This is a genomic window from Caenimonas sp. SL110 (assembly GCF_001044395.1).
Lineage (GTDB): Bacteria > Pseudomonadota > Gammaproteobacteria > Burkholderiales > Burkholderiaceae_C > Ramlibacter.
The window spans coordinates 1-55,043 of the sequence record NZ_JANU01000019.1; the positions used below are offsets into that span (position 1 = coordinate 1).

Consider the following 55,043-nt stretch of genomic DNA (forward strand, 5'->3'; position numbering starts at 1 on the left):
CCCCAACCCCCCACCCGCCCCGCCGGCGACAAACCCATCGCATCGCCCGCCGTGCGCCACCGCGCCTGGGAACTGGGCATCGAGCTGCGATTCGTCAACGGCAGTGGCCCTGCAGGCCGCATCCTGCACGAAGACCTCGATGTGTACCTCGCCTCGCGCGGCCAGCCCGCAACGGCTGCTCGCGGCAATGCGATGTATGCCGAACGCCACGAGGAACAGCAGATTCCCGTCATCGGCCTGCGCCGCAAGATCGCGCAGAAGATGCAGGAGGCCAAGCGCCGCATTCCGCACTTCAGCTATGTCGAGGAAATCGACGTGACCGAACTGGAAGACCTGCGCGCCAAGCTCAACGCAAAGTACGCAGCCACGCGAGGCAAGCTCACCATGCTGCCGCTGATCGCACGCGCCGTCGTGCTCGCGGTGCGCGAGTTTCCGCAGATGAATGCGCGCTTCGACGACGACGCCGGCGTGGTCACGCAATATGGCGGTGTGCACCTGGGCATCGCTGCGCAGACCGAGGCGGGCCTGATGGTGCCGGTGCTGCGTCATGCCGAGTCGCACGACCTGTGGTCCACCTCGACAGAGATCGCCCGGCTCGCAGAAGGCGCGCGCACCGGCAAGGCGTCGCGCGAAGAGCTGACCGGATCGACCATCACCATCACCAGCCTGGGCGCGCTGGGCGGCATCGTCACCACGCCGGTCATCAACCACCCCGAGGTCGCCATCATCGGCGTCAACCGGGTGGTCGAACGGCCGATGATGCGAGGCGGCCTGGTGGTCGCGCGCAAGATGATGAACCTGTCGTCGTCGTTCGATCACCGCGTGATCGACGGCCTGCACGCTGCCGAATTCGTTCAGGCGATACGCGCAACGCTCGAAGCGCCTGCGATGCTGCTGGTGGAGTGAACGCATGAAGACACTCCATACCAAACTCCTGATCATCGGCGGCGGACCCGCCGGCTATGTCGCGGGCATTCGCGCGGGTCAGCTCGGGGTCCAGACCATCCTGGTCGAAGGCGAAGCGCTGGGCGGCACCTGCCTGAACATCGGCTGCATTCCGTCCAAGGCGCTGATCCATGCTGCCGAGGAATTCGAGAAAGCGCGCCACTGGAACGGCGGCCCATCGGCGATGGGCATACAGGTTCAGGCGCCGATGATCGACATCGCCCAAACCGTGCAGTGGAAGGACGGCATCGTCACGCGGCTCACGGGTGGCGTTGGCGGCCTTTTGCGCAAGAACGGCGTGCAGGTGGTCAAGGGCTGGGCCAGCATCGTCGACGGCAAGACGGTCGATGTTGCGACCAAAGAGGGCGAGCCGGTGCGCATCGAGTGCGAGCACCTGCTGCTGGCAACCGGATCGGTGCCGGTGGAACTGGCATCCATGCCGTTTGGCGGCGCGGTGATCTCATCGACCCAGGCGCTTGCGCCCGAGAAGTTGCCAAAGCGGCTCGTCGTCGTCGGCGCGGGCTACATCGGGCTGGAACTGGGCATGGCGTACCGCAAGCTGGGTGTGGAAGTCGCGGTGGTCGAAGCGACCGAGCGCATCCTGCCGACTTATGACGAGGCGTTGACGCGGCCGGTGATGGCGTCGCTCAAGCGGCTGGGCGTGGTGCTGCACCTGGGTTGCAGCGTGCAGGGTCTGCATGAGAGCGACGCGGGCACGGGCGTGCGGGTGCGCAGCGCGCATGCCGATGAATTCGCGCTGCCGGCAGATCGTGTGCTGGTGGCCGTGGGACGCAAGCCGCGCACCGAAGGCTTCGGGCTCGAATCGCTGCAGCTCGATATGTCGGGCCGCGCCGTGAAGATCGACGCGCAATGCCGCACCTCGATGCGCAACGTCTGGGCGATCGGCGATGTGGCCGGCGAGCCGATGCTCGCGCATCGCGCGATGGCGCAAGGCGAGATGGTGGCCGAAATCGTGTCGGGCAAGAACCGCCGCTTCGAGCCGGCCGCCATTGCTGCGGTGTGCTTCACCGACCCGGAAGTCGTGGTGGTCGGGCTGACGCCGGGCGAGGCGCAGAAGGCGGGCATGGATTGCATCGAGGCTTCGTTCCCGCTGTCGGCCAATGGCCGTGCGATGACGCTGGAAGCCACCGATGGTTTCGTGCGCGTGGTGGCCCGCCGCGACAACCATCTCATCGTCGGCTGGCAGGCGGTCGGCAAAGGTGTGTCGGAACTATCGACCGCGTTCTCGCAGTCGATGGAGATGGGCGCGCGGCTGGAAGATGTTGGCGGGACGATTCATGCGCATCCGACGCTGGGCGAGGCGGTGCAGGAGGCGGCGCTGCGTGCATTGGGGCATGCGCTGCATATCTGAGGGCGGAGCGATGCGCCGAGGCCGTAGCCGCTACGCGGTGGATGCCGGATCGAGTCCGGCATGACAACCAACTACCAGCTGTCATTGCATCCTTAATTGGGGTCAGATTCCAATTAATTTGCTGAGGCTGTCATTGCGGACTTGATCCGCAATCCATCTCAAAGATCGCGCACCGCTGGCAAATGCAAGCCGCCAGCGGTGATCCCCATCGCCGCCCGTACCGCCCGCACAACCGCTATCGCAGTCACCTGCGCAGCCATCGTCCCCAGCACCATCATCCCGGGGTTCTTCCCCGCCTTGCCGGTCCCGAGCGCGAACAGCGTATCGCCGTCCGACATGGTGTGAACCGGGTTGATGCTGCGCGCGAGCCCGTCGTGGGCCATCGTGGCCAGGCGCGAGGCTTGTACCTTGCTGATGACGGCATCGGTCGCGATCACACCGATGGTCGTGTTCGAGCCGGCAATCAATGGCTTGGGCGACTCGCCACGAAGCAGGGCCCGCCGCGTGTCGAGCAATGACTTGCCGTCCGCCGTGCGTGCGCCCGCAACCACTTGCGCGGTATCAGGATCAATCACGTCGCCCAAGGCATTGCACGCGATCAGCGCGGCCACGGTCACGCCATTGACGGTGAGCGAAGCCGTCCCGATGCCGCCCTTCATGGCGCGGTCGATGCCGAAGATCTTGCCCACTGCCGCGCCCGTGCCTGCGCCGACGTTGCCTTCGGCCGGAGCTGATGTGGATGCCGCCTCGCAAGCCGCATAACCCGCCGCCGCATCGGGCCGTATCGACGAATCGCCCACCAACAGGTCGAACAGCACTGCAGCAGGCACCAGCGGCAGACGCGCGGGGCCGATGGCGTAGCCCACGCCTTGCTCTTCGAGCCATTTCACTGCGCCGCTGGCTGCATCGAGCCCCCATGCGCTGCCGCCGGCCAGCACGATGGCGTGAATCGTTTCCACGAGATTGGTCGGTGCGAGCAGGTCCGTCTCGCGCGTGCCGGGCGCCGCGCCGCGTACATCGACACCTGCGACTGCGCCGTCCCTGGCAATGATCACGGTGCAACCGGTGGGCCGACGTGTCTCTGTGAAATGGCCGACCTCGATGCCGGCGACATCGGTGATCGAACCCGCGAACGGGGTGACGGCTGGGCTGGACATGAGCGCAATGGTAGCTGCGGCAGGACAGGTCCTACAGTTTTCCGTGCCCTTTGCCTGACATGGCGCTGCTGACCTTGTTCCTACAGTAAGGGGTGTCTCGACAGCGCCGCTGTCGATTTTTTTAGCCAACACCCACGCCACTCAAAGGGAACTTCCATGAACACAGAGACCGCAGACAACATGACCACGTCCATGAACGGATCGAGCACCGCTGCCGCCGAGGGCAAGGTCCATCGCGTCGCGCAAAAGGCCCATGAGACGGTGGATCGCCTCGAGCGCACGCTCGACACCGGCAGCGAGAAGGTCATCGACTGGCATTCGGAGTACAGCGAAGCCGCACGTGCGCAGGTGCGCTCCAACCCGCTGGCCGTGGTGGCTGGCGCCTTTGCGTTAGGCTACCTGCTCGCCAAGGTCACGCGCTAAGCCAGTGGCCTATCGATCGACTGACCGGTTGATCGATTGAGCTATCGGGACACCGCAGGCGACTGCGGTGGTCCGCCGCGCCGCTTGTGGCTGTCGAACGCGAGCGTTCCCAGCGCCAGCAGCGCGAATGGCACGCCGACCCAGGCCAGCCTGGCGAACCCGGTCTGCGCGACCATCGCGCCACTGAAGACCGCACCCAGAGCCGTCCCCACATAAAGCATCGAACCATTGAGGCTCATGAGGATGGGCGCCTGTTGCGGTGAATGTGTCGCCAGCAACACCTGTTGCGGTGACATCATGCCGAACCCGGACACGCCCCACACCATCAGCACCAGCACGGTGAGCAAGGGGTGGCCTTTGGTGAGGGGCACCATCACCATCATCAGTGCCAGCACCGACAGTTGCACCCGCAGTGTCCGCACAGGCCCGAAGCGGTCTCCGGCCCAGCCTCCGACAATGGTGCCGACAACGCCGGACAACCCGAACATCACCAGCGTGCCTGAGAGCTGCGCCGGCGTCAGCGGATTCAAGGCCAGCAGCACCGGGCCGATGTACGAGAAAACGCTGAAGATCGCAATGAAGTAGAGCAGCGTGCGCGTCCATACACGCAGCACCGGCCACTGACGCCCCACGCTAGCCATGCCGTTGAAGCTGGCGCCTGGCGATGCAATCTGCGAGGGCAGCAACACGGCCAGCACCACCGCCATCGACAGCGCGCCGCCCGCTACGAGCCACACCGGCACGTGCCACCCAAAGCGCAGCCCCAGCCACGCGCCCAACGGCACGCCGATGGCGTAGCTCAGGCTCATGCCGAGAAACGTCAGCGATAGCGCACGTCCCCTGCGTTCGGGAGCAACCAGCGACACCGCCACTCCCGCAGCCATCGCGGTGAAAGATGAGCCGACACCCATCAGCACACGGCCCGTGATCAGCACGGCGTACGACGTTGCGCAGGCGGTCACGACGGCTCCCAGCCCGAAGATGCCCAGCGACAGGAGCAGGGCGTGCTTGCGGGGCCAGCGGCCCGTCGCGATGAGGATCGCAGGCCCGATGAAAGCAGAGGTCAGCGCATAGGCTGTCATGACCTGGCCGGCAGCGGCCACGCTCACATCCAGCGACGTCGCGATGGGCTGCAGGATGCCCGAGAGCACGAATGCCCCGGTGCCGATCACCAGGTTCGCCAGGGCAAAGAGATAAAGAATCGCCGGCATGGCCGGCTTGACAGAAATCGCCGGCATGGGGCCGGCTCAGCGCATGCTCACCGGCCGTGGCAGCGGCATGCTGCGGGCCTGCATGACGGCGCGCAGCCGGTCGGGGTAGTCGGTGATGATTCCGTCGACGCCCCAGGAGATGAATCGCTCCATGTCGGCGGGCGTGTTGACCGTCCAGGGAATCACCTTCAGGCCCAGCCCTTGTGCCTCTTTCACGAGTGGCTCGGTCAGCGCGCCGCCGTTCGGTGACCACACAGCGCCGCCGGCGGCCTTGACCATGCGGGGCGGCGTGCCGTGCTCGGCGATCCTGAAATTCGCGGTCCATGCGCCGTCGCGGACGTTGTCGGTGTTGGCGGTCTGGATGGTCAGGTAAACGGTGGGCATGGCAGGTTCCAGCTTCTGCACCAGTTGCAGCGTGCGCCAGTCAAAGCTCTGGATCGTCACGCGGCGGGCCATGCCTGCGTCGTTGACGACCTTGAGCAGCGCGCGCGTCATCACTTCGGCACTGACGGTGTCGTCGGGCTGGGTGGGATTGATCTTGGTTTCGATGTTGAAGCGGACATCGTTGGCGCCGAGCGATTTCACCCGGTCGAAGAGCGCTTGCAATGTCGGAATGCGGGTGCCGTCGCGTGGCTGCTGCGTGCTGAATGTCTTTGCGTAGGGCGAATCGGGCTTGATGCGGCCTACGTCGTAGGTCTGCAGCTGCGCCAGCGTGAGGCTCTTGACGAGCGGCCCCCGCGCTCCGTCGAGCCACTCGCCCTTCGCGTCGCGTGCGATCAGTGGATTGAGGTAGGGGTCATGCGAAATGACCACGACCCCGTCGGCTGTGACACCGACATCAAGCTCCAGCGTATCGACGCCGAGCTCGAGCGCGCGTTCGAAGGCGGGCAGGGTGTTCTCCGGTGCGAGTCCGCGCGTGCCGCGATGGCTCTGCAGGTCGAAGGCGAAGGCAGGCGCTGCGAGGACGAGCGCGATCAGGAATCTGGCAGTGGTGTGCATCCCCGCATTCTGCCTAGGAGTCGTGACTGTTGCAGGCAGCGCAGCGACTGTATATAAGACGGTGGACGAACACAGCCGCAGCCACGACTCACAGGGGTAATCATCCATGGCCCGCTATCCGCAGAATCTCACACCCGCGTACCACGCGCACATCTATTACGACGCGCAAACGCTTGAGCAGGCCAGGGCATTGAGGAAGTCTGCCGGCGAGCAATTCAATGTGCAGCTGGGTCGCGTGCACGAAATGGAAGTCGGCCCCCATCCCCGATGGAGCAGCCAGATCGCATTCGACGCGTCGCAGTTCGAGCGGCTGGTGCCGTGGCTGGATGCAAACCGGCACGGGCTCGACATCCTGGTGCATGGTCTATCAGGCAATGATCTTGAAGACCACACCACGCATGCTTATTGGCTGGGCAATGAGTGGCCGTTGAAACTGGAGATGTTCCGCGAAAAATAATTGGAATCTGACCCCAATTGTTTTGATGGATGCCGGATCGAGTCCGGCATGACAACCATGGGTCAGTCGTTCAACGACGACAGGAACTGCTTGAGCTCCGGCGTCTGCGGCTCACCAAAAATCTGCTGCGGCGGTCCCATCTCATGGACGCGGCCCTGGTGCATGAAGATCACGCGGTCGCTCACCTTGCGCGCAAAGCTCATCTCGTGCGTCACCATCAGCAGCGTCATGCCTTCATCGGCCAAGGTCTCGACCACGCGCAGCACTTCACCCACCAACTCGGGATCGAGCGCGCTGGTGATCTCGTCGCACAGCAGCACTGCCGGCTCCATCGCCAGGGCGCGCGCGATCGCAACACGCTGCTGCTGACCACCCGACAGCTCATGCGGCATCGCATCGAACTTCTCGGCCAGGCCCACGCGCTCCAGCAGCTTGCGCGCCAGTTCGGCAGCGCCCGCACTGTCCTTTTTCTTGACGAGCGTGGGGGCCAGCATGATGTTCTTGCCCACTGTCAGATGCGGGAACAGGTTGAAGCTCTGGAAGATCATGCCCACGTGCTGGCGCAGTTCGCGCATGGCCGCAGCACTCTCGTGCAGCAGCGGTTTGCCGTCGACCGTGAGCGCGCCGTCCTGGAAGACTTCGAGCCCATTGATGCAGCGCAGCAGCGTGCTTTTGCCAGACCCGCTCTTGCCGATGATGGCGATGACCTCGCCGCTCTTGACCGTGAGGTCGATGCCCTTGAGCACTTCATTGGCGCCAAACGATTTGCGCAGCGCCGTGATTTCAACAACGTTCTTCATGATGTTCAGGACCTCACCTGGTAGCGGCGCTCCAGCGTCTTGGCGTAGAAGCTGATCGGATAGCAAAGTGCGAAGTACAGCAGCGCCACGCAGCTGTAGACAAGAAATGGCTTGAAGGTGGCATTGCTGATCATCGAGCCGGCCTTGGTGAGCTCGACGAAGCCGATCACCGATGCGAGCGCCGTGCCCTTGATCACCTGTACCAGGAAGCCCACCGTCGGCGGGATGGCGATGCGCGTGGCCTGCGGCAACACGACAAAACGCAGTTGTTCGCCAAAGTTGAGCGCCAGGCTTTGCGCGGCTTCCCACTGGCCCTTTGGAATACTCGCCACGCAGCCGCGCCAGATTTCAGTGAGGAAGGCGCTGGTGTAGAGCGTGAGTGCGATCGCTGCCGCAACCCACGGCGATGTATTGATGCCCAACAGCGCGATGCCGAAGTACGCGAGGAACAGTTGCATCAGCAGCGGCGTGCCCTGAAAGAGCTGAACGTAGCCACCCACCAGGCGATGCGCCCAGACCGATGGCGTGAGCCGCACGATGAGCAGTGCCATGCCGACGATGCCGCCGCCGATGAACGCAATCAGCGAGAGCGCGACGGTCCAGCGACCGGCCTGCAGCAGGTTGCGAAAGATGTCCCAGACGGTAAATTCAACCATGGCGCTGTCCCTACCTTGCGCCGGTGGACCGGCCGAACAGGAAGCGGGGTCCGAGCCAGTTCAGCAGCTTGCGCACCCCGACCGAGAGCGCGAGATAGATGCCGGTGGCGATGATGAACGCCTCGAACGAGCGGAAGTTGCGGCTCTGGATCAGGTTGGCTGCGTAGCTCAGTTCTTCGGTGGAGATCTGGCCGCAGACGGCAGAGCCCAGCATCACGATGATGATCTGGCTCACCAGGGCCGGCCACACCTTGCCGAGCGCGGGAGGCAGCACCACGCGGATGAAGATCTGTGCGCGGTTCAGCGCCAGGCTGAGGGCCGCTTCGACCTGGCCGCGCGGCGTTGCTTCGACCCCGGCGCGAATGATCTCGCAGGCGTATGCGCCCAGGTTCACCACCATCGCGATGATCGAAGCCGTCTCCGGCGAGAGCTTCACGCCCGCTGCCGGCAGGCCGAAGAAAACGAAGAACAACTGCACGATGAAGGGCGTGTTGCGGATCAGCTCCACATACACACCCACCACACCACGCAGCCACGCGCCGCCATAGGTGCGCGCCCATGCGCAGCCGATACCCACCGCCACGCCGATCACCGCCGAGATGAAGGTCAGGCCCAACGTCCACCCCACGCCCTTGAGCAGCATGGGCCACTCGGCGAGGATGGAGAGGAAGTCGAAGGTGACGCGCATGATGTTCTTTGTGTTTCCCGGCTGTCACGCCGGGCCTCTTGAATACCTGGATTGCGGGTCAAGCCCGCTATGACAGCCTCTTGTGGCCTGTCAGTTCGGCAAATCCCCAGCCGGACGGCCCAGCCACCGCACGGCCATCTTGTCGATGTCGCCGTTCTTCTTCGCCTCCGCCAGGATCTCGTTGATCTTTGCGCGCAGCTTGTCTTCACCCTTGCCCACGCCAATGAAATTGGGCGAATCTTTCAGCACGAACTTGAACTCGGTTCCCAGTTGCGGATTCTTGGCCATCATGGCGCCAGCAACCTGCGCGCTGGTCGCCAGAACCTGCACCTGACCCGCCACATACGCCGACACCGTGGCGTTGTTGTCCTCGAAGCGGCGCAGCTCGGTGGAAGGTGGCGCGACCTTGGTCAGTTCCATGTCGTCAACCGATCCGCGGGTCACAGAAATCGACTTGCCTGCGAGGTCGGCTGGTACTTTCACGGGGATGGTCTTGGGGCCGAACACCGCAATGAAGAAGGGCGAATATGCAGCCGTGAAATCGATCACTTTCTCGCGATCAGGGTTCTTGCCCAGTGTCGAGATCACGAGATCGGCCTTGCGCGTTTGCAGGTAGGGAATGCGGTTGGCGGTGGTCACCGGCAGCAGCTCCACTTTCACGCCGAGCTTGCCGGCGATGTAGTTGGCCATCTCGATGTCCAGGCCCTGTGGCTTCAAATCGGTGCCGACGAAACCGTACGGAGGAAAGTCGGTCGGGATGGCGATCTTGATTTCCTTGGCCTTCATGATGTCGTCGAGCGCAGTCTGCGCCTGGACAGTCGTGGAGGCTGCGGCGAGCACGCCGAGCGCAAGGACAAGCGACAGGCGCCGGGTGAGGGGAGCGAGGGATTTCAAAGCACTTCTCCTAGATAGGTGGAACGGGTGGAGGTCGAACGGATTGCCCGCGTCTTGCGGGCCGGGGGTGAATCGCTTGTATGCAACTCCTGTGCCTCGCCGCGCAGCGGCGCAAGCGCAATTCGCAACTTGGCCAGGGGATCTGCGTCCCCCGGCATCTGCAACTTGATCTGCCAGGTTGAGAGGTGGGCCGCCATCAGCGTTTCTGCGCGCTGCAGATCGCCCGCTTCCAGCGCGGCGACGATCTCTACATGCTCCGCGCACGACTGCGCGGCGTCTTCGGGCGTCTGGTAACGCATGGCGATCAAGGTGGTGCGCGCAGTGAAATCGCGCAGGGTGTCGGCCAGCAGGTTGTTGCCCAGGCACTCGGCCAGGCACACATGAAAGTCGCCCAGCAAAAAGCTGCGGGCACCGACGTCCGTCCCCTTGAGGGCCGTCTTTTGCCGGGCGAGGTGGGCACGCAGGCGTTGCAGCGATGCCTTGTCGGGTTTCTTGCCGCTGCGGATCAGGCCGGTCTCGATGACGCGGCGTGCTTCAAATGCTTCGCGTGCTTCGTCCTGGGTGGGCTCGACCACATACCAGCCGCGCCGGGCACTCACGGTAACGATGCCTCGTGCGGCCAGGCGAGTCAGTGCTTCACGAACGATGGTGCGGCTGCAGTCGAACAGCATCGCCAGCTGCGTCTCGCCCAGGCGTGAGCCGGGTTCGAGCTTGCGCGCCATGACGGCTTCAAGGATTCGGTCGCTGATGTCGGATGCGGTAGCCATTGCCTTCTGCACAGCAGAAAGCGTGCCACTGGTATACAAGATTTGTGCACCAATGCAGGGGTCTGGAATGTGTGGAGCGTGGTGGGTGTGCACCAGCGAGGTTCAGCAAGCCCTGTTGTTGGGCCGAAGCAATAGCCGCTGCGCGGTGGATGCCGGATCGAGTCCGGCATGACAGCCTGCGAGTCCGGCATGACAGGCCCGGCTGTCATTGCGGGCTTGACCCGCAGTCCATCTCCGATCAGGCGCAGCCGAACGAGCGTCAGAACTGCAACTCGATATCGCCGATGCCGGTCAGCCTCCCCTGCACCCGCGCCCCCTGCGGCGCAAACAGCATTCCGGTGCACGATCCGGTGGTAATCACCTGGCCGGCGCGAAGGGGCATGCCGCGTTGTTCGCAGTGCAGGGCCAGCCATCCGATCAGCCGCCAGATGTCGGCTGCCGGATTGCCGCCGCGCGTGGTGGCGACCGGCTGGCCGTCGAACGCGAGGTAAGCCTCCACGCTGCGCAGGTCGAGTGCAGCTGTATCGACCGACGCATCTGCACCCAGCACCAGCGCACCGTGACTTTGCAGGTCGGCCAATTGCGCCAACGGACTGCTCGCGCGGTAGTCGGCAAGCCGTGTTTCCACGACTTCGATGACCGGCAGCACCGCTTCGATGGCATCGCGGATCTGATCCGCACCCGGTGCCACGCCACGGGCGGGCAAGTCCTTGCCCAATCGGACGGCCACCTCGACTTCGACGCCGCGCAGGACCCACGGCGCGCCGATGAATTTCGCGCCCGATGCAAAGAGCCCCGACGCCGGAAGCGGTGCGCACGCAGGCTCGACCTCAGGTCCCTTGGCGCCGACTTTCCATCCGCCAATCGCGCCCAGGCTGCGAACAACGCCGTCCTGCACGGCATACGCACCGGCCTTGTCAAAAGGCAGCACGTCGCCCGACTGCAGGGCCGTTGAGCCCTTGCGTGCTGCCAGAAAACGCTCTGCGGCGGCTGATGCATCAAAGAGGGTCTGGGTCATTGTGGTGTTGGTGTTGGTGGTGTTGGTGGTGTTGGCCGTGGCCTGTGTCAGGGCCGGGAAGTGAAAGATTCAAATTGTTGTGCAAGGGACAGCAGGTCCATGTCGGCCCCCGCGCGTGCGACCAGCTGAATCCCGGTGGGCAGGCCATCGACTTCGCCATGCGGCATGGCAATCGCCGGAAGGCCTGCGGCGTTGGCAAAAGCGGTGAACACCGCATGGCCGCGCGGGCCTACGGCACGGCTGTCGATCTCGCCGGGATGCGACTGGCCGATGGGCCATGGCAAGGCAGCCGTCGCAGGCAGCAAGAGAAAGTCGTGGCGCGAAAACAGGATCTGCATTCGCGCGCGCAACGCATGAACCGCGTTCATCGCCGCAAAGAGTGACAGGCCGCTCGCATGCCGGCCCGCGTCGATGATGGCGCGAGAGGCAGGCGTGCACTGCGAGAGATCAAGCGGTTGACCGAGCGAGCGAAACTCAGGAAATCGCGAGGTGTCTGCCAGCATCCACGCAAGTCCCGCAGCCGACAGCACCGGCCAGCATTCGTTGATGGCCTCGGCCCAGTCCGCCGGCGGCGACTCTTCGATGTGATGCCCCATGGATGACAGGCGCTGCGCAGCGCTTCGCACATGCATCGCAATGGCCGGGTCAACCGGATGTCCTGCGAATGTCGGCACAAAGAGAATGCGCGATTCGGGCAGTGCAGGCGCTGCCGAAAGTGCTGAACGTGCTGAACCTGCTGAAGGCGCAGCAAGCGCCATGACCATGCGCGCGGCATCGGCGGCCGTGCGCGCCAGAACTCCCGGCACTTCGTAGTCGAGGAATATCTCCGGCAGGCCGCCTCCACGCGCGACCAGGCCGATGGAAGGCTTGAATCCGACGATGCCCGTATGCGAGGCGGGCCGCCGCGTCGAACCGCCCCCGTCGGTCGCCAGCGCCAGCGGGCCGCAACCCGCGGCAACGGCAGCCGCCGCGCCGCCCGACGACCCGCCGGGCGTGAGCTGCGTGTTCCTGGGATTGCGGGTCGCACCAAACACGAGGTTGTCCGTGATGCCTTGCAACGCAAACTCAGGCAGGTTGGTCTTGCCGAAGATCACCGCACCTGCCGCACGCAGGCTGGCCACGGGCAACTCGTCCTGCCCTGCAACGAAGCCGCGCAGCAGCTGGCTCCCCCAGGTGGTGGGCATACCTGCGCAGTGCAGGTTGTCCTTCAATGAAACCGGTATGCCGTCGATGGCACCGAGCGGCTCGCCGCGCTCCCAGCGCCGCGCGCTTTCAACCGCAGCGGTGTGCGCAGCGCTTTCATCGAAATGCACGAACGCATTGATGGAAGACTGCGACGCTTTCGCTCGCGCCATGCACGACTCGAGCGCATCGACCGGCGAGAACGAGCCGCTCTCGAAGCCCTGCACCAGCGCCTGCGCATCAAGGCGCCAGAGGTCAGTCACAACGGCAGCCAGGCTCAGTCCATCCGCGCGCCGGACTTCTTGACGGCATCGGCCCAGCGCGGCATTTCTGCATTGAGGAATTTCAGGAAATCGTCCGAGCCCAGGAAGGCCGGGTCGGCCCCTTGCGTGACCATCCGATTGCGGATCTCCGGCGTGGCCATGACCTGGCGGAATGCGTCGCTCAGTTTCGCCGTGACATCTTTCGGCAAACCTGCCGGTGCAAGAAATCCGTAGAACCCGACCACCTCGAAGCCCTTGATGCCGCTTTCGATCACGGTGGGTGTGTCGGGCAGCGCGGGATTGCGTTCGCGGCTGGTCACGGCCAGCGCCTTGACTTTGCCTTGCTTGTGATAGGTCGCGGCCTGCGGAATCGACTCGGCCATGAACTGCACCTGCCCGCCCATCAGGTCGGTGAAAGCCGGTGCGCTCCCCCGGTAGGGGATGTGGACCATGAACAGGCCCGTTTCGCTCTTGAACATCTCGGGCACGAGGTGGCTGATGCCGCCGTTGCCCGCCGAGCCGTAGTTCACCTGACCCGGCCGCGTGCGCGCGTAGTCCATGAACTCCTTGAGGTTGTTGGCGGGAACCTTGGGGTTGACCAGCAGGGCCAGGGGTTGCATGGCGGTGCGCGCAATCGGGGTGAAGTCGCGCGTGGTCTGGTAGGGCAGCTTGCTGTAGAGCGCCGGGTTGATCACCATCACGCCGGTGTTGGCGAGCATCAGTGTGTAGCCGTCGGCTGGCGCTTTCATGACATCCTGCGCGCCGACGGTGCCGCCTGCGCCTGACTTGTAGTCGATGACGATGGGCTGGCCGAGGACGGCCTGCAGTCGCTCGGTCAGCAGACGTGCATGCTGGTCGAGCGGACCGCCGGCAGGGAAACCGATCACCAGGCGGATCGGCTTTTCAGGGAATGCTGCGTGCGCGGGCAAAGCGACCGCGAAGGAAAAAGTTGCGAGCAGGGCAGCAAGGATTTTGTGGGGTCGTTTCATGGTCCATCCATCATAGGCAAGCCGATTGGGAGGGAACGATTCTGCCCGCGCTGTCACGAAATGCCTCGTGTTTCCCCTTTTGATCCAATTTCACCCAAGCGCTTATGACTGCAGCCAAACCCGTATCACCCAACTCCCCAGGCGCAGGGCAGCGCCGCATCAGCAACGAACAGGTGCCGCCTCATGCCGAGCCGCAGGCTCCAGGGCGAACACCCAACGAAGTCCGCGCCGCGCTGGAGGATGTCTATCAGCGAAGCCGGGAGCTCACGGTCGTCATCGAACCGGTCTTCGCGCGATACGTGAACTGGATTCAGGACGATTTCGATGAGAACGGCGACGGAGATGGCGGCATCGACATTCCGGATGAAATTGTCGGACCCTACGATGAACTCGGACCGCCCATTGACAGCCTCCTTGCGGAACATGCGGCCCTGATCGCCCAGTGGGACGCGGCGGGATTGCCCTATGAGCTTCCGCCCCATGGCCTGCCGCTGGACAGCCATCTGGCTGTTCAATTCGGTGCGCAGCGACCGGAGCCGCCTGAAGCTCACAGGGCGCGTCTCACGCAGCATTTCTCGGAGCTGCAAACATGGGCCGAGGCCAATATGGCGCAAGCGCAGCGGCTTGAAGAACTCGCCGACCCCGATGAACCCACCGACGAAATCATCGAAGGGATGATCGAAGTGGAGAGGTCCTACGAGCAGCTCATCCATCACCGGCTTGCTCTGCTTTGCGAGTGGGACCGCGCTGGTTTTGGCCAGGTTGTTCCCCCTCACGGACTGGACCCGACGGTTCATTTTCACTTCCAGCGCTTTGAAGCGCTGGATCAGCAGCGGCTCGCGGCTATTGCGGCAATGGCCGAACGCTGAACGCTGAACGCTGAACCCGCGTCACCTCGCGCCGTCCGCTTGGCGACACCGGATAAGGCCATACCCTGATGCACGAGGCAGGCCGGCTGGCATAGGCTGATCCCCTATGCGTTCCCATCAGAAGTTCTGGCCCCGGCGTCTGCCGCCGGCCCTCTCGGTCCCCGCCACCTCGCTGTGGGACAACCTCGAAACCAATGCCCGGCGCTACCCGGACAAGCCGGTCATGGTGTTCTTCGGCCGTCAGTTCAGCTACCGCGAAGTCGTCGCGCAAGCCGAGCGGCTGGCGGCCCGCCTGTACCAGATCGGCGTGCGCAAGGGCGACCGGGTGATGCTGGACATGCAGAACTGTCCGCAGCTGGTCATCGCGCACTTCGCCATCCTGCGCGCTAACGCGGTGGTGGTGCCGGTGAACCCGATGAACCGCGCCGAAGAGATCAAGCACTACATCACCGACCCGGATGCGAAGGTCGCAATCACAACGGCTGACCTTGCGCCCGAGATCGCGAAAGCCAGCGCCGCATTGCCCGCGAACGAGCAGCTCTCGCACATCATCGCGACCCAGTTCACCGACGCGTTCGATCCTGAATCTGAAGAGGCGGCGCAGATGCCGGCTGCATGGCGCCCCTGGTTGCTGACGCGCCATGAACTGCCGGTGCTGGAAAACGGCACAGCCATGACGTGGCAAGACGCCATCAACAACCAGCTGGCGGTGCCGCCCCTGGAAGTCGGTCCTGCCGATCTCGCCGTGCTGCCCTACACCAGCGGCACCACCGGCCTGCCCAAGGGCTGCATGCACCGGCACAGCAGCATCATGCACAACGCGATGGCCAGCGGCTACTGGGGCAACATGACGCCCGAGACGGTGTCGCTGCTGGTCGTGCCCATGTTCCACATCACCGGCATGGTGAGCGTGCTGCACGCCAACATCTATGCGGGTGCGACGCTCATCGTGATGCCGCGCTGGGACCGCGAGATGGCCGGCCGGCTGATCTCGAAGTGGCAGGTCACGTCATGGACCAACATCCCCACGATGGTGATCGACCTGATGGCATCGCCCAACTTCGACAACTACGACCTCTCGTCGCTGGTGCATATCGGCGGCGGTGGTGCGGCAATGCCGCAGGCGGTGGCGCAGCGCCTGGTGGAGCAGTTCGGCCTGCGCTACATCGAAGGCTACGGCCTGACCGAAACAGCCGCGCCATCGCACAGCAACCCGCCCGACAACCCCAAGCAGCAATGCCTGGGTATTCCGTTTCTCAGCTGCGATTCGCGCGTCATCGATCCGGAAACCCTGCGCGAGATGCCGCAGGGCGAGCAGGGCGAAATCGTGATGCACGGGCCTATGGTGTTTGCGGGCTACTGGAAACGGCCCGAGGCGACGCAGGCGGTCTTCACCGAGATTGATGGCAAGTCTTTTTTCCGGTCGGGCGACCTGGGCCATGTCGATGAAGACGGTTACTTCTTCATCACCGACCGGCTCAAGCGGATGATCAATGCCTCGGGCTTCAAGGTATGGCCGGCGGAAGTGGAAGCCTTGATGTTTCGCCACCCGGCGATTGCGGAGGCGTGCGTCATTTCAACGCAGGACGCTTACCGCGGCGAGACGGTCAAGGCTGTCGTCGTGCTGCGCCCCAGCCACAAGGGCCAGGTGACCGAGGAGGACATTGCGCTGTGGTGCCGCGAGAACATGGCCGTGTACAAGGCCCCGCGCATCATCGAATTCGTGGATGCCTTGCCCAAGAGCGGTAGTGGCAAGGTGATGTGGCGGACGCTGCAGGAGGCGCAAGGGCAGACGGGCGGTCATGCGAACTAGAGGCGAAGGCTTCTACGCAAAGTTGAGATGGGGCTCGAGTCCTGCAGGATAGTCATGGATGCCAAAAACTGCACGAGCGACGTCAATGAGGCGTTGAGGCATGGCTTCAAGGAAGATGCGATCCGTATTCTTGTGGGGCTCGCCCAGTCGGGTCACGTTGGGGCCATCAAGGATCTTTCGGATGACAATTTCCTCATAGGTCGAGACGACCTTGTGGTCGAGTGGACGACAAAGTTCGAGGCGCTTCTACAAGCTAGACATCCTCATGCTCTGTTGATTCGCTCACGCGAAAACGGGTCTCTCGGGCGGTTCGACATTGCCCTTCAGTTGTTGCGTGAAGCAGCTGAAGCGGGTTTCTCTGAGGCGCAACTGGAACTGGCAGATGCTTATCGAAACGGGGAACTCGGGCTGGCACGTTCTGAAGTTCGTAGCCGACTGTGGCGTGAACAGGCGAGGGTGCGCGCGCAAGTAGGCGCAGAGTTGATAGAGAAGACCGACACTGACATGTCTTAAGAAGCAGGCCAACGGTTATGTGGAAAAATAAATCGATGCTTGAAGCCCAAAAAGACTCGAATTCTTGGGCACCAGTTTTACTGCTCGTCTGCGGACTCATCTTTGCCTGCGCCGCTTTTTTTTGGTACAGCGGATGGGTACAGAAATCCTTGTGGTCTCTAGCTGGCCTATCTGCCATCTGTAGCTACTGGTGTTCCTACATGGAAACAGCACGGCCCGACTAGGCCGTTGCCGCTTCGCGGTGGATGCCGGATCGAGTCCGGCATGACAGCCAACCGAGAAATTGAGCTGGACCTGTCCGCCAGCGCCCTTTGACACCGCCCTGATGCGGCGTAAACTTTCCTGATGAGCACCGCGCCTGCAGCCAGCACCGACTGGCAGGAAAGAATCGATCTGGACGAGCCTGCCCGCTACGAGGGGTACGCGAAGCAGTTCGCGCAGATCCAGAAGCGAAAGTCAGAGCGCTGGGGTGTCGGGCGCACCTTGCATCGCAAGCAGCTCACGGCCGCGCATGGCACGCTGGAGGTGCTTGACGGCCTTCCTGAATTTGCCCGTCATGGCATCTTTGCCGCACCTCGCGACTATGACGTCTGGGTGCGCCTGTCCAATGGCGGCTTCGATCGGGCGCGCGACCAGGTGCCCGATGTTCGGGGATTCTCGCTGCGTGTGCTGGGTGTCAAAGGAAAGTCGGCCCTGGGCAACGGCATGGCCAAAAGCCAGGACTTCACGCTGATCAATCATGAGGCGTTCGCGTTTGCAGGCAGCGATGAATTCGTGGGCTTTGCCGTTGCTGCATCGCAGGGCAATGCGTCACTTTTCAAATACGTGCTCCGCCGCTACGGTTTGCTCGGCGGCACCCGCCAGCTCGCCCGGATGATCAAGATCGCCGGCAAATCTTTCAGCGGTTTCGCAACAGAGTCCCTGTTCAGCACGGTGCCCATGGCCAACGGTCCTTATGCGGTGCGCGTGCGTCTTGTTCCGGCCCCGGCCAATGGAGCGGCGTCGCCTGATGCCAGCAAGGATTGGTCCGCCGACTTCAGCGGCAGGCTGGCCAGGGCGGCCCTGCACTGGGACTTGCAGCTGCAGTATTTCGCCAGCGAAGACCTGACCCCGATCGAGGATGCGTCGGTGAACTGGCCCACGCCCTACACCACCGTGGCGCGCCTCATGCTGCCGCGCCAGGACACCACCTCGCCGCAGGGCTGGGCGCTGGCACAGGAGGTCGAGCACACGGTGTTCGATCCCTGGCAGGCACTGGCCGACCACCGGCCCCTGGGCGACGTGCAGCGCGCACGAAAAGTGGTGTATTTTGAAAGCCAGAAAGGTCGCGGCGCCGCCTGATCGGGAGTTATCTCTACGCGACTGTCGGATATGGACTACACGCGACGGCTGACTCAAGCCCTAGCATTCGTCAAGACCAGCGCGACTTACGAAATACTGATGACCCAGAGTACCTACACCGCCACCCCTCCCGAGCAGCCGAGGGCATCTACCGGCGTGACAGGGCTCGACGACATCCTGGGCGGCGGCTTGCCGCTCAATCACCTCTATCTCATTGAAGGAACGCCCGGTGCTGGCAAGACCACGCTGGGCCTGCAGTTCTTGCGGCGCGGCGTCATGGATGGGGAGCGCGGGCTCTACATCACCTTGTCCGAGACAGCAACGGAGCTGCAGACCGTCGCTGCCTCCCACGGCTGGTCGCTGGAAGGTGTGGAGGTTTTTGAACTGATCTCGATGGAGGGGCTCAGCCCCGATGCCGAGCAGTCGATCCTGCACCCGTCCGAAGTCGAGCTTGGTGAAACGACGCGCGGCGTCATGGCTGCGGTGGAGCGGCTGCGGCCGCGCCGGGTCGTGTTCGACAGTCTGTCCGAGATGCGGATGCTGGCGCAAAACCCACTGCGTTATCGCCGCCAGGTGCTGGCGCTCAAGAGCTTTTTTGCCGCGCGCAACTGCACGGTGCTGATGCTCGACGACCGCAGCGCTTCGCAGGACGACCTGCAGTTGCACAGCATTGCCCACGGCGTGATTTCGCTGGAGCAGTCGGTGGACCAATATGGCCCCGAGCGCCGGCACATGCGCGTGCTCAAGATGCGCGGCATTTCATTTCGCGGTGGCGAGCACGATTTCAACCTGATGATGGGCGGCCTGTGCGTCTACCCGCGGCTGGTGGCGGCGGAGCACAGGCGCAACTTTGAAAGCGTGATCGCGGCCAGCGGCAATGTGGACCTGGATCAGCTGCTCGGTGGCGGTTTGCCGCGCGGCAGCAACACCCTGTTCACAGGACCGTCGGGCGTCGGAAAGACAACGACTGCCATTGCCTGCGTCAAGGCGGCGCTGGACCGGGGCGAGCGCGCCACCTATTACCTCTTTGACGAAGGCCTTGGCACCTTGCTGGTTCGCTCCCGCGCGCTCGGCCTGGGCATCGACGAGTACCTGGACAACGGACAGCTGGAGATCCATCCGCTCGATCCGGCGGAAGTGTCGCCCGGCCAGTTCGCCAACATGGTCCAGAGCGCGGTAGAAGACCGCAAGGCGCAGACCATCGTGATCGACAGTCTCAATGCCTACCTGCAAGCCATGTCGGGCGACAAGCACCTGCTGCTGCAAATGCATGAGCTGCTGACCTACCTGAACCAGCAGCAGATCGTCACGATCCTGGTGCTGGGCCTGCATGGGCTGGTGGGAGAAATGCGCGCGGATGTCGATGTGAGCTACCTGAGCGACGGCCTGGTTCTGTTCCGGTTTTTTGAAGCCCGTGGGAACCTGCTCAAGGCGATTTCCGTGGTCAAGAGCCGCACCAGCAACCATGAGCGCACCATTCGCGAGTTCCGGCTCGGGCCGGAGGGCGTCGAACTGGGCGAAGCGCTGACTGATTTTGAAGGGGTGCTTTCGGGCGTGCCGTCATACAAGGGCATCATCCCCATGCTCGGGGATGCCCCCGCCGTGGCGACGCAGGCCTGATGGAACTTCGAATACTTGTTCACGCCCCGCTAGGCCGGGATGCGTCCGTTATCGAGGGCGTGGTCGGAAACCGTCACAAGGTGGTGGTCTGCCCCGACGCGAGTCAGCTGGTCCGCGAACTGGATGCGAGCGCCGCCGCGGCCATCCTCACCGAAGAAGCGCTGCGTGACGAACACGTCTTCCAGACCATTTCCCACTGGTTGACAAGCCAGGCTTCGTGGTCCGACTTTCCATTCATCGTCCTGGCGGCGCCGCGATCGAGCGGACGCACCGCGCAGGCCATCGCCAGCCTGCACAGCCTGGGCAACGTGATCCTGCTGGAGCGTCCGCTCAATGCACAGACGCTGGCCAGCGCTGCGGATGCTGCCGTGCGCCAGCGCAAGCGCCAGTACGCGACCCGTCAGCACCTGGAAGAACTGGGACGCACGCGCACCGAAGTCGAGCGGCTGAACGGCGAACTCGAAGGACGCATCGAAGAGCGCACACGCGAACTGGCCGGAGCGAACAACCGCCTGATGAAGGAAATCTCCGAGCGCGAGAAGGCGCAGACCGCGCTGATCCAGGCCCAGAAGATGGAAGCCATCGGCCGGCTCACCGGCGGCATCGCGCACGATTTCAACAACCTGCTTCATGTGGTCAACATGAACCTGGAGCTGGTGACCCTGTACGCCAAGGAAGAGAAGGTCAAGCCGGTGGTCGAGCGCGCCAAGAGCGCCGCCAAGCGGGGCTCCAAGCTCACCGGGCAGCTGCTTTCGTTTGCGCGAAACCAGTCGCTATCGCCGCGCCTGACGCATGTGAACAAGCTGCTGCTGGGGATCAAGGACTTGCTGGAGATATCGGCGGGCTCTGCCGTCGAGGTCGAGCTCGACTTGTGCGAAGAGCGGGCGGCGGTCGTCGTCGACCCGAGCCAGCTGGAGATGGCAGTGCTCAATCTTGCGGTGAACTCGCGCGATGCGATGCCCGAGGGAGGCAAGCTGAAGATTTCAACCTGCGCAAAAAGCCTCGCGCTGGACGAAGAGCAGGTCAAGGCCGGTGACTATGTGGTCATCACCGTGAGCGACAACGGCGCGGGCATTGCGCCCCAGCTGCTGGGCAAGGTGTTCGATCCGTTCTTCACGACCAAGCCGACCGGTAGCGGCACCGGGCTGGGCCTGAGCCAGGTGTACGGCTTCGCGCGGCAATCGGGTGGCCTGGCATTCATCCGAAGCGAACTCGGTGTGGGCACTACTGTCGAGATGCTGTTTCCTGCAGCCAGCGATGACGAGGTAACACTCAGCGAAGCGGCTGTGGCACCGCGCTTGCCCGAGCGCGCCAACATGCACAACATCCTGGTCGTCGAGGATGACGAGGATGTGCGCAACGTGATCGTCGAATCGCTGGGCCTGATTGGTTATGCCGTGACCGAAGCGCCCAACGGAACCGAGGGACTCGCCGCAATGGCGCGGTCCCGGCCTGACGTGCTGGTGGTGGACTATGCGATGCCCGACATGACCGGCGCAGAGGTCATCTCGCGTGCCCGCGAAATGTTCAGCGATCTGCCTGTGATCCTGGCGACCGGCTATGCCGACATGGCCGCTGTCGAGCGGCTCGCGGGCAAGCCCGCCATCCTTCGCAAGCCCTTCGACATCAATTCGCTGGGCGCGGCAGTCGCGCTGGCGCTCGATGGTGCGAAGGAGCGCGCGGCTGCATGAGCGGCGGCGCAATGGCCTTGCAAAGTCCTGGCAGCGAGATTCTGGATTGCCTGGTCATCGGAGGCGGCGCAGCCGGCCTCACGGCGGCCATGTACCTGGGGCGCTTCCGGCGCAGGGTCCTCGTTGTCGACGACGGCAAAAGCCGCCTGTGGATGATCCCCAAGTCGCGCAATGTGCTGGGTTTTCCGGACGGGGTTGCCGGCTCCGACCTGCTGGAGCGCCTGCGCGACCACGCGTCGCGCTTTGACGTGGAGCAGGTGCAGGGCCGCGTCGACAGGCTGGAGTGCGATGAAAAAGGCAAAGGCGAAGGCTTTGTCGCGTACGCCGGCTCGCAGGTGTTTCGTGCCCGCAAGGTGATCCTGGCGACGGGCGCGCGCGACATCGCACCCGATATCGAAGACCTGGAGCCTTCGCTCAAGGCCGGGCAGATTCGTTTTTGTCCGGTGTGCGATGGTTTCGAGACGCAGGGCCAGCACGTCGCCGTGATGGGCCGCGAGGTTCACGGCCTGCGCGAATCGGCTTTTGTGGCCGGGTTCGGCAACACGGTGACATGGCTGTCGATGGGGTCGCGGCAGGCGGTGCCGCCCGCTGAACTCGCGCGGCTGGAGGCCTTGAAAATCAAGATTGCCGACGGACATCCGCGCGCGATTCGCTGCACACCGGGCGAGGGCGTTCGAGTGGAGACGCACGACGGCCAGACGCTGCAATTCGATGTGCTGTATCCGGCGCTGGGCCTGACGCACGCCTCGCAGCTGGCGACCGCGCTGGGCGCGCAGGCGCAGGAAGACGGCCAGCTCGAAGTCGATGAGCACTACCAGACCACTGTGCCTGGCCTGTATGCGGCGGGCGATGTGGCGGTGGGCCTGAACCAGATCAATGTTGCCGCAGGGCAGGCGGCCATCGCCGCGACGGACGTGCACAATCGCCTCTAAATGGCGACTGAAATTCCTGATCCTTATGGCCGTCCCCAGGGCGGGTGGCGGCTTCATGCCTATCGCGTGATCTACGAGAGCGACACGCCGGCAGGGCGCCTGTTCGACAAGGTCATCGTCGCGGCGATCCTGCTCAGCGTGATGGTGGTCATCGCCGATAGCGTGCAGGCCTTGCATGCGCGGCACCGCCTGGTGTTCACTTCGCTGGAATGGGGCTTCACCATCCTGTTCACGCTGGAATATCTGGCGCGGCTCGCCACTGTCGACAAACCGCTGCGGTATGCGCGCAGCTTCTTCGGCATCGTGGACCTGATCGCCGTGCTGCCGACTTACCTGGCGCTGTTCGTTCCCGAACTGCACGCGCTGATCGATGTGCGAATCCTGCGACTGCTGCGCATCTTCAGGATCTTCCGGCTCACGGCCTACATCTCCGAATACCAGGTGATGACCGAGGCGCTGGTGGCGAGCCGCCGCAAGATCATGGTGTTCCTTTCAGCGGTGCTGATGGTGGCCCTGATTCTGGGCACGCTGCTTTATGTGGTGGAGGGGCCGGAGCATGGGTTCAAGGACATACCGACATCGGTTTACTGGGCCATCACCACCATCACCACGGTGGGCTTTGGCGACATCACGCCCAAGACCGATTTCGGTCGCCTGATTGCCTCGGTGATGATGCTGATCGGTTGGGGGACACTGGCCGTGCCCACCGGTATCGTGACTGCCGAGATGGCAGTTCGCCGGCATTCGCGTCCGCCTGTGCTTGCGCGTTCGTGTGAGAGCTGCGGCACAACCGGTTACGGGCCGGAGGCCAAGTTCTGCCAGCAGTGCGGCACGGCCCTCGGGCCCTGAAGGCCCTACAGAGGCTGTCATTGCGGACTTGATCCGCAATCCATCTCTGTTCAAGCGCAGCTGCCGCTTCGCGGTGGATGCCGGATCGAGTCCGGCATGACAACCAACGTCAGGCTGCAACCGCCTTCTTTTCTACCCAGCTGCCCGACTCCTGCACGAAGGTCATTCGCGACGTGATGCAAAAGTCCATCGCGCCTTCATCCCAGCTGTAGCGCTCCAGCTCGACGCTGCCGCCGTCGATGTGGATGGCGTTGAATGAATTGGTTTCGCCGCGGCCACGCGTTGACGTGGCGGTTCCGGCCTGTATCGTCAGCGCCGCATAGCCGTGCAGCGCGTAACGATCGGCCGTGTTGCCCGCGTGGCTCACATGCATGTGCCCCGAAAGAAGCAGGTCCGCGCCGCATCCCGCGAATGCTTCCATGGCCATCTCGGCTCGCCACACCAGGTCGTCGTTGTCCTCGCCTTCGGGCAGGTCGAACGGGTGATGCGTGACGACGATCTTGGTCATGCTGTTGTCCAGTTGCGCGAACCGTTCGCGCAGGACAGCGACCTGCTCTTCGTTGATGCGCCCATCCTTGAATGTGAGCGAGCGCGCGGTGTTGACGCCGGCCACTGCAATCTCGTCATCGGCATAAAAGGGCGAGAGGTCGTCAGTGATGTGCGCCTTGTAATTTTTCAGCGGGTTCACGAACCGGCGCACCACGTTGTAGAGCGGGACGTCGTGATTGCCCGGCACCACCAGCAGCGGCTGCGGCAGGGTGTCGAGGTAGGCGCGTGCTTGCTCGAACTGGCCGCTTTTAGCACGCTGGGTCAGGTCGCCCGAGATGACCAGCAGGTCGGGCGCAATGTGCTCCAGCCGTGCGCGCAGCGGCTCCAGCAACTGGGCATCGATCTTTCCGAAGTGCAGGTCGGACAGGTGAGCAAGCGTTCTCATGGTTGTTTTCCCTCAATGGGTGACTGGGTGGCAGGCACGATCACGCGCAGCGCGCCGGGCCGGATGCGGTAATGCAGCGGGGTTTCCATCAACGTCACCTCGCCATCGGTGGCGACGCGCATGTGATGGCCTGGTGCATCCACGACAAGCGTTGCGGCCTTGACCATGTCGAAGTCCCGCGCCTGGCGCAGCCGGTGCAGCAAGGCGCGGATCGCAAGCCCCAACAGTCCGAAGCGACCCATGCGCTGGGTGACATAGAGGCTCAACACACCTTCGTCGATGCGTGCGCGCTCGCCGATTTCAAAGCCTTCCATCGTGTAGTTGTTGTTGCCGATGAAGACGAATGCGCTGCGGCGCGTGATGGGCTTGCCGTCCACTTCGATGCGCAGCTGGAGCACCGGGTAGCGGCGCGCCGCGTTGAGCGAAGCAAACAGCAGAGCCGCCCATTTGCCGCGACCGATCCGGCGGCGTTGTTGTTCGCGGTCGCGAACGATGTCGGGGTACAGGCCCAGGCTGGAGTTGTTGATGAAGGTGCGTCCGTTCACATCGCCGATGTCCACGGATATTTCGCGTCCCCCCGCCAGCGCTTCGATGGCGGCTTCGAGTTCGAGCGGGATGCCCAGGTCCTTGGCAAAGTGATTGAGCGTGCCCATCGGCAAGACGCCCAGGCAAGCATGGGTTCCGGCTACCTTTGCTGCGATCGCGCTCACGGTTCCGTCGCCGCCGGCGGCCACGATGGTCGAAGCACCACGCGCCAGCGCATCGTGGGCGGTGCGCATGATGTCGTCGCCCGATTGCACCAGCCGCACATCGGCTGTCAGGCCGAAATGGCGACAGGTTTGCTCCACAGTCCTGACCCAGCCTTGCGTGCAACCTTGCCCGGCTGTGCCGTTCGCAATGACGGTCACGCAGCGCGTGGCACTTGCAGCAGATGATTGAGGTGGATGTCGCATCGGTCTCCACAATGGCCGCGCCAGGCGCCGCCGTGTGTCGGCGCAGGACCGAACATGTCCGCCCGGTTCGGCCTACAGCTGGGTCGGTTGGGTCGGCCTGTGGGGTGGCTGGTGAGCTGGCGCCTGATCCGAAAGATCGGCGATGACACGCGCATAGCGCTGCTTGCTCCAGTAGGCTGACGCCCAGTCGATGAGCACCACGATACGGTTGCGAAATCCGATCAGGAAATAGATGTGCGCGAACAGCCAGAACAGCCACGCCGGATAGCCGCTGAACCTGAAATTGCCCAGAGGCGACACGAGATCGACCACCGCCGCATTGCGCCCGATGGTGGCGAGGTTGCCGTAGTCCTTGTAGTGAAAAGCTACGGTCTGGTTGCCCTGGATGCGTCGCAGGATGTTGGCTGCGGCGCAGCGGCCCATCTGCTTGGCACCGGGTGAGACGCCGGGCACGGAACGGGGCTCGCCGCCGCCGGGCTCGTGACTTTTTGCCGCAGCGAGGTCCCCGATGACACTGATCTCGGGGCGGCCGGGGAGGCTCAGGTCCGGCAAGACAGCCAGGCGCCCCGCGCGGTCGGTTTCAAGGCCGAGCTGCGCGGCCAGTTGCTTGCCCAGCGGTGAGGCGGCCACACCGGCAGCCCACACCACGCAGCGCGTCTCGATGTCGTATGTTTGCCCGGCGGAGCTGCCCGATTGCACCTGGACCCGCGTGCCGTCGATGGACGTGACGCGCGCGTCCAGCCGCACATCGACACCGAGTTTGCGCAACTGTTCGGTGGCGCGTTCGCTGAGCGATTGCGGCATCGCCTGCAAGACGCGAGGCCCGCCTTCGAGCAGGATGATCCGGGCAGTGGCCGGATCGATCCGGCGGAATTCACCTGAGAGTGTGTGCCGCGCAATCTCCGCCATCGTCCCGGCCATTTCAACGCCGGTCGGGCCGCCTCCGATCACGACGAAATTGAGCCATGCGGCTCGCAGTACGGGGTCGTCCTGCTTTTCGGCTTCCTCGAATGCGAGCAGCAGGCGGCGACGTATCTCGAATGCATCGTCCAGCGTCTTGAGCCCGGGTGCGTGTTGCTCCCATTCATCACGCCCGAAGTAGCTGTGGGTCGCGCCGGCCGCCACGATGAGGTGGTCGTAGCCCAGCACAAGGCCGTCCGCCAGCGTCACCTGGCGCGCCGCTGCATCGACGGTGCTGACTTCGCCCAGCAGCGTCGTGACGTTGGGCTGGTCGCGAAAGAGATGCCGCACCGGGGCGGCTATCGCGGGGGCCGACAGGCCCGCAGTCGCGACCTGGTAGAGCAGGGGCTGGAACAGGTGGTGGTTGGTGCGATCGATGAGGGTGATGTCCACGTCGGCCCGGCGCAGGGTGCGGGCGGCTTCGAGTCCGCCGAATCCGCAGCCGATGATCACGATGCGGGGCTTGTTGTGTGCGGGTGCCGGGGTCATGGGATGATTATGCGAGCCCACAAAATTCCAAGCACCGAAAGGATGTCCATGTTCGAGACCTGTATCGCGGGAAGCCTGCCCAAGCCGGCCTGGCTCGCAGAAACACAAAAGCTCTGGCCGCAGTGGAAGTCGCAGGGCGATGAGCTGCGGCAATCCAAGGCCGATGCCACGCTGCTGTGGATCAAGGCCCAGGAGGACGCGGGCCTGGACATCGTGGGCGACGGCGAGCAGTCGCGCCAGCACTTCGTGCATGGTTTCCTGGAACAGGTCGAAGGCATCGACTTCGATCACAAGGTCAAGATGGGCATCCGCGACAACCGCTACGACGCGATGGTGCCGCAGGTGGTCGCGCCCTTGAAGCTCAAGGGGCGCGTGCACGCCTTCGAGGCGCAGCTGGCTCGTGCCCACACCACGCGCAAGCTCAAGTTCACCATGCCCGGCCCGATGACCATCGTGGACACCGTGGCCGACAACTACTACGGCGACAAGGTCAAGCTGGCCTTTGCGTTTGCCGAGTTGCTCAACCAGGAAGCGCTCGCCTTGCAGGCCGATGGCGTGGACATCATCCAGTTCGACGAGCCCGCTTTCAATGTGTACATGAAGGACGCCGCCGAGTGGGGCGTGAAGGCGCTGGAGCGCGCGGCGCAGGGCCTGACCTGCACGACCGCCGTGCACATCTGCTACGGCTACGGCATACAGGCCAACAACGACTGGAAGAAAACGCTGGGAGACGAGTGGAAGCAGTACGAGCAGGTCTTTCCCGCGCTCGCGAAAAGCGCCATCAACCAGGTGAGCCTGGAGTGCTATCACTCGCATGTGCCGCCGCACATGATGAAGTTGCTGGAAGGCAAGGACGTGATGGTCGGTGTGATCGATGTGGCCAGCGATGAAATCGAGACCGCTGAACAGGTGGCCGACACGATTGGCACGGCGCTGCAGTTCGTCGCGAAGGACCGGTTGTTTCCCTGCACCAACTGCGGCCTGGCACCGATGAGCCGCGAGGTGGCGCTGGCCAAGTTGAAGGCACTGGGCGAGGGCGCGGCGCTCGCGCGAAAGAGGTACAGCTGATGGGCCGCCTCAATCGCAACGCGCTGGCCAACATGCGCGGCATCCTGCAGGCCAACATCGAAAAGGGACGAATCCCCGGCGCGATTGCAGTGGTCGCGCTCGGCGGGCATGTGGAGATGTTCGACACGTTGGGCGCGCAGGACCCGGCTGCAGGTTCGCCGATGCGCGAGGACGCGATCTTTCGCATGTACTCGATGACCAAGCCGCTGGTGTCGCTGGCCGCGGTGATGCTGATGGAGCAGGGGCGCTTGCAGCCAGTGGACCCGGTCTCGAAGTACCTGCCGGAGTTTGCCGGGCAGAAGGTCGCGGTGGAAGAGGGCGGCGAAGTCGTCAGGCTCGATGCTGCGGTGCGCGAACCCACGGTCCATGACCTGCTGCGCCATACGGCCGGTTTCTCCTACGAGTTTCTCGGCGAGAGCGCGGTGCAGAAGCTGTACACCGCTGCCAACGTCACCGATCGCTCACGCACCAATGCGCAGTTCAGCAAGGTATTCGGCGGATTGCCGCTCGCCTACCAGCCCGGCAGTTGCTGGTTCTACAGCCGGGCCACCGACGTGCTGGGCGCCGTCGTGGAAGTCGCTTCGGGGCAGCCCCTGGGCGAGTTCCTGAAGCAGCACATCTTTGATCCGCTGGGCATGAAGGACACGGCGTTCAACGTGCCGGAAAAAGACTGGTCGCGCATGGTGGAGCCGTTTGCGAATGACCCCGATACCGGCACACCGGTGGTGATGCTCGACTACCGCGAACATGCGGCCTATGAGTCCGGCGGCGGCGGCCTGTTCGGCACAGCCGCCGACTACATCCGTTTCCTGCAGCTCATGCGCAATCGCGGGATGGTGGACGGCGTGCGAATCGTCTCGCGCAAAGCGGTGGAATGGATGACCTCCGATCACCTGGGCGGCATTCCCGCGCTGGGCGACATGCTGCCGGCGGGGCATGGCTTCGGCCTGGGCTTTGCGGTGCGCACGCACACGGGGCTCGGTCCGCAGCCCGGCTCTCCCGGGCTGTACTACTGGAGCGGAATCGGCGGCACATCATTCCTGGTCGATCCTGCCGAAGATGTGTTTGCGATGCTGCTCACGCAGGCACCAAATCAGCGAATTTTTTTCCGCAACATGTTTCGTCACCTCGTCTACGCCGCATTGGACTAGGATGATGCGGTTGGGAAGCTGTATGACTGTGAGTACCGAGAATGAGTGATGCGCATCAGCCGGCAGAAAAACCGGAGAACCTGCTGTGGGTGGACCCGGCCCATCCGACGGGCGCAATCTGATGGCGGACGTTGCCATCGTCCTGGTCGAAGACAACGCCGACCACCGCGAGCTGATCGTTGCCGCACTGCAGGAGTCCTGTGATCCCCAGCGGATACTGGCTTTTGACGACGGTGTGGAAGCCATCGAATACCTGTTGGGTCGCGGGCCGCACAAGGACCGCGATGCGCGAAAGCAGCCCCGCCTGGTGGTGCTGGACATGAAGCTGCGGCGCATGCACGGCCTGGAGGTGCTCAAGGCCATGCGCGATGACCCGCTGACGCAGTCGGTGCCCGTGGTCATGCTTTCCGCGTCATCCGACAAGGAAGCGCTCGACAGTTGCTACGAGGCGGGCGCCAACAGCGTTGTGCGCAAGTCGCTGGACTACGACGAGCTGCGCCGCAAGATGGGGCAGATGTACGAGTTCTGGGTGAACGTGAACGAAGCCAACCGCAACTCGCGCGTCTAGGACTTGCGCGTTCAGCTTAGTCGGCAGCGACCTGCAGCACGAGCTTGCCGAAGTTCTCGCCGGTGAACAGCTTCATCAATGCGTCCGGGAAGGTCTCCAGGCCCTGGACGATGTCTTCGCGGCTTTTCATGCGTCCGTCCTTCAGGTAGCCAGCGAGCTCTGCCACCGCGACAGGGAACCGGTCGGTGTAGTCGAACACCACCATGCCCTGCATGCTGGCGCGATTGACCAGCAAAGACAGGTAGTTCTTCGGGCCTTGCACCGCAGTCGTGTTGTTGTACTGGCTGATCGCACCGCAGATCACGATGCGCGCGCCGCGTGCAAGCCGCGCCAACACGTCGTCCAGGATTTCGCCGCCCACGTTGTCAAAGTAGACATCGACACCCTTGGGGCAGTGTTCTTTGAGCCCGGCTTTTACGCTGCCTGCCTTGTAGTCGATGCAGGCGTCGAAGCCCAGCTCATTGACCACCCAGTCGCACTTGGCGCGTCCGCCTGCAATGCCCACGACGCGGCAGCCCTTGATCTTTGCCAGCTGCCCCACGGTCTGGCCCACCGCACCGGCAGCGCCCGATACAACCACCGTGTCGCCCGGCTTGGGATGGCCCACATCGAGCAGTCCGAAGTACCCCGTCATGCCCGGCATGCCGAGCACGTTGAGCCACTGCGCTATCGTGCCCAGTCGCGGATCGATCCTGAACATGCCGCTGCGCTTGATTTCTTCTTCGGTGAATGCGGCGTATTCCTGCACGCCCAATGCCGCCGAGACCAGATCGCCGACCGCAAACTTCGGGTTGTGCGATGCGATGACTTTGCCGATGCCGCCTGCACGCATCACTTCGTTGATGGCCACCGGCGCGATGTAGCTCTTTGCATCGTTCATCCAGCCGCGCATGGCGGGGTCGAGCGACAGCGAAAGCGTCTTGACAAGCACGCCGCCGGCAGGGGGCTCGGCGACAGGTTCGGCGGTGAAGCTCCAGTTGTCGCGCGTGGGATTGCCCACTGGTCGCTGGGCCAGGCGGACCTGGTGATTGGTGATGTTGGTGGTGGCAGTCATCGGCGCATCGTAATTGCCCTGCTGCCCCGATGAGGTAGCGAACGTGACACGGCGCCAGCTCAGCATTTGAAATGTGTCAGTAGCGCGCTTGCAGGGCGGTTTTCCGGCCTGTGAGTGCGTACAGTTTTCACTTGCTTGTGCTGTAATGAATTTCGAGTGGAAACGACAGATGAGATGAGTCAAATACAGCAGCTTTCTCGCGTGCCCGCGTTCCCCTTATCGGCTGCGGCCGATCGGGCAACGGCGCAGCCCGGACTTGGCCGCGCGGAGCTTGCAGAACGCTTTGCGCGAGTGCGCGGTCGCAGTTGTGCGCTGGCCGCGCCGCTTTCGGCTGAGGACCAGTGCATTCAATCGATGCCCGATGCGAGTCCCACCAAGTGGCATCTGGCGCACACGGCCTGGTTCTTCGAGGCCGTGGTCCTGTCGAGCCATGACCCCGGTTACGAGCCCTTCGACCAGCGTTTTTTTCATCTCTTCAATTCGTATTACGAGTCCCTCGGCCCGCGTCATCCGCGCCCGCATCGCGGCCTGCTGACACGTCCGTCGCACGATGAGGTCATGGCTTACCGCGGCCATGTCGACCGGGCCATGCTGCGCTTCATGGAAACGGCAGACGACGAGACATGGGCGCATTCATGCACGCTGGTTGAGCTGGGGCTCAACCATGAAGAGCAGCACCAGGAACTCATCCTCACCGACATTCTTCATGCGTTTTCCTGCAATCCGCTCTTGCCGGCGTACTCGACGGCGTACTTAGCGGCGGACTCTCCAGCGTCAACGCTTGCGCACGCAGCACCTGATGCGCCGTCGCTGCGCCTGGTCCATGGGAAGCCGGGTATCGACTGGGTTTCGCATCCCGGCGGCATCGTCAATGTGGGTCATGCAGGCGAGGGCTTTGCGTTCGACAACGAGACCCCCCGGCACAAGGCCTTGCTTGCACCGTACCTGATTGCGGATCGTCTGGTGAACTGCGGTGAGTACGCTGCATTCATTGCCGACGGCGGTTACGAGCGTGCGTCGCTGTGGTTGTCCGATGGCTGGGCGGCGGTGCAAGCCGGCGGCTGGAAGGCCCCCATCTACTGGATAGCGCCGGGTGATCCGCGAGCCCCGTCTGACGAATGGCAGGTGTTCGGCCTGGCAGGCGTGCGGCCACTTGATCACGCGTCGCCAGTCACGCAGCTGAGCTTTTACGAAGCGTGCGCCTACGCGCTATGGGCGGGTGCCCGGCTGCCTACAGAGTTCGAGTGGGAGGCGGCGTTGAGCGCGCCCGAGCATGGCCGCGTGACGCAGATGACGGGTCACGCCTGGCAATGGACGCGATCCTCGTACGACCCGTATCCAGGGTTCAAGCCGAACCCCGGGGCCGTGGCCGAATACAACGGCAAGTTCATGGTGAGCCAGCTGGTGCTGCGCGGCGGCAGCAGCGCAACGCCGCACGGCCACACGCGTGCGACCTATCGCAATTTCTTCCCGCCGGCCACGCGCTGGCAGTTTTCGGGCGTGCGCCTGGCAAAGGACGCTGCATGTTGAACCCGGCATCGATCGCTGTTCAACGGCCCCGTGAGTCGGCTGATGCGCTGCAGGCAGCCGCTGGCGAATCTGCATTCGGCCGGGACATTGAGGCCGCGCTGTCGCACACGCCGCGCGTGATTTCGCCCAAGTATTTCTACGACGCGCAAGGCTCCCAGCTTTTCGACGCCATCTGCGACTTGCCGGAGTACTACCCGACGCGCACCGAGCTGGGCATCCTCGCGGACCACGCCCCCGAGATCGCTTCGCACATGGGTCCGCGCGCCGAGATCGTGGAGTTCGGGGCGGGGTCGCTGCGCAAGGTGCGTTTGTTGCTCGATGCGATGGAGCAGCCGGCGCGCTTCATGCCTATCGACATTTCTGGCGAACATCTTGCGCAGTCGGCGCTCGACCTGCAGCGCGACTTCCCGGGTCTCGATGTGCAGCCGGTGATCGCCGATTACACGCAGCGTCTTTTGCTGCCCGCGCCGCTGGCGGGCGCAGGGCAGCGCGTGGGGTTTTTCCCCGGCTCGACGATAGGCAACTTCACGCCGTCCGAGGCGCTGCATTTTCTGCAGGTCGCAGGGCAGGTGCTGCGTGGTGGCGCATTGCTGCTGGGCGCCGATCTCGTGAAAGACCCGGCAGTGCTGCACGCTGCGTACAACGATTCGCAAGGTGTGACTGCGGCCTTCAACCGCAATCTGCTGGCGCGCGCCAACCGTGAGCTGGGTTGCGATTTCGATCTCGACGCTTTCGATCACAGCGCGTTCTACAACGCACCGCTGCGCCGCATCGAGATGCACTTGGTGAGCAGGCGCCGCCAGGAAGTGTCGCTGGGCCGTCAGCGCTTTGCATTTGACGAAGGCGAAGCCTGGCACACCGAGAATTCGTACAAGTTCACCATTGACGGCCTGCGCGAGCTGGCTGAAAGGGCGGGCTTTCGCGCAGGTGCGGTCTGGACCGACGAGAATCGGCTTTTCAGCGTGCACTGGCTGCATGCGCCGCGCTGAACCAGCAGGTCGCGCGGGCTCTTTTTGAAAGAACGACATGAAGGCAATCTGGAACGGCACTGTCATTGCCGAGAGCGACGACACCGTCGCAGTCGAAGGCAACCTGTACTTTCCTGCGAGCTCGCTCAAACGCGAGCACGTCACGTTCAGCAATCACCACACGAGCTGCGCGTGGAAGGGTCAGGCCAGCTATTACTCGCTGCTGGTCAACGGTGAAATGAACACCGACGCGGTCTGGTATTACCCCGATCCGAAACCCGAGGCCGACATGGTCAGGGACCGCGTTGCCTTCTGGAAGGGCGTGAAGATCGAGCCGTGAGCGCATCGGGTGCCCCGGTTGGTATGCTCGCTGCATGATCCTCGAGCCGCCTTACACCTACCCCGAGCAGCTACCCGGACTGATGCGGCGTCAGGGTTACGCCGTCATCAGCCCGCGTGCCGTCTGCGAGATTGCGAACTGCGACCAGGCCAGTCTCGATGCCTTGCGCGCAAGCTGGGATGACCTCGCACCGGACGAATACCTGAAGGATGGCGGTCATTACCGGCGCCGCCGCCACTCCTGTTTTGTTGTCGAGGGAGGGCAGGTCACCCAGGTTGCGCATCGCGCGCATTGGCAACCCGTGGAATACAACGCCCTGCATGGCGGCATGGAGCGCTGGTTCGAACCCATCGACCGCCATGTGATTCATTCACCGGCCTGGAACGGTCTGCTCATCGCTCTGGGTGAAGTGAGTTCCGACCTCAAGGGCGAGCAGCCCTGGTTTGTCGAGGCGCACCAGTTTCGTATTGACACTGACGGCGGTATCGGGCGACCGACACCGGAAGGCGCGCACCGTGATGGCGTGGATCTGGTCGCGGTCTTTCTGGTGGGACGCGAGGCCATCAAGGGTGGCGAGACACGCGTGTTCGAGGCGGCAGGTCCCGCAGGCCAGCGTTTCACATTGACCGAGCCCTGGAGCCTTCTGTTGCTGGACGATGAGCGCGTGATCCACGAATCGACGCCGATCCAGCCGCTGGGGGCACACGGCTTTCGGGATACGCTGGTGGTGACCTGCCGCAGCGGCGGCTTCCAGGACTCAGGTCAGTGAGCGCACCAGGCGCATTGTCTTTTTCCAGATGCGCCAACCGGCCCAGATCCGCGTTGCTGCACCGATAGCGCGCGCAGGGCGCATCACCAGTGGAACGGTCACGGCTGCCAGCAGCCACCACGGATGCGCCAGCAGCCATCCCATGCCCGCGCCGATGCGGTCGGCAATGGCAAATGGCTTTGAAATCGGACCTGACAGCTGCGCAACTTGCGCACGCAGCGTGCGGCTTCGCGCGACAAGCTGCGCGCGCCTGACCTCCAGCTCGATGCGCCGCTGGGCGAAGATCATGGACGCTCTTGTGGGCTAGCCACCAGCGCGCCGTGGTCGTCAGCGATTTCGCCGAGCGTCGCCTGGAACATGTGACCCGTGCCGCGCATGCGCACGCCACCCGCGCGCATGGCAAGGATGCCGGCGCCGATGAAGGCAACGGTCAGCACCGCGAGTGCCGCCAGCCGGTAGCCCTCGGCGAACAGCATGATGATGAACCCGCACAGCAGCACCGTGCCGACCGACAGCAGCATCAGGCCCACGCCCGCCAGGATCAGCCCGTCGAAGATGCGCAGCTTTTCCTGTTCGAGCTCGTTGCCCAGTAGTTGAAGCCGCACGTGGCCGATTTCCAGGGCCGTGGCCATCAACTGGCGCAGCGACCCGAAAAGCCCGCGCGGCGAGTCCGACTCGCTCATGCGCCTGCGTTCAGCGGCGCGCGATCAGCATGCCGAACAGCAGGCCAACACCGGCAGCGATGCCGACAGCGTGCCAGGGGTTGTCGTGCACATAGTTGTCGGCGGCCATGCCTGCGTCCTTGACGCGCACGACTGCCATTTCCTGCACCTTTGCGAGATCGGCCTTGGCCTGCTCCATGCGAGCCTGCATGCGCAGCCGCATCTCGGTGGTCTTGTCGCCGACCTGGCCGGCGGTGAGCTTGAGCAGCTCTTCGGCATCGGCAATCACAAGCTTCAGGTCGCCCATCAGCTTTTCCTTGTGGTTCTGTGTCAACTCAGACATGTCGCTTCTCCGTGGATGGCAATTTGAATCGTGATGGTAGCGTCGAAACAGTGTCAGTCGCGCACGTCCGTGATCGGATTGCTTCCGAAGTCGGGCCGCGCGAGGACGCCCAGCACTTTGGCTGCGGCATCGGCGGGGGAGCTGAGGGCGCCGTTGGCTTTCATGCCGATGAAGTTGCCGACGTCGGGAAATTGCGATGCGTCACCGCTGCGCAGCTGGATCTGCATGTCGGTATCGATGACGCCCGGCGCCAGCGAGGAAACCTTCGCGCCATTGGGCTGCCCCGCTTCTTCGAGCGCCACGCAGCGGGTGAAGTGGTCCAGCCCCGCCTTGGCTGCGCAGTACGGGCCTTGCGACGCCATCGCGCGGCGACCCAGGCCCGATGAAATGTTGAGGACCTTGCGCTGGCCGGTCCACGCCTGCGTGGCCCGCAGGAACGCGGATGTGAGCAGCATCGGTGCTTCGAGGTTGACGCGCATCGCCTGCGCGATTTCGGCGGCATCCAGGGCGCCGGTCGGCATCGCGCGAGGCAGGAGGGCTGCGTTGTTGATGAGGGTGACCGATTCGTACGTGGTCGCAGGCTGGGCTGCGAGCCAGGCTTGCAGCCGTGCGGCGGCGGGCTGCGGTTCTGCCAGGTCAACCGGCCACTGGTCGCAGCGCTGGCCGTTGCCGGTTGCCCGCGCCCCGAGAGAATCGTTGTGCTTGCGCGAAATGCACAACAGGTCGTGCCCGGCGGCCAGCAGTTGTTCGGCCATCGCCAGGCCCATTCCGCGTGACGCGCCCGTGATGATGGTGAGATGTTTGCTCATGCGGCATCGTAGCCGCAGGCCGGCGTCTATGTGGCGACCACGATGGGAAAGTTGGCTCGCAGGCCGTCGCTGCCGGGAGCAAAGGGTACGGTGATCGCGCTGCGCGCCTGCGCGCCCAGGCTGCGCCAGAGGAAGTCGCGCTCGTTGCCCGGATCGCCCGCCACATACAGCTGCGTGGTGAGGAGTTCGCGTGTACCGAGCTTGACCTTCACGTGGATGTGCGGCGTGCGGCCGCTGTAGGGGGCAGGCCTGATCGTGCGAAACCGGTACTGGCCATCGGCTGCGACGGTGACGCGCCCGAACCCCTGGAACGCGGCATCCGCCTTGCCGCCGTCGCCGGGGTGGTGATAGTGGCCGGCTTCGTCGCATTGCCAGATTTCAACCTGCGCACCCGCGACGGGCTTGCCTTGCAGGTCGGTCACAACGCCTTCGACCCACGATGGCTGGCCACGCCCGTACGCGAGCGCGCCATTGCGCAAAAGGTCGAAGTCCGAATCCTTTGGAAGGGCAACCGGATAGAACGGACCTTCGGTTTGCGAGGGCGTTGCGCGCAGGGGTTGGGCCGGCTGGGCGCGCGCGCCGGTCCAGATGGCGGGCATCGCAATGAGCGCAATCGCGGCTTTGCGACGAGTGGGGCCTGTGGGGCGTTGGGGGTGCATGGTTGGGTTCAAGCGCGTTTCTCCGTTGGCTGCGGTCTGATTCCCGGGAGGCGGCGGGGTTCCGGTCATGGTCAAAAAGGTGTTGGGCTGCTGAACCGGACGGGGATCCCGGTGCCCGGATGGAGGAATGCCAGTTCCCGCGCGTGGAGCAGCAATCGGGGCGCAAGGGCCTGCACGTCGGGCCGTGCGTAGAGGGCGTCGCCCAGTATCGGATGGCCGATTGCGTTCATGTGCACCCTCAGCTGGTGGGTTCGGCCTGTGAGCGGTTCCAGTTCGAGCCGGCTCGCGTTGCCGTCTTCCCGGCCAACCAGGCGCCAGCGGGTCTGGCTCGGTTTGCCTGCGTGCAGGTCAATGATCTGGAGGGGGCGATTCGGCCAGTCGGCCGCGATCGGCAGGTCGATGAGAGACCAACCTCCGGGCTCTGGCGGCTGCGGATGGCCTGCGACGATGGCCTCGTAGCACTTGTCTATCTCGCGGTCCGCGAACATCGCACTCAGGGCTCGTTGCATCGCCGCGCCCCGCGCCATCAGGCACAGGCCCGAGGTTGCCATGTCCAGGCGGTGAACCACGAGGGCATCGGGGTAAGCCGCCTGCGCTCGTGCCGAGAGGCAATCCTGCTTGTCCGCGCCGCGTCCCGGAACGCACAGCAGGCCGGCGGGCTTGTCGAAAATGATCAGGTGCTCGTCAACATGCACCAGCGTTTCCGATAATCTGTCCATGAATCTGCTTGCTTCCATTCCGCTTTCGCTGCAGTCCATCTTGCTGCTCGTCGCTTCCAATGTTTTCATGACCATGGCGTGGTACGGCCATCTCAAGAACCTGGCAACCGCTCCCTGGTACATCGCAGCCCTGGTGAGTTGGGGCATCGCATTCGCAGAGTACATGCTGCAGGTGCCCGCCAACCGGATCGGCTTCCAGCAGGCGGGGTTCTCGGTGGGGCAACTCAAGATCATGCAGGAAGTGATCACGCTCGCGGTGTTTGTACCCTTCGCGGTCTACTACCTGGACGAGCCGCTCAAGCTCGATTACCTGTGGGCAGGCCTATGTATGGTGGGCGCCGTGTATTTCATTTTTCGTGGGGGCTGATCAGGTGCCCACGGTACACTCGCCGCAATTCCCGACCGACCCCCTACAGACCAGGAGCCAGCAATGCTGTTTGGCAAATTGCTGCCGCGCGAAGGCAACTTTTTCGAGATGTTCAACCAGCACGCCGACAAGATCGTCGAAGCGGCGCGTGCTTTTTCGCAGCTGGTTGCCAATTACAACGACCCGCACCTGCGCGAGCAGTACAACCGCGATGTCGACACGGCCGAGCGCGCAGCCGACCGCGTGACGCATGAGGTGAACCGGCTGCTGCACAAGACGTTCATCACACCGATCGACCGCGACCAGATCCACAAGCTGATCAACACGATGGACGACGTGGCCGACCTGATCCAGGATTCGGCCGAGACGATGGCCCTTTATGACGTTCGGGCGGTCAATGAAGAAATCACCCGCCTGACAGACTTGAGCGTGCGCTGCTGCGACCGCCTGAAAGAAGCTGTCTACATGATCGGCAAGCTCGCCGACCCGGCTACCGCGGAGGCGGCACTGAAGACCTGCGAAGAGATCGACAAGCTCGAGTCCGATGCCGACCGCGTGATGCGCTCGGCCATGAGCAAGCTCTTTCGAGAAGAGCCCGATGTGCGCGAGGTGATCAAGCTCAAGGCAATCTACGAGTTGCTCGAGACGATCACCGACAAGTGCGAAGACGTGGCCAACGTGATCGAGGGCATCATCCTCGAGCACTCCTGATAGCGGGGCCAGACGTCAATGCAAGCGACGCAAGCTGCACTGTGGGTGGTGATCCTGCTGGTTGTTCTGGCACTGCTGTTCGACTTCATGAACGGGTTTCACGACGCCGCGAATTCGATTGCGACCGTCGTTTCGACGGGTGTGCTCAAGCCGGCTCAGGCGGTGCTGTTCGCTGCCTTTTTCAACGTGCTGGCGATTGGCGTGTTTCACCTGAGCGTTGCGGCCACTGTGGGCAAAGGCATCGTGGAGCCGGGCGTTGTCGATACGCACGTGATCTTCGGTGCGCTCGTCGGTGCGATCGTCTGGAATGTGCTGACGTGGTGGTGGGGTATCCCCAGCAGCTCGTCGCATGCGCTCATCGGCGGCATCGTCGGTGCCGTGATTGCCAAGGCGGGCGCTGGCTCGCTGATCTCAGCCGGCATCTGGAAGACCGTGATCTTCATTCTCGTTTCGCCGACATTGGGGTTCTTGCTCGGTTCGCTGATGATGGTGCTGGTGGCACACCTGTTCCGGCGGGCAACGCCATCGCGGGTGGACCGCTGGTTCAGGCGATTGCAGCTGGTTTCTGCAGGCGCTTACAGCCTGGGTCACGGCGGTAACGACGCCCAGAAGACCATCGGCATCATCTGGATGCTGCTCATTGCGACCGGCTACGTCGCGCAAACCGACAAGATGCCGCCAAGCTGGGTGATCTATTCCTGCTATCTGGCAATCGGTCTGGGGACGATGTTCGGCGGTTGGCGCATCGTGAAAACCATGGGGCAGAAGATCACCAAGCTGCGGCCGGTCGGTGGTTTTTGCGCGGAGACCGGCGGTGCGATCACGCTGTTTCTGGCAACAGGACTTGGCATCCCGGTGTCGACTACCCACACCATCACCGGAGCCATCGTCGGCGTGGGCTCCACGCAGCGCGCCAGCGCGGTGCGCTGGGGCGTGGCGGGCAACATCGTCTGGGCGTGGATATTCACCATTCCGGCAAGCGCTTTCGTGGCGGCGATTGCCTACTGGGTCAGCCTGCAGATTTTCTGATCGGCTCAGATGCGAGGCGGGTTCGGATGCATCCGCGCCATGGAATAACTGTCCACGTAGCGGCCGCCCTTGAGCGAATATGCCTTGTGCAAACCCTCCTGCACAAATCCCATTGCTTTGTAGAGCGCCATCGCGCGGTCGTTATCGGCATGGACGTGAAGTTCGATTCGCAGCACACCGGCCCAGTTATCCGCCCAGTCGATGAGGCGGGTCATCAGCTGCCGACCGATGCCCCGACCCTGCCAGGCAGGGTGCAGGCCGATGCCCAGGGCGCGAACATGCATCCGGCGCAGTGCCAGCCCCTGCACGTGCAAGGCCGCCTGGCCGACGATTTCGTCGCCTGCGACAGCCACCAGCTTGCAGCAATGCGGCTCGACCTTGGTCAGGAACTCGAGTCTCGATGCAATGGGCGCATCCGGTGTCTGCAGCAGGCCTTCAAAAGTGCCGAGCTGCCCGATCAGGCTTGAAATAGCCGCTGCGTCGGATGGTTCTGCGCTGCGGATTTCGATGGCGTTGGCGCGAGCCTTGTGGGCCGTGTCCATTTCGTTTCTCCTGGTTGGGTGAATGGACATTTCAGGCTAGCGCAGGGTGTCAATCCGTCCCAATGCGAAACGTGCATGGAATCATGTGGTAACGCGCGGCTGTAGCCATTACTGCGAGATCTTGCGGCCTTCCTCCACCTGGTAGGTGAAGTACTTCTCGAAACTGAAGACGATGCTGGCCATCAGGGCGGTGGTGCCAAACAACAGCGAAAAAACGACTGCGCCAATCGTCGCCCAGCTCGTTGCACCGGCTGGCGCCTCCGTATCGACCCCGGGGTTGAAGCGGCTGTTCCATTGTTCACGCGTCATGAGTCCGTAGATGATCGCCATCAGCGCGCAGCCGGCAATGTTGAATCCCAGCAACGGAATCAATGCCCAGCTCCAGGGGTCGTCCACGCCGAATTGCTGCAGGCGCTGGACGCCATAAAGACCCAGGGCCGTAGGGATCGGAAGTAACCAGCCGAGCAGGTCACCGAATCCGCGCAGGTAGAAGCGATGCAATCCGAGCGGGCCACCCAGAAAAGACAGCCAGGCCGCCACAGTTTTGTTTTTCATCGGATTTCAGTCGTCGCAGGCGTCGTGTCGCCTTCACCCAAAGGTTTTTCCATCAGGACCACATCCAGCCACTTGTCGAATTTCCAGCCGCAGGCCTTCAGGGTGCCGACGTGGCTGAATCCCTGTGCCCGGTGCACGCCGACCGAACCGAGGTTCGCCGAATCGCCGATGACGGCAATGAGTTTGCGAACGCCAGCCGCTTCAGCCTGTGCGCTGAGCACGGCCAGAAGTTGCTTGCCCAACCCCTTTCCGGCGGCATCGGGATGCAGGTAGATGGAGTCTTCGGCCGAAAACCGGTAAGCCGGCCGTGGCTTGAACCACTGGCAGTACGCGAAGCCCTGCACCTGGCCGTTTTCTTCGGCGACCAGGTAAGGCAAGCCTTTGGACAGTACATCGGCGCGCCTGGCGGCCATGTCATCCTGGGTAGGGGGCGTTGTTTCGAAGGTGCCCGTGCCATGCAGGACATGGTGGGAATAAATCGCGGTGATGGCGGCAAGGTCGCGGTCTTCGCTGGGGCGGATGGTGGGCATAACTTTCGCGCGGGCTATAATGGCGGGCTCTACAGCGTGTCGCTGGCCGGGTGGCCATAGCGCGTGTCTCAACGCTGGAAAGATACATGGGGGAGATTTTCTCCCTCCACCCAAGGATAAATCATGGTCGTCATTCGACTCTCCCGCGGCGGCTCCAAGGCTCGCCCGTTCTTCAACATTGTGGTCGCCGACAAGCGTACCCGCCGCGATGGCCGCTTCATTGAGCGCCTGGGTTTCTACAACCCGATCGCACGTGGCGGCGAAGAAAGCATCCGCATTGCCCAGGACCGTCTGACCCACTGGCGCAGTGTTGGTGCACAGGCTTCCCCGACCGTCGAGCGCCTGATCAAGCAAGCCGCCGCGGCAAAGCCTGCAGCTCCTGCTGCGGCCTGATGTGATGCTGCATCAATTGCAGCTGTGAAATTCCCCGATCTACAGCCGGCGGAGCTTCCCGCCGACGCCATCGAAGTCGGGCGCATCCTTGATGCATGGGGTATCAAGGGCTGGTTCAAGGTCCTGGCCCATAGCGCTTCCCCGGAAGCGCTTTTTTCATCCAAGCGCTGGTATCTGCAACCCACCGAGGTGGGCGCGAAGACTTTCTCTGGCACGGTGCTCATGCGCATCCGCGAGGCGAAAGAACACTCCGACACCGTTGTTGCCAGTGCGCAAGATGTGGATGACCGCGATGCGGCCGAAGCACTCAAGGGTGCACGGATCTTCATTCCGAGGTCGAGCTTTCCAACCGCAGCAGATGACGAGTACTACTGGGTCGACCTCATTGGCCTGGACGTGGTCAACCGTGAAGGCGTGGCTCTGGGCCAGGTGCGCGAGCTGTTGTCCACAGGTCCACAGACCGTACTGGTACTGGCTTTCGACGAGGCCGGAAAGTCGCAGGAACGCATGATCCCCTTCGTCTCTGCTTTCGTCGATTCCGTTGACGTGCCGGGCAAGCGAATCACCGTCGACTGGCAGCCGGACTACTGAGATGCGCTTCGATGTCATCACCCTGTTCCCGGAGCTGTTCGCGCCGTTCCTGGAAACAGGGGTGACGCGAAGGGCGTTCGAGAGCAAGCTGGTCGACGTACGGTTCTGGAATCCGCGCGATTTTTCCGAAGGCAACTACCGTCGTGTGGACGACCGGCCATTCGGCGGCGGACCGGGCATGGTCATGCTGGCTGAACCCCTGGCCAAGTGTCTGACTGCAATCCGTGTAGAGCGCAGCGACAAGGCGCCGGTCGTGATGTTTTCTCCCATCGGGTCGAGGCTCGACCATGCTGGTGTCGAGCAGTGGTCTGCAAGCGAGGGCGCCATTCTTGTTTGTGGCCGCTACGAAGGAATCGACCAGCGGTTCATTGACCGTTACGTGGACATTCAACTGAGTCTGGGTGACTTTGTCTTGTCCGGAGGCGAGATTCCTGCGTTGGCGCTGCTCGATTCTGTGGCGCGTCTGCAGCCTGGTGTTCTGGGCGACCAGGGCAGCCACCAGTTCGACAGCTTCAATCCTGCGCTCGATGGATTGCTCGATTGTCCGCATTACACCCGGCCCGAAGACTGGGAGGGTGTCAAGGTTCCGGCGGAGTTGATGTCGGGCCATCACCTCCAGATCGAGCGCTGGCGCAGGGACCGGCGACTTGAAGTCACGTTGAAGAACCGACCGGATCTGATCGTTCTGGCGCGGGAGGCGGGAAGGCTCTCAAAGGCGGATGAAGCTGCGCTGGCGAAGCTGCGATAAAGTTGTTTATAATCAAAGGCTTTCCCAGATCCTCTGTTCGCGGCATCCAAAGGAATACCCAAGGTGTTCCACGCACTCCTTACGGGTTGCGACCAAATCTTCATCAACCGCCCGGACACGATCACAGATAGGTAAATCATGAATCTGATCCAGACCCTGGAACAGGAAGAAATTGCCCGACTCGGCAAGGTCATTCCTGAGTTCTCCCCCGGCGATACCGTCATCGTCAGCGTGAACGTCGTCGAAGGCACCCGCAAGCGTGTGCAGGCCTATGAAGGCGTTGTGATTGCCAAGCGCAATCGCGGCCTCAACAGCGGCTTCACGGTCCGCAAGATCTCCAGTGGCGAAGGCGTGGAGCGTACGTTCCAGACCTACAGCCCGCTGATTGCAGCCATCGAAGTCAAGCGCCGTGGCGATGTCCGTCGCGCCAAGCTGTACTACCTGCGTGACCGCAGCGGCAAGTCGGCTCGCATCAAGGAAAAGCTGGCCCAACGCACCAAGCCCGGCGCCAAGCCTGCTGCTGCTACCGCCACCCCTGCAGCTGCCGCCGAATAAGCAAAAGCGCTTCGACAAAACCGCCGCCGGCCCTGTGCTTGTGGCGGTTTTTTCATTGACCCACCCATGAATCCTCTCGATTCGGTTCCTCCGGATACGCCACTGTCGAAGCTGCCCAATTTCGATCCGCGTGCGGTGCCGGTGATCGGGATTGATGCACATCTGCCCATCATTTCGGCTGACGTACTGGCGCCGGCGGCGATTCGGGCGAGATTCCTGACGCCGCCCCACTGGGAGCCCGAGGTCTGGTCCGAGCGACAGTTTGCCGAGCGCGACCCTGCCCGCGCCTCCGTGCTCATTCCCATCGTTCTGCGTGAGAGGCCGACCGTGCTCCTGACAGAGCGCAGCACGCACCTGTCAACGCACTCCGGGCAAGTTGCGTTTCCCGGCGGCAAGCAGGACGCAACTGACCCGGACGAGATATTCACGGCGTTGCGTGAAGCCCAGGAAGAAATCGGGCTGGCTCCTGGCCTCGTGGAGGTGATTGGCCAACTGCCCACTTACACCGCTGGTACGCGCTTCATCATCACGCCCGTAGTGGCGTTGGTAAATCCCGCCCACGCGCTCACACTCAACGCCTTCGAGGTCGCTGACGCGTTTGAAATCCCGCTCGACTTCCTGATGAATCCCAACCACCACCGCCGCCATGCACTGGAATGGGCGGGCGCAAGACGCGAGTGGTTTTCGATTGCTTACATGGATGGCGCCAATGAGCGGTTCGTCTGGGGTGCTACTGCGGCCATGCTGCGCAACCTGTACCGGTTCCTCATCGCATAGCCGTTGAGGATGCTTGCGTGTTTTCAGGTGAAAATGCAGCATGAGCTTTTTTGCCATCGTGTTCGCGCTGCTGATTGAGCAAGTGCGCCCACTGGCCCGGCACAATTCGATCCACGCATCGCTGAGGTCCTGGGCGCGTTCGGTCAGCCGCAATTTCGACACGGGCACTGTGCAGCACGCCTGGATTGCGTGGATGCTCGCGGTTTTGTTGCCGGCCCTTGCCGCTTGCGCGATTCATTGGGCACTGGTGCTGTTCGTCGGTTGGCCGTTTGCGGTGCTCTGGAGCATTGCGGTCCTGTACGTGACCTTGGGATTCAGGCAGTTCAGCCATCACTTCACTGACATCCGCGACGCACTCGACGCGGGCGACGAGGCGAGGGCGCGCGAACTGCTGGCCCAGTGGCAGCAGGTCGATGCGCGCGAATTGCCGCGCAGCGAAATAGTGCGCCACGTCATCGAATACTCGGTTTTGGCTGCGCACCGTCATGTGTTTGGGGTGCTGGCCTGGTTTTCAGTGCTTGCTGCCTTCGGATTGGGGCCGGCGGGTGCCGTGCTCTATCGTATGGGGGAGTTCGTGGCGCGTTACTGGAGGCATCCCAGCCTGAACGAAGCCCAGCCGGCCAGCGGTGTGTTGCAGTCCGCCGCATCGCGCGCATGGGCTGCGATCGACTGGGTCCCTGCGCGAACAACGGCGATTGCATTTGCTGTCGTCGGCAGCTTCGAAGAAGCGATCGACCACTGGCGCAATCATGCCCAACGCTTTCCCGACGACAACGACGGCGTGATCCTGGCGGCAACCTCTGGCGCCGTCAATGTGCGGCTTGGGGGTGAAGCGCTGAAATCTTCCGCTGCGCCAAACGCGTCACAGGCGTTTCAGGCTGACGAGGCCCAGTCGATAGAGGGCACCGAAAGCACACCGGGTCGAGAGGCCGAAGTGGGGCATTTGCGAAGCATCGTCGGCCTCGTCTGGCGCTCTGTTGTGTTGTGGCTTGTGCTTCTGGCGCTACTGACGCTGGCCCGCTTGCTGGGCTAACCTGGCAGCGGTCGTTCAGTAGCGTTCGGGCTGCGACAGCTCAGCAAAAAGGTCCTGGTAGATCCGGTATCGGTTTGGCGTAATGCCAACCTCATTGTCGCTATGCATGACCGCTGCGATCACGTCGCAACCTGGCTCGTGCAGATGGGTGCAGTTGTAGAACTTGCAGTGGCCCAGATGCGCTTTGAGATCGGGCATGCAGTGCGCGAGCTGCATCGGCTCGATGTGGTTCAGCCCAAATTCCTGGAAGCCCGGCGAGTCGATCAGTGCCGTGCCTGCGGCCCTGTCCACCCAGTAAAGCGTTGTCGCCGTCGTGGTGTGCTTGCCGGAGTTCAGTGCCTGTGAAATCTCCTGGGTCAGCACGAGTGAACCCGGTGCGAGCAGGTTGATCAACGTGCTCTTTCCCGCGCCCGATGGGCCGAGCACGAGCGTGGTCTTGCCGGTCAGGTGCTTCAGCAAGACTTCCCGATCCACATCGCTGGACAGCCGCAGTGACAACGGCAGGACGCCGTAGTGCATGCGCTGGTAGGGCAGGAGCCGCGCCCACGCTTTCTCGAAGGGCTCTACCAGGTCGCTTTTGTTCAGCGCGATGATGGGCTTGATGCCTTCGGCTTCTGCTGCGATCAGCGCACGCGCGAGTTGGCTCTCGGAAAACACCGGCTCGGCGGCGATCAGGATCAACACCTGGTCGAGATTGGCGGCGAATGACTTGGTGCGAATCTCATCCTGGCGATAGAAAAGGTTGCGCCTTTCCTTGACCTTTTCTATCGTGCCTTCGTCATGCGAACCGCGCCACAGGACCTGATCGCCGACGACAGATGCGCTCTTCTTGCCGCGCGGATGGCAGATCAGGCGCTGGCCTTCGGGCGTTTCGACCACGCAGTGACGCCCATGGCTTGCGACGACAAGCCCGCTTTGAAGACCGGTCCCATCAGTCAAACCGGATGCCCCTCATGCCGAAACATCCAGCAGCCCATCGACAAGCAACGCGCAATCGAAATCGGTTTCGGACAGGCCCTTCACATCATGCGTATTGAAGCGCACGACGCACCGGTTGTAGTGCACCGACAGGTCCGGATGGTGGTCTTGCGCGTTGGCAATGAATGCCAGCGCGTTCACAAAGGAGATCGTCTCGTAGTAGTTGGCGAATGTGTAGGTCTTCTCGATCGCTACATCGGCGCCATCGCCGGTCAACTTCCAGCCAGGCGCCGTTGACAGGCGCGTGACCACTTCAGTCGCCGTGAGTGCACGCCGTGCAAGCGAGGACCAATCTTTTTTCCTGAGCATCGTATTCATGCGTGTGCCATTCGTGCGAGCCGCTCCGATGCGGGCGGGTGAGAGTAATAGAACTTGACGTAGACGGGGTCCGGCGTAAGCGTCGATGCGTTGTCTTCGTGCAGTTTGAGGAGGGCGGCGCTCAGGTCGGCGCCACTGGTCTGGCCGACCGCGTAGGCATCTGCTTCGAATTCGTGTTTGCGCGACAACTGTGCGAACACCGGACCGATAAAGAATGAGAACACCGGGAGCGCCAGCATGAACAGCAGCAACGCCAGTGCGTCGTTCGGCCCCTGAAGATTGGGTCGCACACCCAGGCCAGTGTAGAACCACGGCTGGGTCGAGAGATAGCCGAGCAGCGCAAAGGCGCAAAACCCAACCACCGAGATCAGCGCCAGGCGTTTGACCAGGTGTTTGTGCTTCAAGTGTCCCAGTTCATGCGCAAGCACCGCATCCATTTCACCCAGAGAAAGTCGTTGCACCAGCGTGTCATAGAACACGACGCGCTTGGCTGCGCCGAAGCCCGTGAAGTAAGCGTTGGAATGGGCGCTGCGCTTGCTGCCGTCCATCACAAACAAACCCTTGGCAGTAAATCCGCTGCGCTTGAGCAGGTTTGTCACCCGCGTCTTCAGGGCTTCGTCTGAAAGCGGTTCGAACTTGTTGAACAGGGGCGCGATGAACATGGGATACACAACCATCGCAAGGAGGCTCACGCTGAGCCAGACTGCCCATGCCCAGACCCACCAGGTCGAGCCGGTGGCGCCCATGACCCACAGCACCAGCGCCAGGATGGGACCGCCGATTGCAATGCCTAGTGCCGTTGACTTCAAGAGGTCTGCGATCCACAGGCGCAGCGTCATCTTGTTGAAGCCAAAACGCTGTTCGATCACGAAGGTTTCGTAAAGCGTGAAGGGAAGGGAAATTGCGCTGCCAATGAGGGTGAACGCACCGAAGAGCGCCACCTGCTGGAGCAGGCCGGCACCGAGCCAATCCATCAGCACCTGGTTGATTGCGCCGAGTCCGCCGAGTAAGGTCCAGCCCAACAGGACCGCAGATCCGAAGGCGAGTTCGATCAGCGCAAAGCGTGTCTTGACGACTGTGTAGTCGGCCGCTTTCTGGTGCGCTTGAATTCCGACCTTGTCAGCGAATGCAGGTGGAACGAAGGCGCGATGGCGAGCAACGTGACGGATCTGGCGCGTAGCCAGCCAGAAACGAAGCGCGATGCTTGCAAGCAGAAAAATGGCAAACGCAAATGTGAATGAAGTCGAAGCAGTCATCTCCTCCAGTTTAGGTCATGCGCGACAATCGCAACCATGCCTGAAACCGAATTGCCCACCGTTGCTGCCCTGGCCAAAAGTGACCAGAACCTCATCTGGCTCGATTGCGAGATGACAGGGCTGGACCCCGAATCCGACCGCCTGATTGAAATCGCCGTCATCGTGACCGGCCCGGACCTCACGCCCCGTATCGAGGGACCTGTGCTGGTGATCCACCAGACCGATGCGCAGCTGGACAAGATGGACGCGTGGAACAAGGGCACGCATGGGCGAAGCGGTCTCATCGACAAGGTGAAAGCTTCATCGGTCACTGAAGCGCAGGCCGAGGCTCAAGTGCTCGAGTTCCTCGTGAAATACGCACCGAAGAACTCGACGCCAATGTGCGGCAACAGCATCAGCCAGGACAGGCGCTTCCTCGTGAAGTACATGCCAAAGCTCGAAGCGTTCTTTCACTATCGCAATATTGACGTCAGCACACTCAAGGAATTGTCCAAGCGCTGGCGTCCCGATATTTACTCTTCCTTTCGCAAGCAGCAAAAGCACACTGCATTGGCGGACGTGCACGAATCCATTGACGAGCTCGCTCACTACCGGACGCACTTTCTGAAAACCGAAGCACCCATCGCGGTTGCGGGAAAACCCTGAACGTGCCATAATCGATGGCTCGGCTGCAAAAAGCAGCCAACGTGCATCCTCCTTCACACACCGGCTCGATACAGCAAATCGAAGCCTCCAGCGCCGGACTTCACAGCAGAAGTCGCCAAGGCCTTGCAGTCGTTTGATGGTTGATGTTTTTTAACCATTGACGACGCCATCGGCACCTTGCCGATGCGATCGTGTGAGAACCAATACATGACCGACACTTTTGAAGTGCAGGGCGACTTTGCGCCTGCCGAAATCCTGGACACCGCCGCTTTTGATGCCGGCACTGTGCAAGCAGTGGAAGCAACTGAAGCCGCAGCGCAACCCGTTCCCAACGGCTTCATCAAGCTGGGCCTCGCGCCCGAACTGATGCTTGCGATCGCTGAACTCGGCTTCACACAGCCGACGACCGTGCAAGAACAAACCATTCCCCTGGCCCTGCCTTCCGATGACGAAGCGGCAGCCTACATCGACCTGATGGTCTCCAGCCAGACCGGTAGCGGCAAGACAGCAGCGTTTCTGCTGCCCGTCCTTCATACGCTGCTCAAGCAACAAGCTGAGGCAGAAGCCAACTCCAAGGCCGAGTTCGAGCGCCTCACGGCTGAAGCACTCGCCAAGGGTGAGCCGGCGCCCAAGCGCCCCAAGCGTCTCGACCCCACCAGCTCGCGCAACTTCAAGCCCGCTACCCCTGGCGCGCTGATCCTGTGCCCAACCCGCGAACTCGCGCAGCAGGTCGCCAACGACGCCATTGATCTCGTTCGCCACTGCCGTGGCCTGCGCATTGCCAATGTGGTGGGCGGCATGCCTTACCAGCTCCAGCTCGCACGCCTGCAAAACGCCGACCTCGTCGTCGCAACGCCGGGCCGACTGCTCGACCTGCAGCGTTCGATGCAGATCAAACTGGACAAGGTGCAGTTCCTGGTCGTCGATGAAGGCGATCGCATGCTCGACCTGGGCTTTGCCGATGACCTCGCCGAAGTCAACCAGCTCACCATCGAACGCAAGCAGACCATGATGTTCAGCGCCACTTTCGCGCCGCGCATCCAGCAGCTGGCCTCGCGCGTGATGCGCCAGCCGCGCAAGATCCAGGTGGACTCGCCGCAAGACAAGCACGTCAACATCAAGCAGGTCCTGTTCTGGGCCGACAACGCACAACACAAGCGCAAGCTGCTCGACCACTGGCTTCGCGACACGACCATCAACCAGGCTATCGTTTTTGCCAGCACGCAGATCGAGTGCGACGGGCTCGCCAACGACCTGCAGCAAGCGGGCTTTGATGCGGTTGCCTTGCATGGCGCGCTCAATCAGGGTCTGCGTAACCGCCGCCTGATGGCGCTGCGCCAGGGCCACGTTCAGATCCTGGTGGCGACCGACGTTGCCGCTCGTGGCATCGACGTTCCAACCATCACTCACGTCTTCAACTTCGGCCTGCCGATGAAGGCTGAGGACTACACCCACCGCATTGGCCGCACGGGCCGCGCCGGTCGCGATGGCCTGGCCATCACGTTCGCCGAATTCCGTGATCGCCGCAAGATCTTCGACATCGAGGCCTACAGCAAGCAGCAGTTCAAGCCGGAAGTGATTCCTGGCCTCGAGCCGCAGCAGCGCGCACCCCAGGGTCGCCCGCCAGGCAATTTTTCCGACCGCGGTCCGCGTGAAAACCATTCGCGCGATCGCAAGTTCGGCGGCCCACGCGGCGGCGGCGGCTTCGACCAGCGCAACAGCGGTGGCGGCGGCGGCGGTGCCGGCGGTGGCTTTCGCGGCGGCAACGATGACGGCTACGCTCGCAAGACGGGTTTCAACGAAGGCTTTGTGAACGGTCAGCGCCGTGGTGAAAGCTTTGCCGCACGCGGCGATTTCGCAGCCCCCCGCAGCCCTTCGTTCGCCAAGCCAGCCAAGCCTGGCAACGGCGGCAAGGTGTTCGTTCCGCGCGACGTGAAGAAGCGTCCGTACAAGGCCGCGAACTAAGCAGTCGGATCACCTCATGAGAAAAGGGCAGCCTGAGGGCTGCCCTTTTTTTGTGCGCGTGTTTCGCCTTGGTCGGTTACGCAGCTGCGCGTCGCGCAAACCTCATCGCCACAGCTCGGTACAAGCCCCTGACCATCGTGAGGGCGAGAAGCGCCTCGACCATCGTCAGGCCGAAAGCAACGACCGTGTTGTGGCTTCCAGTTCGTCGGTGGAACTTGGCCAGCATGCGATCGCGCGCGATCTCGATGCTGTCGTAGAAGGCAGGCACCACCAGCAAGGTCAGGAAGGTCGATGTGATCGTGCCGCCGATGATGGCAATCGCCATCGGCCGGTAGAAATCACCCCCTTCTCCGATGCCGATCGCCACCGGCAGCATGCCCGCGATCAACGCGAACGTTGTCATCAGGATAGGGCGCAAGCGGCTGCGGCCCGCCGCCATCAACGCCGTCTCGCGATCCTCCCCATCGGCTTCGCGCTTGCGTGCCGCATCCAGCAGCAAGATGGCGTTCTTGGCGACCAGTCCCATCAGCATGATGATGCCGATGAAGCTCATCAGGTTGATCGTTGACCGGGTGATGACCAGTGCGATCACCACACCGATCAGCGAAAGCGGCAGCGACACCATCACGCCCAACGGCGCAGTGAACGAGCCGAACTGCATCACCAGGATCAGGTACATGCAGCCCACGCCCATGATGAGGGCCGTGAGCATCGCGGAGAACACTTCCTTCTGGTCTTTCCCCGCGCCGCCGAGCTCAACGCCATAACCGGCCGGAAAGTCGAGCGACTTGGCCAGCGCGAGCGCGTCCTTGGTCACGTCGCCCGATGCGCGGCCCTGCGCATTGGCGGAAACCGCAATCATTCGGCGCCCGTTCAGGTGCTGGATCTGCGCGGGCCCAACGCCCATGCTCACGGTGGCGATCTGGTTCAGTGGCACCACCATGTTGGTCCCCGGCACGACGATAGGAAGGCGTTCTATGTTTTCCGAATCGACGCGATGGGCCGGATCCAGCCTCACCGCAACATCGCGGGCCTGGCCTGCGGGGTCGATCCAGTCGCCGACTTCGACGCCTGCGAATGCAACGCGCAGCGCCTGCGCAGCGTCGTTGACCGAAATGCCCAGCGAATTGGCGAGCCCCCGATTCATCTCGATACGAAGTTCATCCTTCGGGCTCAACTCGGACAGCCCCACATCGACGGCCCCCGGAATAGTTCGCATACGCACCATGAATGCATTCGTGATGTCCAGCAGTGTGCGCGTATCGGTTCCGTAGAAACGGATTTCGACCGGCTTGCGCGCGCCGTTGTTCATGTCGTCGAGCACCACATACTCGGCGCCCACCAGTTGCGCCATCAGCTTGCGCAGGTCCACCGCAATCTTCTGGGATGTGCGATCGCGAGACGTGGTCTTGCCGATGTCCACGTACACACGTCCGCCGCCGATGTTCACGCGGCTGTTCGTTGCGATCGTTTCGGGCATCGTGCGCGCGAGCTCGGCCGCTTTCTCGACCTTGAGCCGCGTGTACTCCAGGCTCGCCGACGACGGTGTGCGCACCTCGATGGCGATCACGTCCGAATCGGAGACCGGCAGAAAACTCTGCCCCCCGAACGCAGCATGCAGACCCGCCGCGGCTGCCAGGCTTGCGATGGCAGCGACGGCCATCCAGCGACGGTGGTGCAATGCCCAGGCGATCACGTCGCCGTACCGGTCCGCCTGGTGGTCGAACCAGTCATTGAACCTTCGCAGCACGACGGAGAGCCGGCTGCGGTTTTGCGCATGGTGGTAGCCGATCGGGTCGCCCCAATACGCAGACAGCATCGGGTCCAGCGTGAAGGAAATGAACAGGCTCACCATCACCGAGCAGGCGACGGTCAGCGCGAACGGCCTGAACCATTCGCCGGCCACACCGGGCATGAACGCGACGGGGATGAAGATCGCGATGATCGAGAAAGTGGTCGCCGCCACGGCCATGCCGATCTCGGCAGTGCCGGCGCGAGCCGCCGTCATCCGGTCGGCGCCGCGTTCCATGTGGCGCACGATGTTTTCCCGCACGACGATGGCATCGTCGATCAGCACGCCGATGGCCAGCGACAGCCCTAGCAGCGTCATGAAGTTGAGCGTGAAACCACACAGCCACACCGCGATGAAGGCTGCGATTGCCGAAGTCGGCAGCGACAGCGCGGTGATCAGTGTGGAACGCCACGAGTTCAGGAAAACGAACACGACCGCAATCGTGAGCACAGCTCCAAGCGACAGCGCGTGGATCACGTTGTTCAGGTTGTCCTGTGCGCCTTCCCCACCGTCGTAAGTGACATCCAGTCGCGTGCCTTCGGGCAGTGTCTTGTTGATTTCCGCGACCATGGCACGCACGGCATTGGCGACGGACACCGTGCTCGCATCGCGCGCGCGTGTCACGTACAGGCCAACGTTCGGGTTTGCGCTCCTCAGGCTGAAGCTGTTGCGCTCGGCAAACCCGTCAACCGTCTGCGCGACCTGCGCGAGCCTCACCACCTGCTCGCCTTGCCGCTTGACGATGATCTGGCCGAACTCCGAAGGCGACTCGATGCGCCCGATCAGGCGAATGCTCTGGTCCTTCAGCGGGCCCACGATGCGGCCCACTGGCGCATTGGTATTGGCGCCCTGCACGGCAGCGATCACATCACCGATCCCCACGTTGTAGGCCCGCATGCGATCGGACTGCAGCAGGATCGACAGCTCGCGTTTCAGCGCGCCGTTGACCTCGACGGTCGCCACGCCTTCAATCCCGCGCAGGCGATCCGACAGCTGGTCTTCGGCCATGCGCGAGATCTCGGCCTGCGTCTGTTTCGTCGAAGACAGCGCCAGGTTCATGATCGGATTGGAATTCGGATCGACGCGAATCAGCACCGGTTCGCGCATCTCCACCGGCAGCTTGTAGCGCACGGTCGCGATCGCGTTGCGCACTTCGTCGCTCGCCTCGATCATGTTCTTCCTGAAGTTGAAGAAGATCACGAACTGCGCGCTGCTGTCCTTGGCCGTCGCGCGAATCTCGTACACACCCGTCACGCTCTGCAGCGATTTTTCGATGCGATTGATCACCTCGCGCTCGACCGTCTCCGGCGAAGCACCGGGGTAGGCGATGTTCACCACCAGCACCGGTTGCTGCACATCGGGGATTTCGTTGACGCGCAATTTGCCCAGGGCCAGCAGGCCCAGCGCCATCAATGCCATCACGATGACGATGGTGACGACAGGCCGCTTGATGCTGAAATCGGAAAGGAACATGGCGGTGCCCCTTAGCGAACGATGGGAGCCGAAGCAGCAGCCGAAGCCGACGCAGCCGAACCACCCGCTGGCACCGTGTTGCTCACCGACTGGCCGTCCTTGAGCGTGGCGACCGGGTGCCTCAGCAACTGGTCGCCATCCGCCACACCGGACTGCACCGCGTAGTCGCCTCGCCTCACATCACGTTCGCCCAGCGAGAGCGCTACCTTGCGCAGCGCCGCCCCCTGGACTTTCCACGCGAAAGCGCGTTCACCATCACGCACCACCGAGGACGACGGAATCATCAACGCGACAGAAGAGGCCGCCTCGATGCGACCCTCGGCATAGAGCCCAGCCATGCGAGCCGGCACGGCGCCTTCAATATCGACCAGCACCTCGACCTGCCGTGTTGTCGGGTTGGCCGCAGGTGCGACCAGGCGAATGCGGCCATTGAACTCCTGCGCGCCCCAACCATTGACGCGGAAATTCACAGCCTGTCCGGGCTTGACGCTGGATAACGCGTCAGAAGAAACCAGCCCCTCGAAGCGCAGGTGCGCCGGGTCGATCACCTTCACCAGTTCCTTGCCGACCTGCACGGTATCGCCTGCCGAGACCTTGCGATCGCTCACGAGGCCATCAAACGGTGCTCGCGCTTCGGTGCGCTGCAGTTGCTGCCTGGCCTGTACCATGCGCGCCCTGGCTGCCGACAGGTCGCTTTGTGTGGTGTTGCGGCGGATCTCGGCGTCTTCCATCTGCTGCGCCGAAACCATGCCCGAAGCGCGAAGCGTGGAAAGCCGCTGGAACTGGCGCTCGGCCTGCTCGAACGCCTGCCCCGCGGTTCGCTGCGCTTCCTGCGCCGAGATGACGCTGTCGCGAATCGCGGTGTCATCCAGCCGAACCAGCAGGTCGCCTTTCTTCACCGGCTGCCCGTTTTCCTTCAACACCGCGAGCACCACCGCCGAAATCTCTGCGCGCAGGTCTGCCTTGCGATCGGGCTGGATGGTGCCGGTGATCAGCGGGCCCGATGACACGGCCAGCGGACGCACGGTCACAACGTCTTCTGGCGCGATCAGCAGCCTGGGCGGTGGGGCCGAATTTTCGGCAGCCTTGCTGGCGCGATCGCACCCGGCAAGGGCCAGAGTCAGGGACAGGGTCAGGAAGAGAACGAGCCGCACAGCACCTCCGGTTTTTATGCAGCGCATTATCCGAAGTGAAAACTTTCCGGTCACGCTTCATGCGACGAACTGCACGGGCAGCCGACAGAACGCGGAAAAACCGGCGGAAATCGCGACCGGGAAACTAGCCTGGCGCCGGCCGGGGTGCCTCAGCTCTCGGCGGTCATGGTGCGGCCGGTGTCCGGCCACAGCCGGTGAACCGCCAT

Annotated in this window: 60 protein-coding genes (1 of these 60 running past the window's edge); 30 read left to right on the forward strand and 30 right to left on the reverse strand. The window is 63.1% G+C overall.

What is annotated here, in order from left to right:
* Both AQ12_RS11500 and lpdA read left to right on the forward strand, forming a co-directional pair.
* A partial coding sequence (locus AQ12_RS11500) for a dihydrolipoamide acetyltransferase family protein (RefSeq protein ID WP_048440061.1) occupies positions 1-906 on the forward strand: 906 nt, incomplete at its 5' end.
* A 4-nt stretch (positions 907-910) separates the two neighbouring features.
* On the forward strand, positions 911-2,317 hold the full coding sequence (gene lpdA, locus AQ12_RS11505; RefSeq protein WP_048440062.1) for a dihydrolipoyl dehydrogenase: 1,407 nt from the start codon (positions 911-913) through the stop codon (positions 2,315-2,317).
* 158 nt (positions 2,318-2,475) lie between these two features.
* Here lpdA and AQ12_RS11510 read toward each other — a convergent pair whose 3' ends face one another.
* On the reverse strand, positions 2,476-3,474 hold the full coding sequence (locus tag AQ12_RS11510; protein WP_048440063.1) for a P1 family peptidase: 999 nt from the start codon (positions 3,472-3,474) through the stop codon (positions 2,476-2,478).
* A 156-nt stretch (positions 3,475-3,630) separates the two neighbouring features.
* Between AQ12_RS11510 and AQ12_RS11515 the strand changes: the two genes are divergently transcribed.
* On the forward strand, positions 3,631-3,897 hold the full coding sequence (locus AQ12_RS11515; protein WP_048440064.1) for a hypothetical protein: 267 nt from the start codon (positions 3,631-3,633) through the stop codon (positions 3,895-3,897).
* Positions 3,898-3,938: 41 nt separating this feature from the next.
* On the opposite strand, the gene AQ12_RS11520 is transcribed toward AQ12_RS11515, so the two are convergent.
* On the reverse strand, positions 3,939-5,135 hold the full coding sequence (locus AQ12_RS11520) for an MFS transporter (RefSeq protein ID WP_238587707.1): 1,197 nt from the start codon (positions 5,133-5,135) through the stop codon (positions 3,939-3,941).
* A gap of 9 nt (positions 5,136-5,144) precedes the next feature.
* Positions 5,145-6,107 carry a glycerophosphodiester phosphodiesterase gene (locus AQ12_RS11525; protein ID WP_048440065.1) on the reverse strand — a complete coding sequence of 321 codons (963 nt, stop codon included), beginning with the start codon at positions 6,105-6,107 and terminating at the stop codon, positions 5,145-5,147.
* 106 nt (positions 6,108-6,213) lie between these two features.
* On the opposite strand from AQ12_RS11525, the gene AQ12_RS11530 reads away from it, so the two are divergent.
* Positions 6,214-6,564: a DOPA 4,5-dioxygenase family protein gene (locus AQ12_RS11530; protein ID WP_048440066.1), complete on the forward strand. Its 351-nt coding sequence runs from the start codon at positions 6,214-6,216 to the stop codon at positions 6,562-6,564.
* Positions 6,565-6,626: 62 nt separating this feature from the next.
* Here the strand turns inward: AQ12_RS11530 and AQ12_RS11535 are convergent, their stop codons facing one another.
* The 8 genes from AQ12_RS11535 to AQ12_RS11570 form a co-directional block, all read right to left on the reverse strand.
* Positions 6,627-7,364, reverse strand: coding sequence for an amino acid ABC transporter ATP-binding protein (locus AQ12_RS11535; protein ID WP_048440067.1), 738 nt, complete (start codon positions 7,362-7,364; stop codon positions 6,627-6,629).
* A 5-nt stretch (positions 7,365-7,369) separates the two neighbouring features.
* On the reverse strand, positions 7,370-8,020 hold the full coding sequence (locus AQ12_RS11540) for an amino acid ABC transporter permease (RefSeq protein WP_048440068.1): 651 nt from the start codon (positions 8,018-8,020) through the stop codon (positions 7,370-7,372).
* Positions 8,021-8,030: 10 nt separating this feature from the next.
* Complete coding sequence (locus tag AQ12_RS11545) at positions 8,031-8,708, reverse strand: amino acid ABC transporter permease (RefSeq protein WP_048440069.1); 678 nt, start codon at positions 8,706-8,708, stop codon at positions 8,031-8,033.
* A gap of 90 nt (positions 8,709-8,798) precedes the next feature.
* On the reverse strand, positions 8,799-9,602 hold the full coding sequence (locus tag AQ12_RS11550; RefSeq protein WP_048440070.1) for a transporter substrate-binding domain-containing protein: 804 nt from the start codon (positions 9,600-9,602) through the stop codon (positions 8,799-8,801).
* Complete coding sequence (locus AQ12_RS11555; RefSeq protein WP_048440125.1) at positions 9,599-10,369, reverse strand: GntR family transcriptional regulator; 771 nt, start codon at positions 10,367-10,369, stop codon at positions 9,599-9,601. The genes AQ12_RS11550 and AQ12_RS11555 overlap by 4 nt, the downstream gene beginning before the upstream one ends.
* Before the next feature lie 259 nt (positions 10,370-10,628).
* Positions 10,629-11,387 (reverse strand): 2-keto-4-pentenoate hydratase, encoded by a 759-nt coding sequence (locus AQ12_RS11560; RefSeq protein WP_053076689.1) that lies wholly within the window; start codon positions 11,385-11,387, stop codon positions 10,629-10,631.
* A 47-nt stretch (positions 11,388-11,434) separates the two neighbouring features.
* A complete protein-coding gene (locus AQ12_RS11565) occupies positions 11,435-12,832 on the reverse strand; it encodes an amidase (protein ID WP_048440071.1) in 1,398 nt (465 codons plus the stop codon).
* Between the two features lie 14 nt (positions 12,833-12,846).
* A complete protein-coding gene (locus AQ12_RS11570; protein WP_048440072.1) occupies positions 12,847-13,821 on the reverse strand; it encodes a tripartite tricarboxylate transporter substrate binding protein in 975 nt (324 codons plus the stop codon).
* A gap of 173 nt (positions 13,822-13,994) precedes the next feature.
* Here AQ12_RS11570 and AQ12_RS11575 point away from each other — a divergent pair, with 173 nt between their 5' ends.
* The 8 genes from AQ12_RS11575 to AQ12_RS11610 all read left to right on the forward strand — a co-directional run bounded on the left by AQ12_RS11575 (position 13,995) and on the right by AQ12_RS11610 (position 23,449).
* The gene (locus AQ12_RS11575; protein ID WP_161799025.1) at positions 13,995-14,690 is read left to right on the forward strand and encodes a hypothetical protein; all 696 of its coding nucleotides are present in this window, start codon (positions 13,995-13,997) and stop codon (positions 14,688-14,690) included.
* Between the two features lie 106 nt (positions 14,691-14,796).
* Positions 14,797-16,503, forward strand: coding sequence for a long-chain fatty acid--CoA ligase (locus tag AQ12_RS11580; protein ID WP_048440074.1), 1,707 nt, complete (start codon positions 14,797-14,799; stop codon positions 16,501-16,503).
* 54 nt (positions 16,504-16,557) lie between these two features.
* Complete coding sequence (locus tag AQ12_RS11585) at positions 16,558-17,016, forward strand: hypothetical protein (protein ID WP_152682770.1); 459 nt, start codon at positions 16,558-16,560, stop codon at positions 17,014-17,016.
* A 345-nt stretch (positions 17,017-17,361) separates the two neighbouring features.
* The gene (locus tag AQ12_RS11590) at positions 17,362-18,357 is read left to right on the forward strand and encodes a catalase domain protein (protein ID WP_048440076.1); all 996 of its coding nucleotides are present in this window, start codon (positions 17,362-17,364) and stop codon (positions 18,355-18,357) included.
* A 99-nt stretch (positions 18,358-18,456) separates the two neighbouring features.
* Positions 18,457-19,977 carry an ATPase domain-containing protein gene (locus AQ12_RS11595; protein ID WP_048440077.1) on the forward strand — a complete coding sequence of 507 codons (1,521 nt, stop codon included), beginning with the start codon at positions 18,457-18,459 and terminating at the stop codon, positions 19,975-19,977.
* Complete coding sequence (locus AQ12_RS11600; protein ID WP_048440078.1) at positions 19,977-21,668, forward strand: response regulator; 1,692 nt, start codon at positions 19,977-19,979, stop codon at positions 21,666-21,668. The genes AQ12_RS11595 and AQ12_RS11600 overlap by 1 nt, the downstream gene beginning before the upstream one ends.
* The gene (locus tag AQ12_RS11605; protein WP_082151551.1) at positions 21,665-22,600 is read left to right on the forward strand and encodes an NAD(P)/FAD-dependent oxidoreductase; all 936 of its coding nucleotides are present in this window, start codon (positions 21,665-21,667) and stop codon (positions 22,598-22,600) included. The genes AQ12_RS11600 and AQ12_RS11605 overlap by 4 nt, the downstream gene beginning before the upstream one ends.
* Positions 22,601-23,449, forward strand: a complete 849-nt coding sequence (locus tag AQ12_RS11610) for an ion transporter (RefSeq protein WP_048440079.1) — start codon at positions 22,601-22,603, stop codon at positions 23,447-23,449.
* A 109-nt stretch (positions 23,450-23,558) separates the two neighbouring features.
* Here the strand turns inward: AQ12_RS11610 and AQ12_RS11615 are convergent, their stop codons facing one another.
* From AQ12_RS11615 to AQ12_RS11625, 3 genes are all read right to left on the reverse strand, one after another.
* Positions 23,559-24,383 (reverse strand): metallophosphoesterase, encoded by an 825-nt coding sequence (locus AQ12_RS11615; protein WP_048440080.1) that lies wholly within the window; start codon positions 24,381-24,383, stop codon positions 23,559-23,561.
* The gene (locus AQ12_RS11620) at positions 24,380-25,336 is read right to left on the reverse strand and encodes a diacylglycerol kinase family protein (protein ID WP_048440081.1); all 957 of its coding nucleotides are present in this window, start codon (positions 25,334-25,336) and stop codon (positions 24,380-24,382) included. Before AQ12_RS11620 ends, AQ12_RS11615 begins: the two co-directional genes overlap by 4 nt.
* Positions 25,337-25,408: 72 nt before the next feature.
* On the reverse strand, positions 25,409-26,785 hold the full coding sequence (locus AQ12_RS11625; protein ID WP_048440082.1) for an NAD(P)/FAD-dependent oxidoreductase: 1,377 nt from the start codon (positions 26,783-26,785) through the stop codon (positions 25,409-25,411).
* 48 nt (positions 26,786-26,833) lie between these two features.
* Here AQ12_RS11625 and AQ12_RS11630 point away from each other — a divergent pair, with 48 nt between their 5' ends.
* The 3 genes from AQ12_RS11630 (at position 26,834) to AQ12_RS11640 (ending at position 29,572) form a co-directional block, all read left to right on the forward strand.
* Positions 26,834-27,853 (forward strand): methionine synthase, encoded by a 1,020-nt coding sequence (locus tag AQ12_RS11630; RefSeq protein ID WP_082151558.1) that lies wholly within the window; start codon positions 26,834-26,836, stop codon positions 27,851-27,853.
* A complete protein-coding gene (locus AQ12_RS11635) occupies positions 27,853-29,004 on the forward strand; it encodes a serine hydrolase (RefSeq protein WP_048440084.1) in 1,152 nt (383 codons plus the stop codon). The genes AQ12_RS11630 and AQ12_RS11635 overlap by 1 nt, the downstream gene beginning before the upstream one ends.
* A gap of 121 nt (positions 29,005-29,125) precedes the next feature.
* Positions 29,126-29,572, forward strand: a complete 447-nt coding sequence (locus tag AQ12_RS11640) for a response regulator (protein ID WP_048440085.1) — start codon at positions 29,126-29,128, stop codon at positions 29,570-29,572.
* Between the two features lie 16 nt (positions 29,573-29,588).
* Here the strand turns inward: AQ12_RS11640 and AQ12_RS11645 are convergent, their stop codons facing one another.
* Complete coding sequence (locus tag AQ12_RS11645) at positions 29,589-30,626, reverse strand: NADP-dependent oxidoreductase (protein ID WP_048440128.1); 1,038 nt, start codon at positions 30,624-30,626, stop codon at positions 29,589-29,591.
* A 174-nt stretch (positions 30,627-30,800) separates the two neighbouring features.
* Between AQ12_RS11645 and egtB the strand changes: the two genes are divergently transcribed.
* The 4 genes from egtB to AQ12_RS11665 are packed head-to-tail and all read left to right on the forward strand — an operon-like array spanning position 30,801 to position 34,233.
* Positions 30,801-32,156: an ergothioneine biosynthesis protein EgtB gene (egtB, locus tag AQ12_RS11650; RefSeq protein WP_082151552.1), complete on the forward strand. Its 1,356-nt coding sequence runs from the start codon at positions 30,801-30,803 to the stop codon at positions 32,154-32,156.
* Positions 32,150-33,145 carry an L-histidine N(alpha)-methyltransferase gene (egtD, locus tag AQ12_RS11655; RefSeq protein WP_048440087.1) on the forward strand — a complete coding sequence of 332 codons (996 nt, stop codon included), beginning with the start codon at positions 32,150-32,152 and terminating at the stop codon, positions 33,143-33,145. Before egtB ends, egtD begins: the two co-directional genes overlap by 7 nt.
* 37 nt (positions 33,146-33,182) lie before the next feature.
* Positions 33,183-33,464, forward strand: coding sequence for a DUF427 domain-containing protein (locus AQ12_RS11660; protein WP_048440088.1), 282 nt, complete (start codon positions 33,183-33,185; stop codon positions 33,462-33,464).
* Between the two features lie 34 nt (positions 33,465-33,498).
* Entirely contained in the window at positions 33,499-34,233 is a 735-nt protein-coding gene (locus AQ12_RS11665; RefSeq protein ID WP_048440089.1) for a 2OG-Fe dioxygenase family protein, read from the forward strand.
* Here the strand turns inward: AQ12_RS11665 and AQ12_RS11670 are convergent.
* From AQ12_RS11670 to AQ12_RS11695, 6 genes are all read right to left on the reverse strand, one after another.
* Positions 34,222-34,521, reverse strand: a complete 300-nt coding sequence (locus AQ12_RS11670) for a YqjK family protein (RefSeq protein WP_048440090.1) — start codon at positions 34,519-34,521, stop codon at positions 34,222-34,224. The genes AQ12_RS11665 and AQ12_RS11670 overlap by 12 nt on opposite strands.
* Positions 34,518-34,916 (reverse strand): phage holin family protein, encoded by a 399-nt coding sequence (locus tag AQ12_RS11675; protein ID WP_048440091.1) that lies wholly within the window; start codon positions 34,914-34,916, stop codon positions 34,518-34,520. Before AQ12_RS11675 ends, AQ12_RS11670 begins: the two co-directional genes overlap by 4 nt.
* A gap of 10 nt (positions 34,917-34,926) precedes the next feature.
* Positions 34,927-35,238 (reverse strand): YqjD family protein, encoded by a 312-nt coding sequence (locus AQ12_RS11680; protein WP_048440092.1) that lies wholly within the window; start codon positions 35,236-35,238, stop codon positions 34,927-34,929.
* 53 nt (positions 35,239-35,291) lie between these two features.
* Positions 35,292-36,047, reverse strand: coding sequence for an SDR family NAD(P)-dependent oxidoreductase (locus AQ12_RS11685; RefSeq protein ID WP_048440093.1), 756 nt, complete (start codon positions 36,045-36,047; stop codon positions 35,292-35,294).
* Between the two features lie 26 nt (positions 36,048-36,073).
* Positions 36,074-36,646 carry a protocatechuate 3,4-dioxygenase gene (locus AQ12_RS11690; RefSeq protein WP_048440129.1) on the reverse strand — a complete coding sequence of 191 codons (573 nt, stop codon included), beginning with the start codon at positions 36,644-36,646 and terminating at the stop codon, positions 36,074-36,076.
* Positions 36,647-36,777: 131 nt separating this feature from the next.
* Entirely contained in the window at positions 36,778-37,425 is a 648-nt protein-coding gene (locus tag AQ12_RS11695; protein WP_152682771.1) for an RluA family pseudouridine synthase, read from the reverse strand.
* Between AQ12_RS11695 and AQ12_RS11700 the strand changes: the two genes are divergently transcribed.
* The 3 genes from AQ12_RS11700 (at position 37,424) to AQ12_RS11710 (ending at position 39,532) form a co-directional block, all read left to right on the forward strand.
* The gene (locus AQ12_RS11700; RefSeq protein WP_048440095.1) at positions 37,424-37,792 is read left to right on the forward strand and encodes a DMT family protein; all 369 of its coding nucleotides are present in this window, start codon (positions 37,424-37,426) and stop codon (positions 37,790-37,792) included. The two genes, AQ12_RS11695 and AQ12_RS11700, sit on opposite strands and share 2 nt — an antisense overlap.
* Positions 37,793-37,855: 63 nt before the next feature.
* Positions 37,856-38,503, forward strand: a complete 648-nt coding sequence (locus AQ12_RS11705) for a DUF47 domain-containing protein (protein ID WP_048440096.1) — start codon at positions 37,856-37,858, stop codon at positions 38,501-38,503.
* A gap of 18 nt (positions 38,504-38,521) precedes the next feature.
* Positions 38,522-39,532: an inorganic phosphate transporter gene (locus AQ12_RS11710; protein WP_048440097.1), complete on the forward strand. Its 1,011-nt coding sequence runs from the start codon at positions 38,522-38,524 to the stop codon at positions 39,530-39,532.
* A 5-nt stretch (positions 39,533-39,537) separates the two neighbouring features.
* Here AQ12_RS11710 and AQ12_RS11715 read toward each other — a convergent pair whose 3' ends face one another.
* The 3 genes from AQ12_RS11715 to AQ12_RS11725 form a co-directional block, all read right to left on the reverse strand.
* On the reverse strand, positions 39,538-40,074 hold the full coding sequence (locus AQ12_RS11715) for a GNAT family N-acetyltransferase (RefSeq protein WP_048440098.1): 537 nt from the start codon (positions 40,072-40,074) through the stop codon (positions 39,538-39,540).
* Positions 40,075-40,182: 108 nt separating this feature from the next.
* Positions 40,183-40,629, reverse strand: a complete 447-nt coding sequence (locus AQ12_RS11720; RefSeq protein WP_048440099.1) for a TM2 domain-containing protein — start codon at positions 40,627-40,629, stop codon at positions 40,183-40,185.
* Positions 40,626-41,159 (reverse strand): GNAT family N-acetyltransferase, encoded by a 534-nt coding sequence (locus AQ12_RS11725; RefSeq protein WP_048440100.1) that lies wholly within the window; start codon positions 41,157-41,159, stop codon positions 40,626-40,628. The genes AQ12_RS11720 and AQ12_RS11725 overlap by 4 nt, the downstream gene beginning before the upstream one ends.
* Positions 41,160-41,282: 123 nt before the next feature.
* Here AQ12_RS11725 and rpsP point away from each other — a divergent pair, with 123 nt between their 5' ends.
* The 6 genes from rpsP (at position 41,283) to AQ12_RS11755 (ending at position 45,256) form a co-directional block, all read left to right on the forward strand.
* Positions 41,283-41,552, forward strand: coding sequence for a 30S ribosomal protein S16 (gene rpsP, locus AQ12_RS11730; RefSeq protein WP_048440101.1), 270 nt, complete (start codon positions 41,283-41,285; stop codon positions 41,550-41,552).
* Positions 41,553-41,576: 24 nt separating this feature from the next.
* Positions 41,577-42,143: a ribosome maturation factor RimM gene (rimM, locus tag AQ12_RS11735; RefSeq protein ID WP_048440102.1), complete on the forward strand. Its 567-nt coding sequence runs from the start codon at positions 41,577-41,579 to the stop codon at positions 42,141-42,143.
* Position 42,144: 1 nt separating this feature from the next.
* Positions 42,145-42,891, forward strand: a complete 747-nt coding sequence (gene trmD / locus AQ12_RS11740) for a tRNA (guanosine(37)-N1)-methyltransferase TrmD (protein ID WP_048440103.1) — start codon at positions 42,145-42,147, stop codon at positions 42,889-42,891.
* Positions 42,892-43,029: 138 nt separating this feature from the next.
* On the forward strand, positions 43,030-43,446 hold the full coding sequence (gene rplS / locus AQ12_RS11745; RefSeq protein WP_048440104.1) for a 50S ribosomal protein L19: 417 nt from the start codon (positions 43,030-43,032) through the stop codon (positions 43,444-43,446).
* Positions 43,447-43,512: 66 nt separating this feature from the next.
* A complete protein-coding gene (locus AQ12_RS11750) occupies positions 43,513-44,223 on the forward strand; it encodes a CoA pyrophosphatase (RefSeq protein ID WP_048440105.1) in 711 nt (236 codons plus the stop codon).
* Positions 44,224-44,263: 40 nt separating this feature from the next.
* Positions 44,264-45,256, forward strand: a complete 993-nt coding sequence (locus AQ12_RS11755) for a CobD/CbiB family protein (protein WP_048440106.1) — start codon at positions 44,264-44,266, stop codon at positions 45,254-45,256.
* Between the two features lie 15 nt (positions 45,257-45,271).
* Here the strand turns inward: AQ12_RS11755 and rsgA are convergent, their stop codons facing one another.
* From rsgA to AQ12_RS11770, 3 genes are read right to left on the reverse strand one after another with little or no spacing between them, the layout of a single operon-like run.
* The gene (gene rsgA, locus AQ12_RS11760; RefSeq protein ID WP_048440107.1) at positions 45,272-46,195 is read right to left on the reverse strand and encodes a ribosome small subunit-dependent GTPase A; all 924 of its coding nucleotides are present in this window, start codon (positions 46,193-46,195) and stop codon (positions 45,272-45,274) included.
* A gap of 12 nt (positions 46,196-46,207) precedes the next feature.
* Positions 46,208-46,552, reverse strand: coding sequence for a 4a-hydroxytetrahydrobiopterin dehydratase (locus AQ12_RS11765; RefSeq protein ID WP_048440108.1), 345 nt, complete (start codon positions 46,550-46,552; stop codon positions 46,208-46,210).
* A complete protein-coding gene (locus tag AQ12_RS11770; RefSeq protein ID WP_048440109.1) occupies positions 46,549-47,808 on the reverse strand; it encodes a M48 family metallopeptidase in 1,260 nt (419 codons plus the stop codon). Before AQ12_RS11770 ends, AQ12_RS11765 begins: the two co-directional genes overlap by 4 nt.
* 36 nt (positions 47,809-47,844) lie before the next feature.
* Here AQ12_RS11770 and orn point away from each other — a divergent pair, with 36 nt between their 5' ends.
* Positions 47,845-48,453, forward strand: coding sequence for an oligoribonuclease (orn, locus tag AQ12_RS11775; RefSeq protein WP_048440110.1), 609 nt, complete (start codon positions 47,845-47,847; stop codon positions 48,451-48,453).
* 207 nt (positions 48,454-48,660) lie between these two features.
* Complete coding sequence (locus tag AQ12_RS11780; protein WP_048440111.1) at positions 48,661-50,418, forward strand: DEAD/DEAH box helicase; 1,758 nt, start codon at positions 48,661-48,663, stop codon at positions 50,416-50,418.
* 76 nt (positions 50,419-50,494) lie between these two features.
* Here AQ12_RS11780 and AQ12_RS11785 read toward each other — a convergent pair whose 3' ends face one another.
* The 3 genes from AQ12_RS11785 to AQ12_RS11795 form a co-directional block, all read right to left on the reverse strand.
* Positions 50,495-53,683, reverse strand: coding sequence for an efflux RND transporter permease subunit (locus AQ12_RS11785; protein ID WP_048440112.1), 3,189 nt, complete (start codon positions 53,681-53,683; stop codon positions 50,495-50,497).
* Positions 53,684-53,694: 11 nt separating this feature from the next.
* Positions 53,695-54,837: an efflux RND transporter periplasmic adaptor subunit gene (locus AQ12_RS11790; RefSeq protein ID WP_238587708.1), complete on the reverse strand. Its 1,143-nt coding sequence runs from the start codon at positions 54,835-54,837 to the stop codon at positions 53,695-53,697.
* A gap of 149 nt (positions 54,838-54,986) precedes the next feature.
* A protein-coding gene (locus AQ12_RS11795) for a multidrug effflux MFS transporter (protein WP_048440114.1) crosses the window boundary here: on the reverse strand, positions 54,987-55,043 show its end. The gene runs 1,179 nt beyond the window's last position; the window shows 57 of its 1,236 coding nt (coding positions 1,180-1,236); its start codon lies beyond the right edge, outside the window — the gene reads right to left on this strand; its stop codon occupies positions 54,987-54,989.

Bases quoted from the DNA above. Each gene is read 5' to 3' on its own strand.
- AQ12_RS11635 (WP_048440084.1), top strand. From the start codon at position 27,853: ATGGGCCGCCTCAATCGCAACGCGCTGGCCAACATGCGCGGCATCCTG.
- AQ12_RS11645 (WP_048440128.1), bottom strand. From the start codon at position 30,626: ATGACTGCCACCACCAACATCACCAATCACCAGGTCCGCCTGGCCCAG.
- AQ12_RS11555 (WP_048440125.1), bottom strand. From the start codon at position 10,369: ATGGCTACCGCATCCGACATCAGCGACCGAATCCTTGAAGCCGTCATG.
- AQ12_RS11615 (WP_048440080.1), bottom strand. From the start codon at position 24,383: ATGAGAACGCTTGCTCACCTGTCCGACCTGCACTTCGGAAAGATCGAT.
- rplS (WP_048440104.1), top strand. From the start codon at position 43,030: ATGAATCTGATCCAGACCCTGGAACAGGAAGAAATTGCCCGACTCGGC.
- AQ12_RS11720 (WP_048440099.1), bottom strand. From the start codon at position 40,629: ATGAAAAACAAAACTGTGGCGGCCTGGCTGTCTTTTCTGGGTGGCCCG.
- AQ12_RS11520 (WP_238587707.1), bottom strand. From the start codon at position 5,135: ATGCCGGCGATTTCTGTCAAGCCGGCCATGCCGGCGATTCTTTATCTC.
- AQ12_RS11660 (WP_048440088.1), top strand. From the start codon at position 33,183: ATGAAGGCAATCTGGAACGGCACTGTCATTGCCGAGAGCGACGACACC.
- AQ12_RS11625 (WP_048440082.1), bottom strand. From the start codon at position 26,785: ATGACCCCGGCACCCGCACACAACAAGCCCCGCATCGTGATCATCGGC.
- AQ12_RS11715 (WP_048440098.1), bottom strand. From the start codon at position 40,074: ATGGACACGGCCCACAAGGCTCGCGCCAACGCCATCGAAATCCGCAGC.
- rpsP (WP_048440101.1), top strand. From the start codon at position 41,283: ATGGTCGTCATTCGACTCTCCCGCGGCGGCTCCAAGGCTCGCCCGTTC.
- AQ12_RS11595 (WP_048440077.1), top strand. From the start codon at position 18,457: ATGACCCAGAGTACCTACACCGCCACCCCTCCCGAGCAGCCGAGGGCA.
- AQ12_RS11585 (WP_152682770.1), top strand. From the start codon at position 16,558: ATGGATGCCAAAAACTGCACGAGCGACGTCAATGAGGCGTTGAGGCAT.
- AQ12_RS11710 (WP_048440097.1), top strand. From the start codon at position 38,522: ATGCAAGCGACGCAAGCTGCACTGTGGGTGGTGATCCTGCTGGTTGTT.
- AQ12_RS11515 (WP_048440064.1), top strand. From the start codon at position 3,631: ATGAACACAGAGACCGCAGACAACATGACCACGTCCATGAACGGATCG.
- AQ12_RS11680 (WP_048440092.1), bottom strand. From the start codon at position 35,238: ATGTCTGAGTTGACACAGAACCACAAGGAAAAGCTGATGGGCGACCTG.
- AQ12_RS11770 (WP_048440109.1), bottom strand. From the start codon at position 47,808: ATGACTGCTTCGACTTCATTCACATTTGCGTTTGCCATTTTTCTGCTT.
- AQ12_RS11510 (WP_048440063.1), bottom strand. From the start codon at position 3,474: ATGTCCAGCCCAGCCGTCACCCCGTTCGCGGGTTCGATCACCGATGTC.
- AQ12_RS11590 (WP_048440076.1), top strand. From the start codon at position 17,362: ATGAGCACCGCGCCTGCAGCCAGCACCGACTGGCAGGAAAGAATCGAT.
- AQ12_RS11545 (WP_048440069.1), bottom strand. From the start codon at position 8,708: ATGCGCGTCACCTTCGACTTCCTCTCCATCCTCGCCGAGTGGCCCATG.
- AQ12_RS11535 (WP_048440067.1), bottom strand. From the start codon at position 7,364: ATGAAGAACGTTGTTGAAATCACGGCGCTGCGCAAATCGTTTGGCGCC.
- AQ12_RS11750 (WP_048440105.1), top strand. From the start codon at position 43,513: ATGAATCCTCTCGATTCGGTTCCTCCGGATACGCCACTGTCGAAGCTG.
- AQ12_RS11785 (WP_048440112.1), bottom strand. From the start codon at position 53,683: ATGTTCCTTTCCGATTTCAGCATCAAGCGGCCTGTCGTCACCATCGTC.
- AQ12_RS11765 (WP_048440108.1), bottom strand. From the start codon at position 46,552: ATGAATACGATGCTCAGGAAAAAAGATTGGTCCTCGCTTGCACGGCGT.
- AQ12_RS11780 (WP_048440111.1), top strand. From the start codon at position 48,661: ATGACCGACACTTTTGAAGTGCAGGGCGACTTTGCGCCTGCCGAAATC.
- AQ12_RS11530 (WP_048440066.1), top strand. From the start codon at position 6,214: ATGGCCCGCTATCCGCAGAATCTCACACCCGCGTACCACGCGCACATC.
- AQ12_RS11570 (WP_048440072.1), bottom strand. From the start codon at position 13,821: ATGAAACGACCCCACAAAATCCTTGCTGCCCTGCTCGCAACTTTTTCC.
- AQ12_RS11605 (WP_082151551.1), top strand. From the start codon at position 21,665: ATGAGCGGCGGCGCAATGGCCTTGCAAAGTCCTGGCAGCGAGATTCTG.
- AQ12_RS11675 (WP_048440091.1), bottom strand. From the start codon at position 34,916: ATGAGCGAGTCGGACTCGCCGCGCGGGCTTTTCGGGTCGCTGCGCCAG.
- orn (WP_048440110.1), top strand. From the start codon at position 47,845: ATGCCTGAAACCGAATTGCCCACCGTTGCTGCCCTGGCCAAAAGTGAC.
- AQ12_RS11600 (WP_048440078.1), top strand. From the start codon at position 19,977: ATGGAACTTCGAATACTTGTTCACGCCCCGCTAGGCCGGGATGCGTCC.
- AQ12_RS11620 (WP_048440081.1), bottom strand. From the start codon at position 25,336: ATGCGACATCCACCTCAATCATCTGCTGCAAGTGCCACGCGCTGCGTG.
- AQ12_RS11525 (WP_048440065.1), bottom strand. From the start codon at position 6,107: ATGCACACCACTGCCAGATTCCTGATCGCGCTCGTCCTCGCAGCGCCT.
- AQ12_RS11705 (WP_048440096.1), top strand. From the start codon at position 37,856: ATGCTGTTTGGCAAATTGCTGCCGCGCGAAGGCAACTTTTTCGAGATG.
- egtD (WP_048440087.1), top strand. From the start codon at position 32,150: ATGTTGAACCCGGCATCGATCGCTGTTCAACGGCCCCGTGAGTCGGCT.
- lpdA (WP_048440062.1), top strand. From the start codon at position 911: ATGAAGACACTCCATACCAAACTCCTGATCATCGGCGGCGGACCCGCC.
- AQ12_RS11690 (WP_048440129.1), bottom strand. From the start codon at position 36,646: ATGCCCGCCATCTGGACCGGCGCGCGCGCCCAGCCGGCCCAACCCCTG.
- AQ12_RS11725 (WP_048440100.1), bottom strand. From the start codon at position 41,159: ATGCCCACCATCCGCCCCAGCGAAGACCGCGACCTTGCCGCCATCACC.
- AQ12_RS11540 (WP_048440068.1), bottom strand. From the start codon at position 8,020: ATGGTTGAATTTACCGTCTGGGACATCTTTCGCAACCTGCTGCAGGCC.
- AQ12_RS11630 (WP_082151558.1), top strand. From the start codon at position 26,834: ATGTTCGAGACCTGTATCGCGGGAAGCCTGCCCAAGCCGGCCTGGCTC.
- AQ12_RS11755 (WP_048440106.1), top strand. From the start codon at position 44,264: ATGAGCTTTTTTGCCATCGTGTTCGCGCTGCTGATTGAGCAAGTGCGC.
- AQ12_RS11670 (WP_048440090.1), bottom strand. From the start codon at position 34,521: ATGATCTTCGCCCAGCGGCGCATCGAGCTGGAGGTCAGGCGCGCGCAG.
- AQ12_RS11685 (WP_048440093.1), bottom strand. From the start codon at position 36,047: ATGAGCAAACATCTCACCATCATCACGGGCGCGTCACGCGGAATGGGC.
- AQ12_RS11695 (WP_152682771.1), bottom strand. From the start codon at position 37,425: ATGGACAGATTATCGGAAACGCTGGTGCATGTTGACGAGCACCTGATC.
- trmD (WP_048440103.1), top strand. From the start codon at position 42,145: ATGCGCTTCGATGTCATCACCCTGTTCCCGGAGCTGTTCGCGCCGTTC.
- AQ12_RS11665 (WP_048440089.1), top strand. From the start codon at position 33,499: ATGATCCTCGAGCCGCCTTACACCTACCCCGAGCAGCTACCCGGACTG.
- AQ12_RS11700 (WP_048440095.1), top strand. From the start codon at position 37,424: ATGAATCTGCTTGCTTCCATTCCGCTTTCGCTGCAGTCCATCTTGCTG.
- AQ12_RS11560 (WP_053076689.1), bottom strand. From the start codon at position 11,387: ATGACCCAGACCCTCTTTGATGCATCAGCCGCCGCAGAGCGTTTTCTG.
- AQ12_RS11580 (WP_048440074.1), top strand. From the start codon at position 14,797: ATGCGTTCCCATCAGAAGTTCTGGCCCCGGCGTCTGCCGCCGGCCCTC.
- AQ12_RS11640 (WP_048440085.1), top strand. From the start codon at position 29,126: ATGGCGGACGTTGCCATCGTCCTGGTCGAAGACAACGCCGACCACCGC.
- egtB (WP_082151552.1), top strand. From the start codon at position 30,801: ATGAGTCAAATACAGCAGCTTTCTCGCGTGCCCGCGTTCCCCTTATCG.
- AQ12_RS11610 (WP_048440079.1), top strand. From the start codon at position 22,601: ATGGCGACTGAAATTCCTGATCCTTATGGCCGTCCCCAGGGCGGGTGG.